The organism is Ectopseudomonas khazarica (assembly GCF_004521985.1).
In the GTDB taxonomy this organism is placed as follows: domain Bacteria; phylum Pseudomonadota; class Gammaproteobacteria; order Pseudomonadales; family Pseudomonadaceae; genus Aquipseudomonas; species Aquipseudomonas khazarica.
The window spans coordinates 1-56,224 of sequence record NZ_SBHZ01000008.1 but is presented as its reverse complement, the minus strand read 5'-3'; the positions used below and the strand labels follow the sequence as shown (position 1 = coordinate 56,224).

Here is a 56,224-nt window from a genome sequence, read left to right as displayed (position 1 = left end):
GGTAGATCGAGAAGGGTATCTGGTTGCCCTGGCCGTCCTGCAGGGCCAGGGTCCCGGCATTCTGCAGCGTGACCCTGACATAGGCGGCGGCCAGTACCTGGAGCACGCCGGGGCAGGAGAGACCCGCACCGGCCGCGGCCTGCTGCTGGGTGGTGCGCAGGCTCAGTGAGTTGCTGCTGCCGAGGCTCACCGACGCCGCATAGATGCCACAGGCGTGGGCCGGGGCGACGAGCAGGAGGCTGCAGAGCGTCAGCGCGAGGGCCAGCCAGCGGGTCATGGCCGGGCACCGTCGTACTGGCAGGGAAGCGGGCCGACCAGGGTAATTTCCACGGCGTCGTCATCCAGGGTGAACCGGCTGCTGCAGGTCCTGCCATCGGCCAGGCGCACGTCGAGGCGGTTGTCCTTGGCCAGACCTTCGAAGTACAGCAGCCCGTCCCAGCCGATGTAGCTGCGTTGGCCGCTGGGTTGATGCGTCACCTGGCTGCCTCGCGGCAGCGGGCGGCCCTGGCCGTCGACCAGCTGGATGCTGGCGGAGAGGGTCATCACCATGGCGAAGTTGAGCAGGGCGCCGCTGCCCTGGTGAACCGCGATGCGCTTCTGGGTTTCGCTCAGGTGCAGGTTGCTGGGCATGTCCAGCAGGTCGACTTCGTACTGTCCGGGGTAGTAGGACGGCACCCAGGGCACCAGCAGATAACCCGCTCTGTCGGTGCGGCCGAGCAACTGGTGCTCGTAGTGCACCGGCACGCCTGACTGGCCTTCGGTGCTGACCAGGACGAAGGCGTCCTCGATGCGGTTGCTGGCGAACAGCTGTCCCTGCATCGCCACCAGGGAGCCGCTGACGCCGCCCCACTGCGTGGTCTGGCCGTCGTTGCTGTAGACCCCCGCCTGCACCTGCGCATGGCGCGAGCGCCAGGTCAGGTCGGCCTGGCGGAAGTCGCTGTCACCCTCGGCCACGCCCAGGTTCCAGCCCAGGCCACCGTCGCTGGGCGCGTTGCGACTGTAGTTGGCGCGCACGCTCTGCTTGCCGTTGCTGTCCCGCTCCACACCCGTGGTCAGGCTGGAGTAGAGGTCGAAGGGCACGACCAGCTGGGCCTGGATGGCGTGCGTCGCATCGTCCAGCTGGCGATTGAAGGAGAGGTAGAGGCTGCTGTTGCCCCACAGGCTGCGCGACCACGACAGGTTGATCAGGCGGGTCCGCTGGCCACTGTGTTCTTCGCTGGCGAAGTAGCCGATACCGAACGAGCCGAACCCTTCCGGGCTGAAGCTGAAGGTCAGCTGATCCTGCAGCTTGCTCAGCGGGCCGCCCGCGAGGTCGCTGTCCAGCGCCTGGGCGACGCTGAGGTCGGCATAGTCGGCGGTGCGCTGAATGCGCTGGGCGGTGACGCCGAAGCGGCGCCCGTAGTAGCTGTAGCCGAGGCTGTACTGCTGGCCGTTGCCGATGCCAGCGCTGTGGCTGATGGAGCTGGTCAGGGTACCGAGCAGGCCGAGCCCGACGGTGGCGCCGATGCCGGCCTGCCTGAGCCCGGCGCCATTCTCGCCGTGCGCCTCCAGGGTGAGGCTGTCGCTCAGACCGTAGCGCAGGCTGCCGCTGCCGACGAGACGGCCGTAGGCGAAATCCTCCACGCCATAGTTGCGGCGCAGCTTGCCCAGCGACAGGGAGAAGTCGGAGAGGCCCTCGCGCAGCAGGCTGTCGGTCACGTAGAAGGGGACGGTCGTCGATACCTGGCGGCCCAGCACGTCGGTGGTGACCAGGGTCGCGGTGCCGGCGCCGCTGATATAGGGCACGGTGTTGAGGGTGAAGGGGCCAGGGCGCAGGTCCTGCTGGCTGACGCGGGCGTCGTCGATGAACAGGTCCACCGTGCTGGGCACCGTGGCATCGCCGTCGAAGCGGGGCAGGGGGTAGGTGATCAGGTCCGGACGCAGGGCAAACTCGCGCGACAGCTGCACGCCGCCGAGGCGGACCGCGCTGTTCCAGGTCAGCGCGCCGGTGATCAGGTCGCCGCCGCTCAGGCTGAGCATGCGTTGCTGGTCGTTGAAGCGCCAGGTGGTGTCGTAGCGGGTGTAGCCGTCGCGGTAGCCTGGGCCGGAGAAGCTGTGGCGATACACGCCGGTGTTGGAAATCATGCCGAAGCCATCGAAGACGCGTTGCTCCAGCCAGGTATTGGCATAGTGGCCGGCGTTCTCGGTGTGGCTGTAGTAGAGGTCGTAGTTGAACAGCGCGCCGAAGGCGCTTTGCGCCGGCATCGGTTCGCTCAGGCTGCTGGGGCCGAAGCGCTGGTGTGGCAGCCATTCGCTGGGCAGGGTCAGCAGCAGGCGCTGGCTTTCCTGCTGATAGTCGCTGCGTAGCGCGTCGATCCGGTCCAGGGCGACCCAGGGCGGTGGCTCGGGGGGCAGGCGAACGCCGGCGGCGAGCAGATCCTCGCGCTGGACGAACAGCCGGCCCTGATGTTCTCTCACTTCCGTTACCTTGCCGCTGGGCAGTTGATTGACGATCAGTTCCAGATACAGCACCTGAGCCTGGGCCAGTTGCTCGGCGTCATCGGCATGGGCCGTGCGTATGCAGAGCACGGCTGCCAGTAACAGCAACAGGGGCAGTGAGCTACTCAGTGGCCAGTACCTGCGCTTGGCGACTCTCGTTGATACGCGCCTGTATGCGCCCGCTGCGAACCCCGCTCGGCATCGGCCAGCGCATCCTGGCGCCGGGCAGGACGTAGCCGAGCAGCCCTTCGGCGACGGGCTGGGGGCCGTTGGCGCGCAGCAGTTCCACCTGCGACAGCCTGGCCGGTGCGGGGCCGACGTTGTGCAGGTGGAGGAAGGTTCCGGCGCGTTCCTCGACGAAGCGGTAGCGCAGGTCCGGCGCCAGTGGCTGACCCTGATCGGGTGCTTCGCGCAAGCCGTCATCCAGATAGGCTCCGGGGCCGACCACGACCAGCGGTACGGAGTAGCGCATCTGGAACTGCACGCCCAGCTGCGACGGATTCGCCCTCGGCGGCAGCACCTCGTCGACCAGTACCCGGTAGGTGCGCAGGGTGCCTGGCGGCGGCGGTTGCAGGTTGACCAGCCTGACCAGCTGGCGCTTGCCCGGTTGCACGGTGGCCATCGGCGGGCTGCCGACCACCTGCTTCTGTTGGCTCAGGCGGTCTGCGAAGGCTTCCTGCTCCCAGGTCATCACCCTGACCTGCAGGTCCACCGGCTCCAGGCCACGGTTCTCCAGCCACAGTGCGGCTGACTTCTGGCGATCCGCCTCGATCATCGGGTTGATGGGCCAGATGAGTATGGAGGTGGCCGCCTGCACGGCGACGCTGAGCATCGCTGTCGCCAGCAGGCAGCCGAGCAGCAGGGCGCGCGTGCACATGGCTCAGTAGCTCACGGTAACGGTGACGGTATCGGTGTAGAGGCCGGCCGAGGGCATCGGGCTGACGCTGAACAGGCGGGCGTACACCGGATAGGTCTGGCTGCCGCCGCCACTGGGGAAGTTGATGCTCATGCGCGTGCCTCCGTTGCTGTCGTCGCCCCAGATGATGCTGCGGGCGGCATCCTGATAGAGCTGGTAGCGCAGGCGCTCGCTGCCCAGGGCGAGGTAGCGGCCCAGGCCGACGCTGCTGGCGTTGAGCCCGGCATTGAGCGAGACGCTGACCGAGGTGCCGGGAGAGCACTGCAGGACGATGGAACCGTTGCCCGGCGTGCTGGCGATGTCCAGGTTGCCTGGCAGGCTGCTGACCTGGCCGAACGACAGGTTGCCGAACGAGGTGGCGTCGCTGGCGCCGCTGCCAAGCAGGCAGCCCGCCACGATTTCCGCGCGCAGCTGGAAGCTCTGGCTGACGATCTGATCGTTGACCCCGGTATCGCCGAGGACCGGCACCACGGGTGCAGCCAGCAGGGTCAGGCAGGCGAGGCCGGCTGTCGTGGGCGCAAGGGTTCGGCACGGCATCACCAGCTCACCGTGATGGTCAGGGTGTCGCTGTAGTTGCCCGGCAGCGGCGCGCCCTGGGCCGGTACCCGGGCATAGACCGGCAGCCACTGGTCCTGGCCGTTGCCCATGGCGCTGACGCCGGTCGTATCGTCCCAGACCGTGGCGTGGTCGGCGCTGGTGTAGAGGTTGTAGCTCACCACGTCGGCGCCAGGCCCCGCCATCTGCCGGTTGCTGGTGGTGCCGCTGTGGCCGGCGTTGATCAGCACGCGATAGGGAATGTTCTGCTGGCAGTTGATGCGCAGGGCACCTGCTCCAGGCTGGCCCACGCGCTCGATGAGGTTGTCGAGCCTGAGGTGGGTACCGAAATCCAGGGTGCCGAAGCTGACCCCGGAACCGCTGTCGCCGCCTGCCTGGCAGGCCGGCAGTACCTCCACGCTGAGGCCGACCGTGGCGGTCTTGTCGACCGCAGGCAGAACGCCCGGGGTCAGCAGGAGTAGCAGGGCGATCAGGCGGTGCATGGCGATTCTTCCTTGGTAGGCGTGACGTCCTCTTGCACGGGCCGTGAGGGATTACCAGGCGATGGTTACCTGCACGGTGTCGGTGTAGGTGCCGGCGACGGGCGTGGTCTGCGCCGGTACGCGACCGTAGACGACCACTTCTTCGTCATTGCCGGTACCGGTGCCGGAAAGCACGTTGCCGGTGGCGCCGCCATCGCCCCAGGACTGCGTGCGACCGGCATCCTGGTAGAGGTTGTAGTCGATGAGGACGCCGCCGCTGTTCATGCGTCGCTGTCCGCCGCTGGCGTTCTGCCCGGCGTTCAGCGCAATGGTGTAGGGCGTGTTCTGCGTGCACTGCAGGCCGAACGAGCTGCCGCCGGAGTTGCCGAGGGAGCGTCCGTCGATCAGGTTGTTGAGGTCGTTGTAGTCACCGAATGACAGCGAGCCGAAGGTGTTGCCGCTGCCACTGGCACTGCCGTTGGTGACCGTACAGCCACTGCCGATGGTGATCTGGATGTTCAGTTGACCTTGCAACTCGCCGGCCGAGAACGCCGGTGCGGAGAAGAAGAAGAGGGTCAGTACGGCGCTTCTCATGACGCGCTTCATCGCTCGAGTCCCTTCCAAACGGAGTTGCTTGGACCATAGTTCAAGCTCGTCGGAGGCTCAAAGACGGCCCGCCCCGTCCGGTTGGCGCAGGCAACGAATATTGCGAATAAATGACTGATTGGTCAGGAGAATTTGTCCGTGTAAGTAATAACCGGAATGACGAATCGGTGATGGCTTACAGGGTTTTCAGAGTGCAGCGTCCGGACCGGATTACCCGGCTTGGCGCTTTACAGCCGGCTCACCCCGGCAATCACCGGGGTACCGCTCAGCGGGTCGCTCAGCAGTGTGCAACGCACGCCGTACAGGCGTTCCACCAGCTGCGGCGTGACGATGTCGTTCGGGCTGCCGCTGGCAACGATCCGCCCCTGGTGCATGGCGATCAGGTGATCGGCGTAGCGGCAGGCGCTGGACAGGTCATGCACCACCATGACGATGGTCTTGCCGGCGGCGGCCAACTCGCGGATCAGCTCGAACACCTCGATCTGATGGCCCAGGTCGAGCGCCGAGGTGGGCTCGTCGAGCAGCAGCAGCGGCGTAGTCTGCGCGATGGCCATGGCCAGCCAGGCACGCTGGCGCTGGCCCCCGGACATGGACTCCAGGGGGCGATCGGCCAGTTCGACCAGGTCCGCCGCCGCCAGCGCGGCGTCGACGATCGCCTGATCCTCCTCGCTCCACTGGCGCAGCAAGCTCTGGTGCGGCTGACGGCCGAAGCGGATCAGCTCGCTGACGGTCAACCCATCCGGCGCGCTGGCATCCTGGGGCAGCAGGGCCAGCCGCCGTGCGACCTCGCGCGAGGGCAGGCTGCCGATGGCCTTGCCGTCGAGCAGCACGCTACCGGCGCTGGGCTTGTGCAGGCGGGCCAGGCCGGCAAGCAGGGTGGACTTGCCGCAGCCGTTGGGGCCGACGATGGCGCTGACCTGGCCGCTGGGGATCGTCAGGTTGAGCGTGTCGATGATCAGGCTCTGGGCATAGCCCATGCTCAGTTCACGGGCTTCCAGGCTCACGTCCGTCGGTCTGGCGTCGGCGAGCAGGGAGGAAAGATGGGTCATGTCGAACTCCGTGAGGGCTGGCGCAGCAGAATCCACAGCAGGTAGGGGCCGCCGACCACGGCGGCGATGATGCCCACCGGAATCTCGATGGGGGCCAGCAGGGTGCGCCCGACCCAGTCGGCGAGGATCATCATCAGTGCGCCGCACAGCGCGGCATTGAGCACCGGCACGCCATGCCGGCGGCCCAGGTGACGTGCCATCTCCGGCGCCGCCAGGGCGATCAGGCCGACCGGGCCGACGACGGCAACGGCCAGGGCCGTGAGCCAGACGCAGAGGATCAGGGTGAGCAGGCGCATCAGCTGCAGGCGCACGCCGAGGCCGATGGCGACGCTGTCGGAAAAGCGCATCAGGCTCAGCGCGTTGATCAGCAGCTTGGCCAGGGGCAGGCCGAGCGCCAGACCGATGCCGAGCAGCAGCACCGAGTCGGCCGGGCGCGCATTGAGGCTGCCGACGGTCCAGGGGTAGGCCGCGTTGGCCGCGTCCATGTCGCTGCGCGCCAGCATGAGGTTGGTCAGTGCGCCGAACAGCGCGCCGATGGCGATACCGACGACGATGAAGCGGTAGCCACGTGCGCCGCCGCCTGCGGCCAGGGCGAAGGTCAGCACGGCGGCGGTGGCGGCCCCGCTCAGGGCCAGCGCCGAGGGGGCAAGGCTGGTCGGCACCGCCACGATGGAGGCGACCGCGAAGGCGGTGGCGCCGTTGTCGATGCCGATCACCCCCGGCGTGGCGAGGCGGTTGCGCGCCAGGGTCTGCAGCAGGCAGCCGGCGGCCCCGAGGGCGGCGCCACTGAGCAGGCCGGCGACGAGGCGCGGCAGGCGCAGCTCCTGGATCAGGAACACCTGCAACGGCTCACCCTGGCCAAAGGCGGCCTGCAGTGCCTTCCAGGGCGTGAGGGCGTCATCGCCACTGGCCAGGAGCCAGGTGCTGACGGCGACCAGCAGGGCCCCCAGAATCAGGCCGACCGCCAGGCTGCGTCGATGCAGCAGCAGGCTGCACTCGCCCAGGCGTAGCAGGGAGTGGCCGCTGGGGGCGAGGCGGGGGCGTGCGGATAGATGCTTCATGTCACAAGGTCGGCAGGCGATGGTTGCGCACCACGGCGATCAGGATCGGTGCACCGACGAAGGCGCTCACCACCCCCACCGGCAGTTCGTAAGGCTGCACCAGCAGGCGCGAGATGACGTCGGCCAGGAGCAGGACGCAAGGCCCCAGCAACATGCTCAGCGCCAGCGTGCGACGGATGTCGGAGCCGACCAGGCGCCGCGCGATGTAGGGCACGATCAGGCCGATGAAGGCGATGGGGCCGGCTGCAGCCGTTGCCGTGCCCACCAGGATCGCCACGGTCAGCAGCGTGCCCAGGCGGGTCAGTTGCGGGTGGTGGCCAAGGCCGCTGGCGACGCGCTCACCGAGGGCCAGTGCCGCCAGTGGACGGACGACGATCAGTGCCAGCAACACGCCGGCGAGCAGCCCGGGCATGCTCCACTCGAGCGTGTCGAGGGGGCGTCCGGCGAGGGCGCCGATGACCCAGAAACGCATCTCGTCGGCGGTGCGCTGGTCCCACAGCAGCAACAGGCTGCTGAGCGCGCCGAGCATGCCGGAGAAGGCGGCGCCGGCCAGCACCAGGCGCACCGGGTCATCGCCCACACCGCGCAGACGGGTGACCAGCAGCACCAGCAGGCAACCCAGCAACGCGCCGAGCATGGCGACGCCCAGGTGCAGGCTGGCGGCGGAGGCGCCAAGGTTGATGGCCAGCACCACGGCGAAGGAGGCGCCGGCACTGACGCCCAGCAGGCCCGGCTCGGCCAGTGGATTGCGGGTCACGGCCTGGAGCAGCACCCCGGCCGCGCCGAGGGCGACGCCCACCAGCAGAGCCAGCTCCGTGCGCACCCAGCGCAGCTCGAAGACGATGAAGCGGGCGTCGTCATCCTGGCCGCCCAGCAGCGCATGGAAACTGGGCAGGATGCCGATGTCACTGGCCCCGAGCAGCAGGCTGGCGCCACATAAAAGCAAAAGGCACAGGGCGGCGAAGCCCAGTGCCTTGGCAACGGTCAGGCGTGAGGCGGGCATCAGTCGAGCAGTGCCTTCTCCACGTCATCGAGCACCTGCTGGGCCGCCAGGTAGCCGGAGCTGCTGCTCCAGATCTGCCCATCCACGGTCATCACCTGATCCTCGGCGACGGCTTTCAGGCGCGTGAAGGCCGGCTGCTTGCGGGCATCGTCCAGGGCCTTGCGGCCGTCGGGGTTGAGCGTGGCGAGGAAGATCCAGTCGGCATTGATGCGCGACAGGTTTTCCAGGCTGAGCACGTCGCTGTGTGGCTTCTTCTCCTGGGCGGCCGCCAGCGCGTTGGGGCGCAGGCCGAGGTCGGCGAGCAGCTGACCGACGAACAGGTGGCTGGACATGATCACCGGCCCCTGCGGGTTCCAGCGCACCACGCTGATCGCCTGGCCCTGCGGCAGGCGCTGGCGCAGGGCAGAGCTGCGCGCGTCGATTTCGGCGATGCGTTGCTGGCCTTGCTGCGCCTTGTCGAGCGCCTGGGCGTAGGTCGCGTAGGTGATGCGCCAGTCCTCGAAGCTGTTGCCCTTGGGCACCACGGTCGGGGCCATCAGGTTCAGCTTGGCGTACAGTTCGGGTGACAGTTCGCTCGAGGCCAGGACCAGGTCGGGCTGCAGGCGCAGGATCGCCTCCAGGTTGGGTTCGCGCACGCTGCCCACCAGGGTGATTGCGCCGGCCTTGGCCTTCAGATAGTCCGGCACGTCGTTGCCACCCCGGCTGGCCAGCGTGCCGACGGGTTGCACGCCCAGCGACAAGGCGGCATCCAGCGCGCTATCGCCCAGTGCGACCACGCGCTGCGGCGTGCCGCTGAGTGTCAGCGGGCCATTGGCGCTGTCCAGCGTGCGTTCGCTGGCTTGCAGGGGAAGGTTGAACAGCAGCGTGGCGGCGAACGCCAGCGCAGTGCGTTGCACGAAAGAGGGGATGGACATGCAGGACTCCAGGCCGAAAGGGCTGCAATGACGCCGCCCCATACAGGATCGAAAGCAAGCTATCTTTTACCCTCAAGCGTAATGAAAATCCATTGCGTTTACGAAGTTTTTACAAGGACATCGCTCAAGCTCCGCCTGTGACAGGTGTCTGCAGGGTGGTCATTTTCATTTCTGCTTTGAAACTCCTAGCGCGTTCATCGGCTTCTTTCATGCATTCGAATGCTGCAGACTAGCGCGCATTTCCTTCCCTCCATTGATCAGGAGAGTGTTCATGAGCCCCGTTTCCTTCGCCCGCCAGCGCTACACCACCAAGGCTTACGATGCCAGTCGCCAGGTGGATCAGGCGATCATCGACGAGCTGCTCGAACTGCTGCGTCTGGCCCCGTCGTCGGTCAATTCGCAGCCGTGGCACTTCGTCGTGGCCAGTACCGCCGAGGGCAAGGCGCGTCTGGCCAAGGGCGCCCAGGATGGCTTCGCCTACAACCAGCCGAAGATCCTCAACGCCTCGCACGTGGTCCTGATCTGCGCGCGTCGCGACATCGACGACGCCTACCTGGCCGACGTGCTGCAACAGGAAGCCGACGATGGCCGCTTCCGTGACGATGCGGCGCGCACCGGCCAACACAACACGCGCAGCAGCTACGTCGAACTGCATCGCGGCCTTGGCGACATGCCGCACTGGACGGAGAAACAGGCCTACCTGGCACTGGGCACCCTGCTGCTGGGCGCGGCTGCCAAGGGCGTGGATGCCACGCCGATGGAGGGCATCGACCGGGTGGCGCTGGACGAGGAGCTGGGCCTGGCTGCCCTGGGGCTGAGCAGTGTCGTCGCCGTGGCACTGGGGTACCACAGCGACGGCGACTTCAATGCGGCGCTGCCGAAGTCGCGCCTGCCGGCCGAGCGCGTCTTCACCCACCTCTGAGCACACGGCCCCTGCACAGGGGCCGCGTCGCCATCATTCCGGCAGCTTGGCGATCACCTTGATCTCGAAGTCGAAGCCGGCCAGCCAGGTCACGCCGATGGCCGTCGCGGTCGAGTAGGGGGCTTCGCCCCAGTACTCGGCCGCGACTTCCCAGATGGTCTCGAAGCGCGAATGCGGGTCGACCATGAAGATGGTGGTGTCCACCACATCGTCGAAGCTGCTGCCCGCCGCGGCAAGAATCGCATTGAGGTTGCTGAAGGCCAGGCGCACCTGCTCTTCGAGAACCGGTTCCGGCGAGCCGTCCTTGCGACTGCCGACCTGACCGGAGACGAACAGGAATCCATTGGAGCGCACCGCCGGCGAGTAGCGGTGAAGTTCATAGAGCGCATGGCGATCGGCCGGGAAGACCACGTCACGTTTGGGGTTCATTGCACACCTCCATCTGGGCTGCGCTGCAGCCGTTGTTAACGATGGAGTCACTGTAAGAAGACGCCTGGCCTGGATAAACGCGCAACTCTGGTCATGACTGTTTGTAGAATCCAAACAATCAACAGTCGAGAGAGACGCGAAATGGACCGTTTCGATGCGATGCAGGCGTTCGCGCGCGTGGTCGAGACCGGCAGCTTCACCAAGGCTGCCAGCACCCTGCACATGAGCAAGACCAGCGTGACCCAGCTCGTCCAGCAACTCGAGGCGCGCCTGCGCGTGCGTCTGCTCAACCGCACCACGCGGAAGGTCAATGTCACCGCCGACGGCGCGGCCTATTACGAACGCGTGGTGCGCCTGCTGGCCGATGTCGACGACGCCGAGACCAGCCTGTCCAGCGCGGCGATGGCGCCCCGTGGACGCCTGCGGGTCGACGTGCCCAGCCCCTTTGCGCGGATGCTGCTGATTCCGGCACTGCCGGCGTTCTACGCGCGCTATCCGGAGATTCAGCTGACCCTGGGGGTGAGCGACCGCATCGTCGACATCATCGGCGAGAACGTCGATTGCGTGGTGCGTGGTGGCGAGATCACCGACCAGTCGCTGATCGCCCGCCACGTGGGCGACCTGCAACTGGGCATCTACGCCACGCCAGGCTATCTGCAGCGCAGCGGAACGCCGGGCCACCCGCGCGAACTGGAAGAGGCGGGGCACAGCACCGTGGGCTTTCTCTGGTCGCGGACCGGCAGGGCCTTGCCCTACGCCATGCAGCGGGGCGATGAGCGCATCGAGGCGCAAGGCCGGCCGCTGCTGACCGTCGATGATGGCAATGCCTATCTCGCGGCCGGCCTGGCAGGCCTGGGCATGCTCTGGCTGCCGCATTACATGGCCGCGCCGCACCTGGCCAGCGGCGAGCTGGTGCGCCTGTTCGAGGACTGGCAGATGGCGCCGATGCCGATGTACCTGGCGTTCGCGCCGAACCGCCACGTCAGCGCCAAGCTGCGGGTGTTCATCGACTGGGTGGTGGCGCTGATGGCCGAGCATACCCCGCTGTCGGCGCATCGCTGAGCCAAGAGGGCCGCCCTCCACGAGGCTGACGAGCGGGCAGCAAAGAATTGTCTTGACCGCAGAGAATGATCGTTCTACCTTGCTGAGAACGATCATTCTCTGTGGTGCATGAACCATGCTCGAAGATGCTTCCATCCAGCAGCGCCTGCTGCAGACCACCGAAAGCCTGATCTACGCCGGGGGCATCAACGCCACCGGCATGGATGCCATCGTCAGGGCCTCGGGGGTGGCGCGCAAAAGCATCTATCGCCTGTATCCGACCAAGGAGGCCCTGGTGGCGGCGGCGCTGCGTGCCCGTGACGAGCGCTGGATGCGCTGGTTCATCGATGGCACGTCCAGCGGCGAGCCGCGTGCGCGGCTGCTGGCGATCTTCCCGCTGCTGCGCAGCTGGTTCGAGTCAGCGGACTTTCGCGGCTGCGCGTTCATCAATGCGGCTGGCGAGACCGGCGATCCGAGCAGCGAGATTCGCGCCGTGGCGCGGCTGCACAAGCAGCGCCTGCTCGGCTACCTGAACGAAATCACCGCCGCCTGTGGCCTGGCCGACGCTGCCGGCGTGGCCAGGCAACTGCTGTTGTTGATCGACGGCGCTACCGCCGTTGCCATGGTCACCGGCCAGGCCGATGCCGCCGACTGTGCCGGCCAGACTGCGTCGATGCTGTTGCAGACCCCGAATGCCCAGTGATGGGCGCCATTCCCTGAAAGCAAGAGGTGCCGTTATGTCGTCCAATGATGAAATCCGTCCGCCGCTACCGCCGTTCACCCGCGAGAGTGCCATCGAGAAGGTCCGTCTCGCCGAGGATGGCTGGAACAGCCGGGATGCGGCCAAGGTCGCCAAGGCCTACAGCCTGGATACGCGCTGGCGCAACCGCGCCGAGTTCGTCGACGGGCGCGGTCAGGCGCAGGCCTTCCTCGAACGCAAATGGGCCAAGGAGCTGGAGTACCGCCTGATCAAGGAACTCTGGGCGTTCACCGACAACCGCATCGCCGTGCGCTATGCCTACGAGTGGCGTGACGACTCGGGCAACTGGTTCCGCTCCTACGGCAACGAGAACTGGGAGTTCGGCGCTGACGGCCTGATGGTCAATCGCTACGCCTGCATCAATGACCTACCGATCACCGAGGCCGAGCGCAAGTTCCGCTGGCCACAGGGGCGCCGTCCGGATGATCATCCGGGTCTGTCCGAACTGGGGCTCTGAGCGGCTCGCAGGCACGGGACTTGCTGCGTGAATGCGTCGATGACCCCGAACCCCAAGGATGCCGAATGAATCGCAACGATCTGCGCCGTGTCGACCTGAACCTGCTGGTGATCTTCGAGACCCTGATGTTCGAGAAGAACCTGACGCGGGCTGCGGAGAAGCTGTTCCTCGGCCAGCCGGCAGTCAGTGCAGCGCTGGCGCGCCTGCGCGACCTGTTCGACGACCCGCTGCTGGTGCGCAACGGCCGGGGTTTCGAGCCGACGGCGCGGGCCCTGGCGATTCTCCGGGAGCTGCAGCCGGCGATGGACACCATCTCGGGCGCGGTGAGCCGTGCCCGGGAGTTCAACCCGGCGACCAATCGCGACACCTTCCGCATCGGTCTGTCGGACGATGCCGAGTTCGGACTGTTTCCGGCGCTGCTCAATCAGCTCCGCGAGGAGGCGCCGGAGGTAGTGATCGTGGTGCGGCGGGTCAACTTCCTGCTGATGTCGTCGATGCTGGCGTCGGGGGAGATCTCCGTCGGCGTCAGCTACACCACCGAGCTGCCGGCCAATGCCAAGCGCCGCAAGCTGCGCGAGATGCGCGTCAAGGTGTTGCGCGGCGATGAGCGGCCAGGGCCGCTGACGCTGGACGAGTACTGCGCCCGACCGCATGCGCTGGTGTCCTTCTCGGGCGACCTGTGCGGCAACATCGACAACGATCTGGCGCGCCTCGACCGTTCGCGGCGCGTGGTGCTGGCAGTGCCGCAGTTCAGTGGCTTGCGCTCGATCATCGCGGGGACGGAAATGCTCGCCACGGTGCCGGATTTCGCCGCGGCAGCCCTGATCGAAGGCACCAGCCTGCGCGCGGATGACCCGCCATTCGAGCTGGTCAACTCGGACCTGTCCATGGTCTGGAGCGGGGTGACCGACAACGATCCGGCCGAGCGCTGGATCAGGAGCAAGATCGTCGAGTTCATGGGCGAGCCGGGCGCCTGAGCGGGGCTCAGTCGCGGTAGAACACCTGGATCAGGTGATAGCCGAACTGGGTCTTCACCGGGCCGTGCACCTCGCGCAGGGCCTTCTTGAAAATCACCTGGTCCACCGCGCGGACCATCTGTCCGGGACGGACTTCGCCCAGGTCGCCACCTTTCTTGCCCGACGGGCAGGTGGAGTGCTTGCGCGCCAGTACATCGAAGGCTTCGCCGGCGGTGATGCGCTTCTTCAGGGCCGCCGCTTCCGCTTCGGTCTTGACCAGGATGTGGCGGGCCATTGCCTTTGCCATTGATGGGCTCCTCAATTCTGTCAGCGCGCTATTGTGCCAGCATTCGCTGCGCCAGCAGAATGACGTCAATTTTATGGGTCGTGCGTTGTCCGCACTGCAGGTAATCATGGCCTATGGTATTTCAATCGCTGTTGACGGAAGCGCCGCCATGGATCTCCCTGCAATGCTGAAAGTCCTGTCCACGCAGGACGGTTCCGACCTCTATCTCTCCACCGGCGCGCCGCCCTGTGCCAAGTTCAATGGCGTGCTCAAGGCGCTCAGCCAGGAGCCGCTGAAGGCGGGGGACGTGGCCGCCATCGCGGATTCGGTCATGGATAGCGCGCAGCGCGAGGAGTTCGAGCGCGAACTGGAAATGAACCTGGCGATCTCGCTGGCCGGGGTCGGTCGTTTCCGCATCAACATCTTCAAGCAGCGCAACGAGGTGTCCATCGTTGCGCGCAACATCAAGATGGAGATTCCACGCTTCGAAGACCTCAAGCTGCCCGAGGTCCTGCTCAGCACGGTGATGGAGAAGCGCGGCCTGGTGCTGTTCGTCGGCGGTACCGGTTCGGGCAAGTCGACCTCGCTGGCGGCGCTGATCGATTACCGCAACCGCAACAGCGGTGGCCATATCATCACCATCGAAGACCCGGTGGAGTACGTGCACCGGCACAAGAAGTCGATCATCAACCAGCGCGAGGTGGGCGTGGATACACGCAGCTTCCATGCAGCGCTGAAGAACACCCTGCGCCAGGCGCCGGACGTGATCCTGATCGGCGAGATCCGCGACCGCGAGACCATGGAGCACGCACTGGCCTTCGCCGACACCGGGCACCTGGCGATTTCCACCCTGCATGCCAACAACGCCAACCAGGCGCTGGACCGCATCATCAACTTCTTCCCCGAGGAGCGTCGCCCGCAGTTGCTCAATGACCTGGGCAACAACCTCAAGGCCTTCGTTTCCCAGCGCCTGGTCAAGACCATCGACGGCAAGCGCCGCGCGGCGGTGGAGGTGATGCTGGGGACGCCGACGGTGCGTGATCTGATCAAGCGCAACGAATTCTCCGAGCTCAAGGAAATCATGGAGAAGTCGAAGAACCTCGGCATGCAGACCTTCGACCAGGCGCTGATCGACCTGGTGCACGACGGCGCCATCGACGAGGAAGAGGCGGTGAAGAACGCCGACTCGGCGAACAACGTGCGCCTGAAGCTCAAGCTCTACCGCGACAACCCGGCCAATGCCAAGCCCGCGCCCGTCGCGGCGGCTCCGGTGGCGGCGCCGGCTGCAGCGCCGAAGGCCGCCGAGGCGGGCGACTGGGGGCTGGAACTGAAGCTCGAGGACATCGAGGAAGAGCAGCCGCCGGAGGATCCGGGGCGCCAGGGTATCTAGGGCGTGGGCCAGAGCATTGGGCGGTAGGCCTGGCGTAGCCGCTGGCTGACGCCGTCGTGGTCGAGCTGGGCGATGGCGTCGCGCAGCTGCGTCACCAGCTGGCGGTCGCAGTCGAGCGAGCAGGCCAGGTAGAGGTCGGTGCTTGCCAGGGGTGGGCTCATGCGCAGCTCGTGCCGGCGCGCCGCCGATTTGTGCCAGATGTACAGCGCCTCGTCGATGCCGGTGAACCAGGCATCGATGCGCCGCAGTTCGAGCAGGCGGGCCGGGTTCTCGCCAAGCCGGATCTGCACGATCTGCTGCTCGGCGAAGCCCTCGCGGCGCAGCGTCTCCACCTGTGCGGTGCCCAGCCCGACACCGATGCGCTGGTAGCGCCGGCGCGCCTCGGCGAAGCTGGCCACCGGCTCGTCGAGGCTGAAGAAGGCGCGCTCGAGCAGCATGATCGGGGCTATCCAGGTGTAGCGCGCCTCGCGCTGCGGGGTTCGTGACAGCGGGATGATCAGCAGGTCCTTGCCCTTGCTCACGGTGGCCTGCGCCCGCAACCAGGGCTCGGCGATGATTTCGGTCAGGCGACCGCTGCGGGCGGCGGCGGCCAGCACCACATCACCGACCATGCCGTTGCCGCCTTCATAGTCGTGAAAGGTCAGCGGCGGGGCGTCGGGCAGGTACAGCTTTACCGGCCCTGCTGCCGCTGCACAGACGGCAGCGCACAACGTCAGGACAAACAGCAGGTGTTTGAAATGAGGCACGGTGAACATCCTGTTGTTCAGTGGAGAAACAATAGACGCAAGCGGCTATTACCCTGGGGTCCGTGAGTCTCCGTGACTGGCAGGTGGTGCGGCCGGGCAGGTGCTCGTCGGTAAAATGGCGTCATTATAATGAACAAATATGCCTGAAGGCTAATTGCCATTATTCGGTGCGCTTGCCTGTGCCGCGCGAAGGCTCTGGCATGGGGATTTGCCGGCATTCGCCCGGTTCGGCTGGCGCGAACGCGCCGTGATGCGCGTTGCAGACTGATGCGGGATTTCAGTTCTGCAGTTGTGGCAGGTCGCGATACAGCTCCAGTGCCTTGGGGTTGGCCAGCGCATCGGTGTTCTTCACCGGTCGCCCGTGAACGACATTGCGCACGGCCAGTTCGACGATCTTGCCGCTGATGGTGCGGGGAATGTCAGCGACCTGAACGATTCGCGCCGGTACATGGCGTGGCGTGGTGTTGGCGCGGATCACCTGGCGAATCTCGTCACACAGGGCGTCGTCCAGGGTCGCGCCATCGCGCAGGCGCACGAACAGCACGACGCGCACATCGCCGTCCCATTCCTGGCCGATGGCGATGGACTCCAGCACGCTCGGTACCTTTTCTACCTGGCGGTAGATTTCCGCGGTGCCGATGCGCACCCCGCCGGGGTTGAGCACTGCATCGGAGCGACCGTGGATGATCAGGCCGCCGTGCGCGGTCTCCTCGGCGTAGTCGCCGTGCGCCCAGACGCCAGGGAAGGTGGTGAAGTAGGCCGAGCGGAATCTTTCGCCATCGGCATCGTTCCAGAAGCCGAGCGGCATCGACGGAAAGTGCCGGGCGCAGACCAGCTCGCCCTTGGCGCCATGCAGCGGCCGGGCGTCCTCGTCCCATACCTGCACGTCCATGCCCAGGCCCTTGCACTGCAGTTCGCCGCGCCATACCGGCAGGGTCGGGTTGCCCAGGGCGAAGCAGGAGACGATGTCGGTGCCACCGGAGATCGAGGACAGGCAGACATCGCGCTTCACATCGCGATAGACGTAGTCGAAGCTCTCGTGCGCCAGCGGCGAGCCGGTGGACAGCAGGGTCCTGAGTGTCGTCAGGCGATGGCTTTCCCGTGGTTTGACGCCGGCCTTCTCCAGCGCGGCGATGAACTTGGCGCTGCTGCCGAACACGGAGATGCCCTCGGCGTCGATCAGGTCGATCAGGCGGGTGGGCTCGGGGTGCAGCGGCGATCCGTCGTAGAGCACCAGGGTGGCGCCCAGTGCCAGGCCGGATACCAGCCAGTTCCACATCATCCAGCCGCAGGTGGTGTAGTAGAACAGGGTGTCGTCGGCGCCCAGGTCGGTATGCAGGCCCAGTTCCTTGAGGTGCTGCAGGAGCGTGCCTCCGACGCCATGGACGATGCACTTGGGCACTCCGGTGGTACCGCTGGAGTAGAGGATGTACAGCGGCTGGGAGAAGGCGACCGGGACGAACTGCGGCGCGCCGCCGGGCTGGTAGAAGTCCTGCCACAGGCTGACCTGCGCGGATGACCTGTAATCCTCGGGGCTGGCCTGCAGGCGCGTGTACGGCACGATCAGCAGCTGCTCCAGGCTGGGCAGTCGCTCGAGTATTTCGCCCAGCTTGGCACTCAGGTCCAGGTCCTTGCCGGCATAACGGTAGCCGGCAGCGGCGATCAGCACCTTGGGCTCGATCTGGCCGAAGCGGTCGATCACGCCCTGGGTGCCGAAGTCGGGCGAGCAGCTTGACCAGGTGGCGCCCAGGCTGGCACTGGCCAGCATGCCCACCACCGTTTGCCAGGTATTGGGCATGAACGCCGCCACCCGGTCGCCGACACCGACGCCGGCATCGCGCAGGCTGCGTTGCAGGCCGGCGACATGCGCGGCCAGTTGCGCGTAGCTGAGCTGCTCGCGGCGACCGTCTTCGCTCACGGCCACCAGCGCCGGGTGGCCGTCGCGGCGGCGCAGCAGGTGTTCGGCGAAGTTCAGGGTGGCGCCGGGAAACCACTGCGCATCCGGCATGGCCGGACCTTCGTGCAACACACACTCGGCGCGAGCGTGCCAGCGCACGTCGAAGACATCGGCGATGGCCTGCCAGAACGCCTCGCGCTGCGCGACGCTCCAGGCGTGCAGGGCGGGGTAGTCGGCCAGCTGCAGGGCATGGCGGTGGTTGACGAAGTGGCGCAGGGCTTCCATGCGGCTGGCCGCGACACGTTCGGCGCAGGGTCTCCACAGAGGTTGCGGCATGATGAGTCCTCGTGGTCGTCGTGCTCAGCCTTCAGCTTAGCTCGACCACCGGGCCTCATCGTCTCCCGGCGCTAGTGACTCAGGCGCGCGCGCGCCACGCGTGAACCGTTGGCCTTGCCCAGTACCTGGCAGATGCGCTGGCCAGCGGCGATCAACCCGTCCATGTCCATGCCGGTGTCGATGCCCAGGCCTTGCAGCAGGTAGAGCACATCCTCGCTGGCGACGTTGCCGGTGGCGCCCTTGGCGTAGGGGCAGCCGCCGAGCCCGGCGACCGAGCTGTCGAACACGCTGATGCCTTCGAGCAGGCTGGCGTAGATGTTGGCCAGGGCCTGACCGTAGGTGTCATGGAAGTGCCCGGCCAGCCGCTCACGCGGAACGTCGCGGCTGACCACGTCGAGCAGCGCGCGGGTCTTGCCGGCGGTGCCGGTGCCGATGGTATCGCCCAGCGAAACCTCGTAGCAGCCCATGGCATGAAGCTCGCGTGCCACTGCGGCAACCTGCTGCGGGGCGACGTCGCCGTCGTAGGGACAGCCCAGCACGCAGGAGACGTAGCCACGCACGCGCACCTTGGCGGCCTTGGCCGCCTCCAGCAGCGGCACGAAGCGCTGCAGGCTGTCGGCGATGGAGCAGTTGATGTTCTTCTGCGAGAAGGCTTCGCTGGCCGCGGCGAACACCGCCACTTCCTCCACCTTCGCCTCCAGCGCGGCCTCGAAGCCCTTGAGGTTGGGGGTGAGCGCCGCATAGGTGATGCCTGGCCGGCGCTGGATGCCGCTGAACACCTCGGCGGAGCCGGCCATCTGTGGCACCCATTTGGGCGAGACGAAGCTGCCGACTTCGATGTAGCGCAGGCCGGCGGCGCTCAGGTCATCGACCAGGCGTACCTTGTCGGCGACGCTGATCGGCTGTTTCTCGTTCTGCAGGCCGTCGCGCGGGCCGACTTCGACCAGGCGCACGGAGTGGGGCAGGTTCATCGGGTTTCCTCGTCGGTATCCGGTTGTAACGCATGGGGTGGACATCGCTTTTCATGTCCACCTCGATATGGGTGGGGGCCTTTATGGTGGATCGATACAGCGTGATCCACCCTACGGTTCGCGTTCAATCCGTGCGTAGGGTGGACATCGCCTTTCATGTCCGCCTCGATGCGGGTGGGTGCCCTGATGGTGGATCGATACAGCGTGATCCACCCTGCGGTTCGCGTTCAATCCGCGCGTAGTGCGTAGGGTGGACATCGCCTTTCATGTCCACCTCGATGCGGGTGGGTGCCCTTGTGGTGGATCGATACAGCGTGATCCACCCTACGACTCGAGTTCCACCAGCACTGTGCCTTCGCTGACCATTTCCCCTTCGCAGCAATACAGCGCCTTGACCGTGCCAGCTTCGGGCGCGCGGATGCTGTGCTCCATCTTCATCGCCTCCAGCACCACCAGGGCGGTGCCGGCCTCGACCGTCTGGCCGGCCTCGACCAGCACACGGACGATGCTGCCGTTCATGGGCGCGCCCAGGCCGCCGTGCTGGGCATGGCTGGCCTCGGCCGCCGCGATGGGGTCGAAGCGGGTGATGGCATGCAACTCGCCATGCCATTGCAGGTAGAGGGTATCGCCACGGCGCATGCAGCGCAGGCGCTGGCGCGTGCCCTCGATATCCGCCTGCAGGGTGTCGTCACCGAAATGCGCCTGGTTGCCGGCGCGCACCTTGCGGTTTGTGCCCTGGCAGCTCAGGTGCAGGTCGACTTCTGCCGCCCCGGCGCTGCGCCAGCCACTGCGGTTGGCCCAGGGCGAGTGGCTGTCGTCGGTACGCTGCAGGGCCGCCTCGGTCTGCACCCAGGCGTCGGCGGCGAGCTGCCAGAAGCGCTCCGGCAGTTCGCCGGGGCTGGGCAGCAGCTGCTGCTGGTGGCGGGGGATGAAACCGGTATCCAGTTCGCAGGCGGCGAACGCCGGATGGGAGAGGATGCGGCGCAGGAATGCGAGGTTGGTCCTGACGCCGCCGACCAGGGTTTCGTCGAGCATGGTCAGCAGGCGCAGGCGTGCCTGTTCGCGGTCCTCGCCCCAGGCGATCAGCTTGCCCAGCATGGGGTCGTAGAAGGGCGAAACGCTGTCGCCCTCGGCCACGCCGCTGTCGAAGCGGCGACCGTCGCCGGCCGCACCTTCGCGGTAGAGCGCCAGGGTGCCGGTGGCCGGCAGGAAGTCATGATCCGGGTCTTCGGCATACAAGCGCACCTCGATGGCGTGGCCGTTCAGCGGCACCTGTTGCTGGCTGATCGGCAGTGGCTCGCCACGGGCGACACGAATCTGCCAGGCCACCAGGTCGAGGCCGGTGATGGCCTCGGTGACCGGGTGCTCGACCTGCAGGCGCGTGTTCATTTCCATGAAGAAGAAGTCGCCGCGCTCGTCGAGCAGGAACTCCACCGTACCTGCACCGACATAGCCGATGGCCTGCGCGGCCTTGACCGCTGCCTCGCCCATGGCACGCCGCAATTCGGTGCTCAGGCCGGGGGCGGGGGCTTCCTCGACCACCTTCTGATGGCGCCGCTGGATCGAGCAGTCGCGTTCGTTGAGGTACAGGCAGTTGCCATGTCGGTCGGCGAAAACCTGGATTTCCACATGGCGGGGTTTGAGCACGTACTTCTCCACCAGCATGCGCGAATCGCCGAAGGCCGACTGCGCCTCGCGCTGGGCGGATGCCAGGGTTTCGCCCAGTTGCGCCTCCGACTCGGCGACCTTCATGCCCTTGCCGCCGCCGCCGGCAGCCGCCTTGAGCAGCACCGGGTAGCCGATGCGTGCGGCGGCCTCGCGGAAGGTCTCGAGGTCCTGCTTGTCGCCATGGTAACCGGGCACCAGCGGCACGCCGGCCGCTTCCATCAGCGACTTGGCGGCCGACTTGCTGCCCATCGCCTCGATGGCCGAGGCGGGCGGGCCGAGAAAGACCAGCCCGGCCTGCTCGATGGCCTGGGCAAAACCGGCGTTCTCCGAGAGGAAGCCATAGCCGGGGTGGATGGCCTGGGCACCGCTGGCCTTGGCGGCGGCGATGATCCGGTCGATCAGCAGGTAGCTGTCGGCGGGCTTGGCGCCGCCGAGATCGACCGCCATATCGGCTTCCCGGACATGCCGTGCCTCGGCGTCGATGGCGCTGTGCACGGCCACGGTGCGGATGCCCATGGCCTTGGCCGTGCGCATCACCCGGCAGGCGATCTCGCCCCGGTTGGCGACCAGCAGGGTATCGATATGGGTGGGCTTCATGCTTGCGGCTCCTGCCAGGCGGGCGTGCGTTTTTCCAGGAAGGCTCGGAGTCCTTCCTGGCCCTCGGGGCTGATGCGGATCCGGGCGATGGCATTCTCGGTGTAGCGACGCAGGGCCGGGGTCAGCTCACCGCTGGCCACTTCGCGCAGCAGGTCCTTGCTGGCGCGCATGGCCTGCGGGCTGTTCAGCAGCAGGTTGGCGACCCAGGCATCGACCTGCGACTCCAGTTCATCAGCGGGGTAGCACTCGGCGAGCAGGCCCAGTTCGCGGGCGCGCTTGCCGTCGAAACGCTCGGCAGTCAGGGCATAGCGCCTGGCCGCGCGCTCGCCGATGGCCTGCACCACGAACGGGCTGATCACCGCCGGGGCCAGGCCGATGCGCACTTCGGAGAGGGAGAACAGTGCGTCCTCGCTACCGATGGCCAGGTCGCAGCAACTGGTCAGGCCCACCGCGCCGCCGAACGCCGCCCCCTGCACCACGGCGAGGGTGGGAATCTTCAGTGCGGCAAGGTTGTACATCAGCTCCGCCAGCTCGCGCGCGTCATTCAGGTTGGCGTTGTAGTCGAGCCCGGCCGCTTGCTGCATCCAGGCCAGGTCGGCGCCGGCCGAGAAGTGCTTGCCGCGGCCACGCAGGAGGAGGAAGCGCAGGCTCTTGTCTTCGCCCACGGCATCGAGGGCGAGGATCAGCTCGCGAATCATCTCGGCGTTGAAGGCGTTGTTCTTTTCCGCCCGGTTCAGCCACAGGGTGGCGAAGCCGCGTGTATCGGTTTCAAGCTGTACGGTGGTGAAGTCGGTCATATCTCGTCGCTCTCAGATCTGCGGTGTAGGAGCCGGCTTGCCGGCGATGCTGCTGATCGCCCGCAAGCGGGCTCCTACCGGCTGCTTTACATGCGGAACACGCCGAAACGGGTCGGCTCGATCGGCGCATTGAGGCTGGCGGACAGCGCCAGGGCCAGCACGTCGCGGGTCTGTGCCGGGTCGATCACGCCGTCGTCCCACAGCCGGGCACTGGAGTAGAAGGCGTGCGCCTGGTGCTCGTACTGCTCGACGATGGGCTGCTTCAGGCGCTGTTCCTCGTCATCGCCGAAAGGCTGCCCGGCGCGTTGCGCCTGTTCGCGCTTGACCTGCACCAGCACGCCAGCGGCCTGTTGCGCGCCCATCACGCCGATGCGTGCGTTGGGCCACATCCACAGGAAGCGTGGGTCGTAGGCGCGGCCGCACATGCCGTAGTTGCCGGCGCCGAAGCTGCCACCGATGATCACGGTGAACTTCGGCACCTGGGCACAGGCCACGGCGGTGACCAGCTTGGCACCATGCTTGGCGATGCCGCCTTCCTCGTACCTCTTGCCGACCATGAAGCCGGTGATGTTCTGCAGGAACAGCAGCGGGATGCCGCGCTGGCAGGCCAGCTCGACGAAGTGCGCGCCTTTCTGCGCCGATTCGGCGAAGAGAATGCCGTTGTTCGCCAGGATCGCCACCGGGTAGCCGTTGATGCGGGCGAAGCCGCACACCAGCGTGGTGCCGAACAACGCCTTGAACTCATCCAGCTGCGAGTCGTCGACGATACGGGCGATGACTTCGCGCACGTCGAACGGCTGCTTGGCATCGGCCGGAATCACCCCGTACAGCTCCTCGGCCGCATGGCGAGGGGCGATGGGCGCACGGCTGTCCAACTGGCCGAGCTTGCGCCAGTTCAGGTTGGCGATGCTGCGCCGGGCCAGGGCCAGGGCGTGTTCGTCGTCCTCGGCATAGTGGTCGGCCACGCCGCTGGTCTTGCAGTGCACGTCGGCGCCGCCCAGTTCTTCGGCGCTGACCACCTCGCCGGTGGCCGCTTTCACCAGTGGCGGGCCGGCGAGGAAGATGGTGGCCTGCTCGCGGACCATGATGGTCTCGTCGCTCATCGCCGGCACATAGGCGCCGCCAGCGGTGCAGGAGCCCATCACCACGGCGATCTGCGGGATGCCCAGGGCGCTCATGTTGGCCTGGTTGAAGAAGATGCGGCCGAAGTGCTCGCGATCCGGGAATACCTCGTCCTGGCGCGGCAGGTTGGCGCCGCCGGAGTCCACCAGGTAGATGCACGGCAGGCGGTTCTCGCGGGCGATGGCCTGGGCGCGCAGGTGCTTCTTCACCGTCAGCGGGTAGTAGGAGCCGCCCTTCACCGTGGCGTCGTTGGCCACGATCATGCATTCCACGCCCTCTACACGGCCGATGCCGGCGATCACCCCGGCTGCCGGCACGTCCTCGCCGTAGACGTCATGGGCGGCGAGCTGGCCGATCTCGAGGAAGGGCGAGCCGGCATCGAGCAGGCGGTTGATGCGTTCGCGCGGCAGCAGCTTGCCGCGCGCGGTATGGCGCTCCTGCGCCTTGGTTCCGCCGCCCTGCTGAACGCGGGCGAGCAGGGCGCGCAGGTCGTCCACCTGGGCGAGCATGGCGGCCTGGTTGGCGGCGAACTCCGGCGAACGGGTGTTGATCTGGGTGTGCAGGATGGCCATTGGCGCACTCCGAATTGCAGGCTTTAGCTCCCCTCTCCCGTTCACGGGAGAGGGGCTGGGGGAGAGGGTGGTGCTAGCACCTCCGGCCCTCTCCCTAACCCTCTCCCACAAGTGGGAGAGGGGACTGTCCGCGCTGTTTGAGGGTTATTTGGTTTCGTTGAACAGCTCGCGGCCGATCAGCATGCGGCGGATTTCGCTGGTGCCGGCGCCGATCTCGTAGAGCTTGGCGTCACGCAGCAGGCGGCCGGCCGGGTACTCGTTGGTGTAGCCGTTGCCGCCGAGCAGCTGGATGGTGTCCAGCGCCATCCTGGTGGCCATTTCGGCGGTGTAGAGGATCACCGCAGCGGCGTCCTTGCGCGATTCCTCGCCACGGTCACAGGCACGGGCGACGTTGTACAGGTAGGACTTGGAGGCGTTCATGCCGGCGTACATGTCGGCCAGCTTGCCCTGCACCAGCTGGAATTCGCCGATCGACTGCTTGAACTGCTGGCGCTCGTGCACGTAGGGCAGCACCACGTCCATGCAGGCGCTCATGATCCCGGTCGGCCCGCCGGACAGCACGGTACGTTCGTAGTCCAGGCCGCTCATCAGCACGCGCACGCCACAGCCCTCGGCGCCGAGCACGTTCTCCTCCGGCACTTCGCAGTCCTCGAACAGCAGCTCGCAGGTGTTGGAACCGCGCATGCCCAGCTTGTCCAGCTTCTGGTGACGGGAGAAGCCCTTGAAGTCGCGCTCGACGATGAACGCGGTCATGCCGCGCGAGCCGGCGTTGACGTCGGTCTTGGCATAGATCACGTAGGTGTGGGCATCCGGACCGTTGGTGATCCACATCTTGTTGCCGTTGAGCACGTAGCGGTCGCCGCGCTTCTCGGCGCGCAGCTTCATCGACACCACGTCGGAGCCGGCGTTGGGCTCGCTCATGGCCAGGGCGCCGACATGTTCGCCGGAGCACAGGCCAGGCAGGTACTTGAGCTTCTGCTCGTGGCTGCCGTTCTTGTGGATCTGGTTGACGCACAGGTTGGAGTGCGCGCCGTAGGACAGGCCGACGGAGGCCGATGCGCGGCTGATCTCTTCCATTGCCACGACGTGGGCCAGGTAACCCATGTTGGTGCCGCCGTACTGCTCGTCGACGGTCATGCCGAGCAGGCCCATGTCGCCGAACTTGCGCCACATGTCCATGGGGAACTCGTTGTCGCGGTCGATCTGTGCGGCGCGCGGGGCCAACTCCACCTGGGCGAAGTGGTGCACGGCATCGCGCAGCATGTCGATGGTCTCGCCGAGGCCGAAATTCAGGGTTGGGTAGCTCATGGTTCCACCTGTGTCTTGTATTTGTTGAAAGGGGATCAGCTGTTCGTCTCGGCGAGTGCCGCCAGACAGCGTTCCTCCGCGGTATCCAGTTCGAGCTGCATCTGCTGGATGTCGAGCAGTTGCTGCTCGAGCTGGGCGCGGCGGGCGGCGATCTTGTTCATGAAGGTTTCCAGCTGCTTGCGGTTGCCGCCGCTGGGGTCGTAGAGGTCGATCAGTTCCTTGCACTCGGCCAGCGAGAAACCGATGCGCTTGCCGCGCAGAATCAGCTTCAGGGCGACCAGGTCCTTGGGCGAGTAGATGCGTTCCTGGCCGCGCCGCTCGGGACTGAGCATGCCTTGCTCTTCATAGAAGCGGATGGCGCGGGTGGTGACGTCCAGCTCGCGGGCCAGATCGGAGATCGAAAAAGTCGTGGGCATGGGGCTGTCTCGTTTACCTTTACGTTAACGTAAGCTTGTGCGAATCTTCCTGTCAACACCCCCGAGGGGCCCGAGAGTGGCATCACTTGTGCTTGCCAGGGCAGGCACTCTTTACGGGCTCGAGTCCTGGGTGTAGACCTTTACCGGTGCACGAGGCTGCCGAGTTGGAGCGAGATATGGCGCAGAGCTTCCAGACAGACCCACTCAAGGATTCACGACAGGCTCGCCTGCGCCTGGTCGCCGACGGCCAGCTTCCGCCAGGCGTACTGCGCGAAGAGATCGACGCGTCGTGGCGGCGCAGCCTGGGCCATGGGCTCGACTGCCTGGAGGGCGAGCGCAGCGATTTCTTCCACGACCTGCGCTTGCTGCTCGACGACAATCGCATGCTCATCGATGCCGCGACTCCGGAGATGGAGTACCTGGTGACGCAGCAGGGGCGCGCTGGCCTGGTGATACTGGGTGATGCCCAGGCCAATGTCCTGGCCATCGAAGGCCCTGACGACTACCTCAAGCAACCGGGGCTGCGTGACCTGCGTCCCGGCAGTTGCTGGAGCGAAACCCTGTGTGGCACCAACGCCATCGGCACGGCCGTCGTCGAGGGCCGGCCGACGCTGATCAACTGCGGCGAGCATTACCTCGATCGCCTGAGCCCTTTCTCCTGCACCTCGGTGCCGTTGCGTGACCCCCAGGGACGGATCGTCGGCGTTCTGGACGTGACCCGCGAAGGCATCATGGCGCAACCCCAGGACAGCCTGACCATGCTGATGCTGGCGGCCGGCAACATCGAAAGCCGGCTGTTCGGCCTGTGCTATCCGGACCACCTGGTACTGGCCTTCCACAGCCGCCCGCAATACCTCGGCAGCGCCTGGCATGGCCTGTTGGCACTGAGCCTGGATGGCGAGGTCCTCGCTGCCAACGAGCGGGCGTGCGAGTTGCTCCAGCTGTCGCGTGAGACGCTCACCGGGCGTCGCGCCAGCGAGCTGATCGGCGAGCGCTCGCCGCAGTTCATCGCGCGCCTGCTCCAGGGTGGCATCAGCAGCGTGCAGACCGCCAAGGGCGAATTCTTCTTTCGCACGTTGCAGGTTCCCCGGCCTGCCAGCCCGGGTACGGGAGTGCCGCCGCGTACCCGCCCGGGTGCCGTTGCCCGACCGCTGGAAGACCTGGCCGGGCAGGACACCCGTTACGCACGTGCCTTGCGCATGGCGCGCCAGGGCCTGGCCAGCGACTTGCCCGTGCTGTTGCTGGGCGAGACCGGCACCGGCAAGGAGGTGGTGGCCCGTGCCCTGCACCAGTCGGGGCGGCGGGCGGACAAACCCTTCGTCGCGGTGAACTGCGCCGCGATCCCCGAGGGGCTGATCGAATCCGAACTGTTCGGTTACCGCGAGGGCGCCTTCACCGGCTCGCGCCGTGGCGGCATGGTCGGGCGCCTGATGCAGGCCCAGGGCGGCACGCTGTTTCTCGATGAGATCGGTGACATGCCGCTGGCCTTGCAGGCGCGTCTGCTGCGCGTCCTGCAGGAACGCAAGGTGGCGCCGCTGGGCGCAGCCGAAGAACAGGACATCGACGTGGCGCTGATCTGCGCGACCCACCATGACCTCAAGCGCCTGGTGCTGGAAAAGCACTTCCGTGAAGACCTCTACTACCGTATCAACGGCGTCAGCCTGCGCCTGCCGGCCCTGCGCGAGCGAAGCGACCTGGAGCAGATGGTGGCGAGCGTGCTGCACAGGCATGGAGCCGCACATGTGACCCTGGACAGGCCGCTGGCCGAGCTGCTCGGCAGCTACGACTGGCCGGGCAACATCCGCCAGCTGGAAATGGTCCTGCGCGCGGCGCTGGCGATGCGCGAGGAGGGCGAAACGGTGATCGGCCTGGATCACCTCACGGACAGCCTGCTCGATGAACTGACCGGCAGCTGCCGGCAGAGTGGCAGCATCCGCGAGAACGAGATGGAGCTGATCCGCACCAGCCTGGAGCGCCACCAGGGCAATGTCTCCGCCGCGGCCGATGCCCTGGGCATCAGCCGGGCGACCCTGTATCGCAAGCTCAAGCAGATGGGCAAATGATGGCTCCCCCCCTTGCTGCGGGCGCTGTAGCGGGGCGGCCATGCCCAGATTGCTGACCCAGCTGGTCGATACCCACGACCCCGAACTGTTGCGCCGATCGCTGGCCTGGCTGTTCGGCTTCGTCAGGCCGCATCGGCGTGCCATCGCGGCCTTGCTCGGGCTGTCGCTGTGCGCCTCGCTGCTGGTGCTGGCGCAGCCGTGGCTGACCAAGAGCCTGATCGACGACGGCTTGCTGGCCAGGGACTTCCCGCGCCTGCTGCAGGTGGCGCTGGCCATGGTAGCGGTCGGCATCCTCGGTACCCTGTTGTCCGGTATCAATCGTTACCTGCATACAGGTTTGTCCGGGCGCATCCTGTTCGCTCTGCGCGATGACCTGTATCGCCACCTGCAGCAGCTGTCGCCGGCCTTCTACGGGCGCAAGCGGCTGGGCGACATCCTTTCGCGGCTCGATGGCGACGTGGCGGAAATCCAGCGTTTTGCCGTGGACTCGCTGTTCTCCGCCGTCTCCAGCGTCATCGGCCTGCTCGGCGCGGTGGCGTTGATGCTGGTCCTGTCCTGGCAGCTGTCGTTGCTGCTGGCGCTGCTGATCCCCCTCGAGGTTCTCTGGTTGCGCTGGATGCGGCGCAAGGTCGAGCGCGAGGTGCGCAGCCTGCGCGAGCGCTCGGCGGATGTCTCGTCGTTCCTGGTCGAGACCCTGCCGGCGATGAAGTTCATCCAGGCCAGCGCTGCCCAGCAGCGTGAGTCAGCACGCCTGGAAGGGCTGGGCCAGGGCTACATGCGCCAGTTGCTCAAGGTGCAGGTGACGGAGTTCTTCACCCACGCGCTGCCCGGCACCCTGACCTCGTTGTCACGCGCCTGCGCCTTTCTGATCGGTGGCTACTGGGTCATCCAGGGCACCTGGCAGGTGGGCGCGCTGATTGCGTTCTCCACCTACCTGGGGATGGCCGTCGGGCCGGTGCAGAGCCTGCTGGGCCTGTATGTGGCCTTGCAGCGCATGACCGTCAGCCTCGGCCGGGTCATGGAGCTGCAGCAGGAGCCGGTCAGCGTGCGCCAGCCCGCTGCGCCGTCACCCCTTGCCGAGGGGGGCGGGGAACTGCGCCTGGAGGACGTGCACTTCAGCCATGAGCAGCGCAGCGGTGCAGTGTTGAGGGGCGTCGACCTGGTGATCCCGGCGGGGCTCAAGGTGGCGATCAGCGGCGCGTCCGGGGTGGGCAAGTCGACCCTGATCGATCTGCTGCAGCGTTTCTATGATCCTGACCAGGGCCGGGTGCTGCTCGATGGCGTCGACCTGCGCGAGCTGGACCTGTTCGCCCTGCGCCGCAGTATCGCGGTGGTCAGCCAGGATATCGTGCTGTTTCGCGGCACTTTGGCAGAAAACCTTTCCTACAGCGCACCGAGCGCCAGCCGCGAGGCGCTGCAACGGGTTGCCCGGCTGGCGCGCCTGGACGAGCTGATCGCCAGCCTGCCACAGGGCCTGGACAGTCCGCTGGGCGAGCGTGGCCAGCAGCTCTCCGGCGGCCAGCGGCAGCGCATCGCCATTGCCCGCGCGCTGCTGCAGGAGCCGCGCATCCTGGTGCTCGACGAGGCCACCTCGGCGGTGGACGAGGCCACCGAGCGCGAGGTGATCGCCGCCATCGACCAGCTCTTCGCCGGGCGCACGCGCATCCTGATCAGCCACCGGCCATCGACACTGCGCGAGGCCGACCTCAGCCTGTGTCTGCAGCAGGGCCGGTTGCAGCGCCTGGAACCGGCATGAGCATGGACAGCACGCTGCGTATCGGCTTCGTCGACAGTGGATTCGCCCCGCATCAGGCCGCCCGCGTCAGCCATGCCCGGCGCTTCTGGCTGCAGCACGAGGTGCTGGAGCAGGGCGAGCCCCTGCCCGATGCCCTGGGGCATGGCACTGCGGTGCTCGATGCGCTGTCCTCACCGGCAGAGCGGGCTTGCATCTATAGCGCCCAGGTGTTCGCCGGGCATTGGCAGACCAGTCCGCTGCAGATTGCGGCGGCCCTGTACTGGCTGCTGGAGCAGGACGTGCGCCTGATCAACCTGAGCCTGGGCCTGCGCAGTGACCGCCCGGTGCTGCGCGAGACCTGTGCCGAACTGCAGGCCGTCGGCGTGATCCTCTGCGCCGCCAGCCCGGCGCAGGGCGAGCCGGTCTACCCGGCCAGCTATCCCGGGGTCATCCGTATCAGTGGCGACGCACGTTGTCAGGCCGGACAGTGGTCCTGGCTGAACAGCGCCCAGGCCGATTTCGGCGCCCAGGTTCGCGGTCCTTCGGGACTGGCCGGGGCCAGCCTGGCCTGCGCGGCGCTCAGCGGGCAGATCGCCGGCTACCTGGCGCAGCATCGCAGCGCCGATCGGCAGGCGGTGTACGACTGGCTGCGCCATGAGGCGGCGCATCTCGGCCCGGAGCGGCGCCGGTGAACGCGCCACGGATCGCGGTGCTCGGCGCAGGGCCGGCCGGCTGCGCGGTGGCGCTGGGCTTGCAGCGCCTGGGCTACCGGGTCTGGGTGATCAGCGAGTGGCGTCGTTTCGCTGCGGTGGAAGGGGTGTCCGCACGGGTGCTGGAGGGGTTGCGTCAGGTCGGCCTGCACCAGGCGCTGGCCAGTGCGGCGCCGCCGACGCCGCGTCGGGTACGCTGGAGCGGTGTGGACCAGCTACTCAACGACGAGCGCCTGCTGGATCGCCCGCTGTTCGACGCGGCCCTGCGCCGCGACCTGGCGGACGCTGGCGTCGAGCTGCTGCAGGGGCGGATACGCCAGCTCGGGCAACAGGGCGAGCAGCAACGGATCGTGCTGGAGGATGGCCGGTCGCTGCTGGCGGACTTCCTGGTGGAAGCCCGGGGACGTCAGGCACCGCTGGGCGAAGGGCGCCTGCGTGGGCCGGAGACTCTCAGTCTGCTCAGCAGCTGGCAGGCTGAGCCGGGCCGTGCAGGTTCGGCCGTCGAGAGCCTGGCAGATGGCTGGGCCTGGATGGCGGCGCTGGCCGATGGCCGCTGCTACTGGCAGATCACCCTGGACGCCGCTGCCGCCGAACTGCCCCCGCGCGACGAACTGCCAGCCTATTGTGCGGCGCGGCGCCAGGCATCGGCGCTGGTCCAGGCCTTGTTCGGCGATTCGGCCAACGCCGCTGCGCCGGTGCATGCGCGCAGCAGCACGGCGATTCTGCCCCGGCAGGTGGTGGGACCGGGCTGGATTCGCGTTGGCGATGCGGCGATGGCGGTCGATCCGTTATCGGGCAACGGCGTGTTCCAGTCGCTGTCCTCGGCGTTGCAGGCCCCGGCGGTGATCAACACCCTGCTGCAGCACCCCGAACGCACGCAACTGGCCTGCCGCTTTCACCAGCAGCGCATCGAGCATCTGTTCATGCGTTTCGCCCGGACCGGGCGTGACTTCTATACGGCGGAGCCGCGCTGGGCCGATGCTGCGTTCTGGCGCGCGCGGCGTGGCTGGCCGGACGCACAGCCACTGCATGTCGACGCCGATATCGCCCGGCTGCAGGTGGCGAGCATGCCGGTGCTCAACGATGGCCTGATCGATGAGGCCGAGGTGGTGCTGACGGCCGATCAGCCGCTGGGGATCTGGCACATCGACGGAGTGGCACTGGCGCCCATCGTACGCAGCCTGCAGGCGGGGCGCCTGGAGGCTGCGCTGGCCGCTCTGGCACCCGCATCGCGGCGGACTGTCCAGGGCTGGCTGCTGCAGCAGGGCTACCGGCCCTGATCGGGCCGGACCATGTCACAGCTTGATCAGCACCGATTTCAGCTCGGTGTAGTGGTCGATGGCGGCTGCGCCCATTTCCCGGCCGACGCCGGAGAGCTTGTAGCCGCCGAACGGCAGGGCCGGATCGAGCGCGCTGTGGCAGTTGACCCAGACCGAGCCGGACTTGATGCGCGGAATCATCCGGTGCACCGAGGCCAGGTCGTTGGACCAGATGCTGGCGCCGAGGCCGTAGGGGTTGTCGTTGGCCAGGCGCACGACCTCGTCGATGTCCTCGAACGGCATGGCGACCAGCACCGGGCCGAAGATCTCCTCCTGCACCAGGCGATGCTGCTGGTCGACGTCGACGATCACCGTCGGCTTGACGAAGTAGCCTGGGCCGAAGCCCTTGCCACCACAGGCGATGGTGGCACCCAGTTCGCGGCCGAGGTCGATGTAGCCGGTGACGCGCTCCTGCTGCCTGGCGGAGATCAGCGGGCCCATCTGCACGCTGGGGTCGAGGCCGTTGCCCAGTTTCATGCCGTTGGCGATGCCGGCGATGTCGGCAACCACATTGTCGAAGTGCTTGCGGTGCACGTACAGGCGCGAGCCGGCGCAGCACACCTGGCCCTGGTTGAAGAAGATCGCGCTGGCAGCGCCGGCCGCGGCCTCGGCGAGGTTGGCGTCGGGCATGACGATGGTCGGTGACTTGCCGCCCAGTTCCAGGGTCACGCGGGTCATGTTGTCCATGGCGGCCTTGCCGATCTGCTTGCCCACTTCGGTCGAACCGGTGAAGGTCAGCTTGTCCACACCCGGATGGCGGGTGAGGGCGACGCCGGCATTGAGGCCGGTGCCGGTGACCACGTTGAACACCCCGGCCGGGTAGCCGGCCTCGAGCACCAACTCGGCCAGCTTGAGAGCGGTCAGCGGCGTTTCATCGGCAGGCTTGAGCACCAGGGTGCAGCCGGTGGCCAGCGCCGGGCCGAGCTTCCAGCAGGCCAGCAGCAAGGGGAAGTTCCAGGCGACGATGGCGCCCACCACGCCGACGGCTTCGCGGCGGATGAAGCCATGGAAGTCCTCGCCCGGCATCAGCGGCAGCGAGGGCTCGACCGTGCTGCCTTCGATCTTGGTGGCCCAGCCGGCCATGTAGCGGAGGAAGTCGATGGCCAGTTGCACGTCCATGACCTGAGCCACGGCGGCGCTCTTGCCGTTGTTCAGACACTCCAGCTCGGCCAGCTGCTGCGCATCGCGCTCCATCAGCTCGGCCAGGCGCCACAGCAGGTTCTGGCGGTCGCGCGGGCGCATGCGGCTCCAGGCCGAGTCATCGAAAGCCCGGCGGGCGGCGCGGACGGCGCGGTCGACGTCGTCGGCACTGGCCGAGGGCACCTGACCGATGACCTCGCCGGTGGCCGGGTTGCGAAAGTCCAGGGTGGCCCCGCTGATGGCGTCGCACCATTCGGCGCCGATCAGCATCTGCAGCTTGCGGTTGAGGAAGGCGTGGGTCTGGGGCAGGACGGGCAGGTCGGCAAACATTGGGGGTACCTCTGCTTATTGGAGTCGCGGTGACCTTTCGCAACCCTCGTGCCAATGCTCGATCTGCGAGGTAAGAGATTGATATGGAAAGAAAAGGTTCGGAGATTCGTGCTCTGTCGCGGCAGCCCGCTGTTGCAGATTGAGACGGCCTGAGACGGGCCTGGGACGGCCTCGGCGTCCCGCATCGGAGAAGCCTGGGTGCGTTCGTCTCAAGCTGGAACAGCCTGTCGCGAATTTAGACGCCGCAGGCTCGATCCCGTCGGCCAGAAAACCCTCGTTTTACCGCTAAGTCCTTGCTGCGAATGCATTTGTCCCTGTGTGGCACGCAATGTGTATTTGCTCTGGCCAGGCGCACCTGCTCGGGGTGCGGATCATAAGAACAACACCGTGGAGGTCTGACCTTGAAGACGACTCGACTCCGGCAGCGTGCGGGCATCCTGGCTCTGGCCATGACCTCGCTGATGCTCGCCCAGGCCCAGGCAGCGCAGGAGGGGCAAGCCCTCCTCGAGTCCAAATGCGTGGGCTGCCATATTCCCGAAGGCGGCGACGCCATCAGTCGTATCAGCCACCAGCGCAAGACCCCCGAGGGCTGGCTGATGAGCATCGCGCGCATGCAGCTGATGCATGGCCTGAACATCGCCGATGACGAGCGCCGCACCCTGGTCAAGTACCTGGCCGACAAGCAGGGCCTGGCCCCGGATGAAACCGAGGGGGTGCGCTACGCCATGGAGCGTCGCCTGAACACGGTCGAGACGTTCGACGAGCAGTTGAGCCAGACCTGTGGCCGTTGCCACTCCGGGGCCCGTGTCGCCCTGCAGCGCCGGCCGGCCAAGGAGTGGGAGCATCTGGTCCACTTCCATCTGGGGCAGTGGCCGTCGCTCGAGTACCAGGCGCAGGCGCGTGACCGTGACTGGCTCGATCTCGCCCTCGCGGAGATGGTGCCGGAGCTGGCCAAGCGCTACCCGCTGGACAGCCAGGCCTGGTCCGAATGGCAGAAGGCCAGACCCGAGGCCAAGGTGTTGCTGGGCCAATGGGCGTTCAGTGGGCACATGCTGGCCAAGGGTGATGTGCGTGGCGTAATGACGGTGAGCGCCGACACGGGTGACACCTTCAAGGTCGAGGTCAACGGCCAGTACGCCGATGGCACGCCCTTCGTCGGTGGCGGTTCGGCCATTCTCTACAACGGCTACGAATGGCGCGGCAACGTGAAGATCGGTGACACCCGCATGCGCCAGGTCTTCGCGGCCCTGAACGGCGAGATGAAAGGGCGCATGTTCGATGCCGAGCATGACGAGCGTGGTCTGGACTTCAGTGCCGCCCAGCAAGGCCAGGCCAGGTTGCTGGCCGTGCAGCCGGCGTATGTCAGGGCCGGTAGCGAAGTCGAGCTGACCCTGGTGGGCAGCGGCTTGCAGGGCAGCGTGCAGCTCGGTGCGGGCCTCGAGGTGGTGAAGGTACTCGAGGCCACCCCGACGCAGGTGCGGTTGCGGGTCAAGGCCGCAGCCACGGCTGCGCCGGGCCGTCGCAGCGTCGTACTGGGCGATCTCGGGGGCGTCGACCTGGCGGTGTACAAGGACATCGCCGAAGTGAAAGTGGTGCCCGCGTTCTCCATCGCCCGCGTGGGCGAGAACGGTGGTTCGACGCCCAAGGTGCAGGGACGCTTCGAGGCCGAGGCCTGGGGCAGGGATGACGAAGGTCAGCCCTACCGGATCGGCTACCTGCCGGCCAAGTGGTCGGTACAGCCCTTCGATGAGCGCGCCAGGGAAGACGAGGACGTGAAGTTCGCCGGGCAGATGCAGAAGGACGGCGTGTTCGTCCCTGGCGCTGCTGGTCCCAACCCGCAGCGCAAGATGATGACCAACAACGCCGGCAACCTGAAGGTGATCGCCGAGCTGGAGGAGGGTGGCCAGAAGGGTGAAGGCCAGCTGATCGTCACCGTACAGCGTTGGAACAACCCGCCGCTGCCCTGAGGGGCAACGGCCCGGGCGGGGCCACGCCCTGCCCGGATTCGCAACGACGATTGGGAAAACTTCCGGGAGGTCGCCATGGGCGCAATCTTGAATCTGGTCGAGCGCAACCTGCACGAAGTGCGAGTGGATGCCGACCGCATGCTGTTCCACATTCCGAGCAGTTCGCTGTTCGCCGCCGATGACGTGACGGGCGGCATCATCGACGCGCTGCGTCAGCAGAGCTGCTCGTCCGAAGACCTGGTGCGGCGTCTGGCCGACCGTTTCGCCGGGCAGGCCATCGATGAAACGCTGCGCGAGCTGATCGCGCTGGAAGTGGTCAGCGACGGCTCGCCACTGACGCCGGAAATCGGCATCGCCAGGGTCGAACGCACGGCGCTGAACACGGTGGTGCTGAACGTCAACACCGGCTGCAACCTGAGCTGCACCTACTGCTACAAGGAAGACCTGGACAAGCCCTCGGCCGGCAAGAAGATGCAGGCGCAGACCGCCGAGGCCTCGGTGGAGATGCTGCTCAAGGAGTCGCCGGACGAGCCGCGCTACAGCGTGGTGTTCTTCGGCGGCGAGCCGCTCTCCAACCGGGCACTGATCGAGCACATGGTGGACTACTGCGAGCGGCGTTTCGCCGAGGCGGGCAAGCAGGTGGAGTTCATCATGACCACCAATGCCACATTGCTCACCGAAGAGATCATCGACTACCTCAATGCCCATCGCTTCGGGTTGTCGATCAGTATCGACGGGCCGAAGACGGTGCACGATCGCAACCGCATCACCGTGGGCGGGCAGGGCACCTATGACGTGGTGCGGCGCAAGGTCGACCTGCTGCTGTCGCGCTATCGCAGCCGTCCGGTGGGGGCGCGGGTGACCCTGACGCGCGGCATCACCGATGTCGAGACCATCTGGAACCACCTGTTCAACGAACTGGGTTTCGCCGAAGTCGGCTTCGCGCCGGTCACCTCGGGAGACATGGCCGACTACAACCTGACCGCTGAGGAACTGGTCGAGGTCTTCGCCAACATGAAGGCCCTCGGCCGGCGCTACCTGGACGCGGCGCTGGAACACCGCAACATCGGCTTCTCCAACCTGCACCAGCTGATCACCGACATCCATGAAGGGCACAAGAAGGCGCTGCCCTGCGGCGCCGGCCTGAAGATGCTGGCGGTGGACCACAAGGGCGAGCTGAACCTCTGCCACCGTTTCACCGGTTCCAGCATGCCGACCTTCGGCAATGTGCACAGTGGCGTGAAGCAGGTCGAGCTAAACGATTTCCTGTCCCAGCGCCTGGATCGCTCGGGCACCGGCTGCGACAGCTGCCGCATTCGCAACCTGTGCTCCGGGGGCTGTTATCACGAGAGCTACGCCCGTTACGGCGACCCGACTCACCCGACCTATCACTACTGCGAGCTGATGCGCGACTGGGTGGACTTCGGCATCGAGGTCTACAGCCGTATCATGGCCGTCAACCCGGCCTTCATCAGCAGTTACATCTCTCCGCGGAAGGCGCACTGACATGAAACATCTGAAGCCGCTCAACAACAAAGCACAACTGCTCGAACAAGCTGCAGCCGAAGATCGTATCGAAGAGGTCGTGGCCATGAGCGCCGTGGCCGGCTGCACCGCCACCACCGATCCGGGCTGGGAGGTGGACGCCTTCGGCGGTGTGAGCTCCCTCTGTCAGCCGATGGAGGCCGACCTCTACGGATGCTCCGACCCTTGCTGGTGGCCGGCTCAGGTGCCCGACATGATGAGCACCTATCAGGACTGGAACGCCACTGCCCAGGATTCGTCGCAGGACTGGCGCAACCTCAACACCGTATTCCCGAAAGACAAATGACCGGCGCGCAGAACAAGAGGGGACAGCGTATGAAACTCCAAACCATCGCCAGCCTGGCGACCGTCGTCGCCGGGCTCGCCCTGGGCAGTCATGCCAATGCTGCGGCGCAGGCCGGCCCGGCACTGAAAGTCGGTCAGGAATACCTGATCGCCACCAACTATCCGAACAACCTGCATGTGGTCGATCTGGCCAGCGACAGCCTGTACAAGACCTGCCAGCTACCCGATGCGTTCGGCCCCGGTACCGCGATGATGGCGCCGGACAACAGGACGGCGTACTTGCTCAACAACCACTACGGCGACCTCTACGGCATCGATCTGGACGATTGTCGCACGGTGTTCCACGCCCGGCTGTCGCGCAGTCCGGGGGAAAAGGTGCGCTCGATGTTCTCCTTCGCCCTCAGCCCGGATGGCAAGGAGCTTTACACCTCGGTCAACCCGACGCAGATGATGAGCGATCACTATGTGGTCAAGCCGCCGCGTCTGGAGGTGTTCGATACCGCCGCCGGGCTCGATGCCCAGCCGCTGCGCAGCTTCCCGATGCCGCGCCAGGTGTACCTGATGCGCGCCGCCGATGACGGTTCGCTGTTCGTCGCCGGGCCGGACATCTACAAGATGGACGTGCATACCGGCCAGTACGAGGTGGCGGTGCCCCTGCGCAACTGGCAGCGGCCGCTCTACAGTGCACCGGACGTGCTGTACTTCTGGCCGCACCAGACCGCGATGCACGATTTCTCGATGCTCTACACGGCAGCCCGCTTCCAGGATGACACGCAAGACCTGGCGAGCGCCGACTACCGCTACGGCTACCTGAGCATCGACCTGAAGACCGGCAAGGCGGTCGTGGAGGATTTCGCCTCGCTGACCGAGCTGTACTTCACCGGCCTGCGCTCGCCCAAGGATGCCAACCAGATGTTCGGCGTACTCAACCGCCTGGCCAAGTACGACATCAAGGAACAGAAGCTGATCAAGGCTGCCAACCTGGAGCACACCTACTACTGCATCGCCTTCAACACCGAGGGTAGCAAGCTGTACCTGGCCGGCACCTTCAACGACATCGCGGTGTTCGACCCGGATACGCTGGAGAAGATCAAGAACATCAAGCTGCCAGGTGGCGATATGGCGATCACCACCACTCAGGTATTTACTCGATAAGGTTGCTCGCAGTGGCGAAGGTCGCATACCCATGCGACCTTCCGCTGTGATAATCGACAGGTTCCGCGGCCCGTGCCCCAATGGCTGGCCGCCTGTTCAGCGACGATCCCATTACAAAGACAAGAAGGGAAAGCCATGAATCACCCGAGTTACACCCGCGGGCGGCAGGACAAGGACTTGCTCGCCATGACCATCGGCGCGGCGTTCGACGCCACGGTCGCCCGGTTCCCCGAGCGTGAGGCGCTGGTCGTGCGCCATCAGGGCCTGCGTTACAGCTGGCGAGAGCTGGCCGAGGTGGTAGAACGTCATGCCCGCGCCCTGCTCGCCCTCGGCATCGAGAGCGGCGACCGCCTGGGAATCTGGGCACCGAACTGCGCCGAGTGGTGCATCACCCAGTTCGCCAGCGCCAAGATCGGTGCCATCCTGGTCAACATCAATCCCGCCTATCGCAGCAGCGAGCTGGAGTACGCGCTGAAGCAGTCCGGCTGCCGCTGGGTGATCTGCGCCGATGCCTTCAAGACCTCCGACTACCATGCGATGTTGCTCGGCCTGGTGCCGGAGCTGGCGGACGCCGAGCCGGGCCGGCTGCAGTGCGAGCGCCTGCCGGAACTGCGTGGCGTGGTCAGCCTCGCGGCCAATCCACCCGCGGCATTCCTGTCCTGGGCCAGCCTGCAGGCAAGCGCCGCTTCGGTCCCTGTCGAGGCGCTGGCCGAGCGCCAGGCCAGCCTGCAGTTCGATGACCCGATCAACATCCAGTACACCTCCGGCACCACCGGCTTCCCCAAGGGGGCCACGCTGAGTCACTACAACATCCTCAACAACGGTTACATGGTGGGCGAGAGTCTCGGCCTCACCGAGCACGACCGCCTGGTGATCCCGGTGCCGCTGTACCACTGCTTCGGCATGGTGATGGGCAACCTGGGCTGCGTGACCCATGGCTCGACCATGATCTACCCGAGCGATGCCTTCGATCCGCTGACCACCCTGCAGACCGTGGCCGAGGAAAAGGCCACTGCCCTGTATGGCGTGCCGACCATGTTCATCGCCGAGCTGGACCATCCGCGGCGCGGCGAATTCGACCTGTCCAGCCTGCGCACCGGCATCATGGCCGGCGCGACCTGTCCGATCGAGGTGATGCGCCGGGTCATCAGGGAAATGCACATGAGCGAGGTGCAGATCGCCTACGGCATGACCGAGACCAGCCCGGTATCGCTGCAGACGGGCCCCGAGGACGAGCTGGAGCTGCGCGTGACCACCGTCGGCCGCACCCAGCCCCAGCTGGAGAGCAAGATCGTCGACAGCGACGGCAGGATAGTGCCGCGCGGCACCATCGGCGAGCTGTGCACGCGCGGCTACAGCGTGATGCTCGGTTACTGGAACAACCCGCAGGCCACGGCCGATGCCATCGACCCCGGGCGCTGGATGCACACCGGTGACCTGGCGTCGATGGACGACAATGGCTACGTCTGCATCGTCGGGCGCAGCAAGGACATGATCATCCGCGGTGGCGAGAACATCTATCCGCGCGAGCTCGAGGAGTTCTTCTTCACCCACCCGGCGGTGGCCGACGTGCAGGTGATCGGCATTCCCTGCGAGCGCTACGGCGAGGAGATCGTCGCCTGGGTCATGCTGCACCCCGGCCATGAACTCGGCGAGGAACAGCTGCGTGCCTGGGCCCGGGAGCGCATCGCGCACTTCAAGGTCCCGCGTCACTTCCACTTCGTGGACGGCTTCCCGATGACGGTCACCGGCAAGATCCAGAAATTCCGCATGCGCGAGATCAGCATCGAGCGCCTGGCCCAGGTACAGAGCGGCTGAGTGACGGTGGCGATTGCCAGCGCGGTGTTGCCCTGCGACAGTGGCGGCTCGTCAGGCGTTGCAGGGAAAGACATGACGGCCATCGTCGCCGAGAAAGGCACCATCTCCGTCCAGCTGGTGGCCGAGGCACTGCTCGAGTGGCGCCACCGCGGCCTGCCGGAGGCGCCGTTGCTGGCGCAAGCCGGCATCACACCGGGGCAGCTGCTGCGACCTTATGCGCGGGTCTCGGCATCGGCCTACGCCCAGCTGTGGCGGGCCATCGCCCTGGCCATGGACGACGAGTTCTTCGGCATGAATGCGCGGCGCATGAAGTCTGGCAGCTTTGCCTTCATGGCCCGCACGGCGCTGCGCGAGGCCGACCTGGGCAGTGCACTGGAGAGCATGCTGGGCTTTCTCGGCCTGATCTTCGATGACCTGCGGCCGCGCCTGGAGCGTCAGGGCAGCCTGGCGCAGATCGTCCTCGACGAGTCTGGCGAAGTGCCGGGGCGGGCATTCTCCAGCTTCACCCTGTGGCTGATGTTGCACGGCCTGGCCTGCTGGCTGGTGGGGCGGCGCATCGCCATTCTCAGCGTCGAGCTGCGCTGCGCCATGCCGGATTACTGCGGCGATTACCGGGTGATGTTCAGCGACAACCTGCGCTTCGGGCGCGCCAGCAATCGCCTGCTGTTCAACGCCGACTGCCTGGACTTGCCGCTGCGTCGCACTGAGCGTGAGCTGCGCCGCTTTCTCGCCGGTGCGCCGGGCAACATCCTGGTGCGCTATCGCGACCCGCAGAGCCTCGGCGCGCGCATCAAGGCCTACCTGCGCAGCCTCAACGCCGGGCGCTGGCCCGATCTCGACGCCCTGTCCGGGCACTTCTACATGGCGCCTTCGACCCTGCGCCGCAAGCTGGCCCAGGAAGGCCAGTCCTACCAGGGGCTCAAGGACCAGGTGCGCCGCGACCTGGCCATCGCGCGCCTGGACGAGGGCGCCAGCCACTTCGCCGAGCTGGCCTACGAGCTGGGGTTCGCCGACACCAGCGCCTTCTACAAGGCCTTCAAGAAGTGGACCGGCACCACCCCGGGACAGTATCGCGCCCTGGAGGGCGTGGACTGAGCGGCGCTGTCAAAAACGCTCGGTTCGATCGACCTGTTTCGACATTGCCGCCTCGCGGCCCCTGGCGCGACCATCGTGGCACTCCAACAACAAGAACACCGGAGGCTACCCGATGCGCGACTACTTCACCGCTGCCCGCGAGTTCGATTACGCCAGTGCCGCTTCCAGCACCCTGGCCGGCGACCTCGACGCCCTGAATGCCTGTGTCGAATGCTGCGACCGCCATGCCCAGCCAGGGCGCGTCGCGCTGCTCTGGGAGGGGCGCAACGGCGAGCGTGCCGAGTGGACCTTCGCCGCCCTCAAGGACGCCGCGTCGCGTTTTGCCAACCTGCTCCAGGCCCGTGGCGTGGGCCCCGGCGATTGCGTCTCGGGCATGCTGCCGCGCACGCCGGAACTGCTGATCACCATCCTCGGAACCTGGCGCGCGGGCGCGGTGTACCAGCCGCTGTTCACCGCCTTCGGGCCCAAGGCCATCGAACACCGCGTGCGCAGCGCCGGCAGCAAGCTGGTCGTCACCGATCTGTCCAATCGCGCCAAGTTCGACGAGGTAGCGGACGCGCCGCCGGTGCTGACGGTGGGTGACGATTTCCAGGCCGAGCTGCAGCGCCAGCCGGAACACTTCGAAGCGGTCATGCGCAAGGCGTCCGATCCCTTCCTGCTGATGTTCACCTCCGGCACCACCGGCCTGGCGAAGCCGCTGGCGGTGCCGCTGAAGGCCATCGTCGCCTTCGTCAGCTACATGCGCGAGGCGGTCGACCTGCGCGCCGAGGATCGCTTCTGGAACCTGGCCGATCCAGGCTGGGCCTACGGTCTCTACTACGCGGTGACCGGGCCGTTGGCGATGGGTCATGCCACGCTCTTCTACGAAGGCGGTTTCAGCGTCGAAAGCACCTGCCGGATCATCCGCGACTACGGCATCAGCAACCTGGCCGGCTCGCCCACCGCCTACCGCCTGCTGCTGGCGGGCAAGGGCGAGGTGGAAGCCGCGATCAAGGGGCAGTTGCGCGCCGTCAGCAGTGCTGGCGAGCCGCTGACCCCGGAGGTGATCCGCTGGTTCGCCGAAGGGCTCGGCTGCGTCATCCACGACCACTACGGGCAGACCGAGCTGGGCATGGTGCTGTGCAACCACCACGCGCTGCAGCACCCGGTGCGCCCGGGCGCCGCCGGGTTCGCCATGCCCGGCCACCGTGTCGTGGTGCTGGACGAGCAGCAGCGCGAACTGGCGGTCGGCCAGCCCGGCATCCTCGCCCTGGACATGCCGCGTTCGCCGCTGTTCTGGTTCCCCGGTTATCAGGGCCTGGAAACCCGCGCCTTCGTCGGCGACTACTATCTGAGTGGTGACACCGTCGAGCTCAATGCGGATGGCAGCATCAGTTTCGTCGGCCGCGCCGATGACGTGATCACCACCTCCGGCTACCGCGTTGGCCCCTTCGATGTGGAGAGCGCGCTGATCGAACACCCGGCGGTGATAGAGGCCGCCGTGGTCGGCAAGCCCGACCCGGAGCGCACCGAGCTGGTCAAGGCCTTCGTCGTGCTGCATGCCGGCCATGCCGCCGACGCCGCACTGGCCGAGGGGTTGCAGCAGTACGTGCGCCAGCGCCTGTCCGCCCATGCCTATCCGCGCGAGATCGAGTTCGTCGCGGAGCTGCCCAAGACCCCGAGCGGCAAGATCCAGCGCTTCCTGTTGCGCAACCAGGAAATCGCCAAGGCCCAGGAGGCCGCCGCTCACTGATTCGAAGGAGTAAAGAACGTGCGTATCGAGAATTCCGTTTTCCTGGTGACCGGTGGCAGCTCCGGTCTGGGCCTGGCCACCGCCCGCGAACTGCTGGAGCAGGGCGGCAAGGTGGTGCTGGTGGACATCAACGCCGAGGCCGGCGCCGCGCGTGCCGAGGAACTGGGCAGCAACGCCCGCTTCGTGAAAGCGGACATCACCCGCGAGGAGGATGCCCGCGCTGCGGTGAATGCCGCTGCCGAAGCCTTCGGCGGTCTGCAGGGCCTGGTCAACTGCGCCGGGGTCGCGCCGGCGGAGAAGGTCATCGGCCGCAATGGCGTGCATGGCCTGGAGAGCTTCGCCCGCACGGTCAGCGTCAACCTGGTCGGCAGCTTCAACATGCTGCGCCTGGCCGCCGAGTGCATGGCCCAGGGTCAGGCCAATGCCGATGGCGAGCGTGGCGTGATCATCAACACGGCCTCGGTCGCGGCCTTCGATGGGCAGATCGGCCAGGCCGCGTATGCGGCCTCGAAGGGCGGCGTGGTCGGCATGACCCTGCCGATTGCCCGCGAACTGGCTCGCCACGGCATCCGCGTGATGTGCATCGCGCCCGGCATCTTCGAGACCCCGATGATGGCCGGCATGCCCCAGGAGGTCCGCGATGCCCTCGGCGCCGCCGTGCCGTTCCCGCCGCGCCTTGGCCGGCCGGCAGAGTACGCGGCACTGGTGCGCCATATCGTCGAGAACGCCATGCTCAACGGCGAGGTGATTCGCCTCGACGGCGCCATACGCATGGCCGCGAAGTGAGGAGACCGTCATGAACAAGGATTCCATCGTCATCGTCAGTGCCGCCCGTACCGCCATGGGTGGCTTCCTGGGGGACTTCAGGGAGATGAGCGCGGCCCAGCTCGGCGCCGCTGCCAACCTCGCGGCTCTGGAGCGGGCCGGTATCGCCGGCGACGCCGTCGACGAGGTGATCATGGGCTGCGTGCTGCAGGCCGGCCAGGGCCAGGCGCCGGCGCGTCAGGCCGCACTGGGGGCCGGGCTGCCACAGTCGGTGGTCTGCTCGACGGTGAACAAGATGTGCGGCTCGGGGATGAAGGCCGTGATGCTGGGCCACGACCTGCTGCGGGCCGGCAGCGCCGACGTGGTACTCGCCGGTGGCATGGAGAGCATGTCCAACGCGCCCTACCTGCTGGAGCGCGCGCGTGGCGGCTATCGCATGGGCCACGGCAAGGTGCTCGACCACATGTTCCTCGATGGCCTGGAGGATGCCTACGACAAGGGGCGTCTGATGGGCACCTTCGCCGAAGACTGCGCCCAGGCCTATGGCTTCACCCGTGAGCAGCAGGATGCCTTCGCCATCGCCTCGCTGACCCGAGCGCAGAAGGCCATGCGCGAGGGCCGTTTCGCCGCCGAGATCGTCCCGGTACAGGCCCGCTGCGGTCGCGAGTGGATGACTGTCAGCCAGGACGAGCAGCCCCCCAAGGCGCGCATGGACAAGATTCCCGGCCTCAAGCCGGCCTTCCGCGAGGGCGGCACGGTGACGGCGGCCAACGCCAGCTCCATCTCCGATGGCGCCGCGGCGCTGCTGCTGATGCGCCTGGAGGAGGCGGAGAAGCGGGGCCTGCAACCGCTGGCGCGGATCGCCGGGCATGCCTCCTTCGCCCATGCGCCGAACCTGTTCACCACCGCGCCTGTCGGCTCGATCCAGCGCCTGCTGGCGCGCACGGGCTGGAGCCTGGGCGAGGTGGACCTGTTCGAGGTCAACGAAGCCTTTGCCGTGGTGCCCATGGTGGCGATGCGCGACCTCGACATCCCCCACGACAAACTCAACGTCCACGGTGGCGCCTGCGCCCTGGGTCACCCCATCGGCGCTTCCGGCGCGCGCGTGCTGGTGACGCTGCTCAATGCGCTGGGGCAATACGACCTCAAGCGCGGCGTGGCCTCCCTGTGCATCGGCGGCGGCGAGGCCACGGCGGTGGCGGTCGAGCGCCTGTAAGGAGAACGAGATGATTCCGAACGAAGATGAAATCCTCATCCGCGACATGGCCCGCCAGTTCTCCCAGGAACGCCTGAAGCCCTTTGCCGCCGACTGGGACCGCGAGCATCGCTTCCCTGCGGAGGCCATCGCCGAGATGGGGCAGCTCGGCTTCATGGGCATGCTGGTGCCGCAGCAATGGGGTGGCGCCGAGACCGGCCACCTGGCCTACGCCATGGCGCTGGAGGAGGTGGCCGCCGGTGACGGCGCCTGCTCGACCATCATGAGCGTGCACAACTCGGTGGGCTGCATGCCGATTCTCAAGTACGGCAGCGAGGAGCAGAAGCAGCGCTTTCTCCGCCCGCTGGCCGAAGGCAGCATGCTCGGCGCCTTCGCCCTGACCGAGCCTCAGGCCGGGTCCGATGCCAGCGACCTGCGCACCCGCGCGCGGCGCGATGGCGATCATTACCTGCTCAGCGGCGCCAAGCAGTTCATCACCTCCGGCAACCAGGCCGGCATGGTCATCGTCTTCGCCGTCACCGATGCTCAGGCGGGCAAGCGGGGCATCAGCGCCTTCATCGTGCCGACCGATACCCCGGGGTTCTCGGTGGTGCGGGTGGAGGACAAGCTTGGCCAGCATGCCTCCGACACCTGCCAGATCCAGCTCGACGAAGTGCGCATTCCGGCGAGCCTGCGCCTGGGCGAGGAGGGCGAGGGCTACCGTATCGCCCTGGCCAACCTGGAAGGTGGGCGCATCGGTATCGCCGCGCAGTCGGTGGGCATGGCCCGTGCCGCATTCGAGGCGGCGCGGGACTACGCTCACGAGCGGGTGACCTTCGGCAAGCCGATCATCGAGCACCAGGCGGTGGCCTTCCGCCTCGCCGACATGGCCACGCAGATCGCCGTGGCGCGGCAGATGGTGCATCACGCCGCCAGCCTGCGCGAGGCGGGTCAGCCGTGTCTGACCGAGGCGTCGATGGCCAAGCTGTTCGCCTCGGAAATGGCCGAGAAGGTCTGCTCGGCGGCGATCCAGACGCTGGGCGGCTATGGCTACCTGAAGGACTTCCCGGTCGAACGCATCTACCGCGACGTGCGCGTCTGCCAGATCTACGAAGGCACCAGCGACGTGCAGCGAATGGTGATCGCGCGCAGTCTCTGACTGGTGGTTTGTTCATTGTAGGAGCCGGCTTGCCGGCGATGCTTTTGAAGTAATGATCGCCGGCAAGCCGGCTCCTACGAAGGCAGCGTTCAATCGAACCGGTACTGCACCCCCGCGCCGACATACCAGGCGCGCTCCGGGCCGGGCTCGTAGTAGCGACCGTTGCCGTCACCGACGATCACCGAGCCGATGTAGTCGCGGTCCAGCAGGTTGTCGATGCGCAGGACCTGGTTGAAGGTCAGTGCGCCGACCCTCTGCTCGAAACGTGCCTGCCAGTTGAACAGCGCGTAGCTCGGCGCGCTCCTGGCGCTGTTGCTGTCTTCGACGTACAGCTCGCTGCGGTACATCGCCTCGATGGCCGTGCTGACGCCTGATGCCGGTTGCCAGTTCAGCTCGCCATACAGGCTGTGCGCGGGAATGCCCGGCAGGTGATTGCCCGCGTCGATCATCCGGCCGTTGCTGCTGAACGCTTGGCTGTAGGTGGCGTCGATCCGGGTATAGGCGAGGTGGGCGCGCAGGGTCTCGCTCAGACGGCTCTCCAGCGCCAGTTCGATGCCGTGCCGGCGGGTCTGCGCCGCGTTCTGAAAGCGCGAACGACCACCGCTGGCCGACGCCACCACCAGTTCGTCGTCGGTATCGATCTGGAACAGCGCCAGCTGCAGGCGGGTGCCGGCGGCCAGGCGCGCCTTCAGGCCGACTTCGATCTGCTCGCTGGTGGCCGGTTTCAGGTCGAAGCCGAAACCGCCGTTGGCGCCGGAATAGGACAGCTCGTTGAGCGTCGGTGTCTCCAGTCCCTGGCCCCAGCTGGCATAGACACTCAGTGCCGGCAGCAGGGCGTAGCTGGCGCCCAGGGTCGGCGTCAGCTCGCGGTAGGTGACCGAGCCGCTGTCGTCGCCGTTGCCGAGGAAGCGGTCGTCCACCTCGAATTCGACCTGGTTGTGGCGCAGGCCCGCCTGCAGATCCAGCTTGCCCAGCTGCCAGGCGGCCTGGACGTAGGGCGACAGGCTGGTCACCCGGTTGCGCTCGTCGCGGCGCAAGGCGCCTTTGACGCCGAGCGTGCTGTCGCTGAAGTTCTCGTAGCCCTGGCGCTCGTCGCGGGATTGGTCGTAGTCCACCCCGGCCGTGAGGGTGAGCAGACTGCCACCCAGGTCGAAGGGCTGAATCCAGCGGTTGCCGATGCCGTGAAAGCGCCGCTCGAAGTCGATCACGCCGCCGGAGTGGGTGGGGTTGCCCTGTACCGCAGGCGGAATCGACTGGTACTGAATCACCCGGCGCGTACCGCTGTACAGCGTGCTCTGCCAGGTACCGGCGGCGAAGCTGCGCTCATAGTTGAGGGCCAGCTGGCGGTGGTCGACGCTCTTGCGCGTATCGAACAGCAGGGCACTGGGCGCTGCCGCGCGGCGGTCGCTCTGCACCTGCGCCCAGGTCAGGCCTTGCGGGTCCTGGGTGTCGTTCTGGTCCAGCTCGCTGACACTCAGGCTGAGCGTGCTGAGGTCATCGGGGTGGAGGGTCAGCTTGGCGAAGGTCTTGTCGAGGATGGCGCCGCTGTGGTCGCGGTAGCCGTCGGTCTCGAAGTGCGAGCGGTTGATGATGAAACCGGCCTGTGCGTTGCCGCCTTCGGCAGCCAGGCGCGTGCGGCGGGTGCCGTAGGCGGCCTGGGAGGTGTCGGCGGAGACCCTGGGCGCGCCCTGGCCGTCACGCGAGAACAGCTGGATCACCCCGCCGGAGTTGCTGCCGTAGACACTGGCGAAGGGCCCGCGCAGGACCTCGATGCGCTCCAGGGTGTCGAGGTCGAAGGTGGCCGCCTGGCCCTGGCCGTCGGGGTTGGACAGCGGCACGCCGTCGGCCAGCAGCTTGATGCCACGGATGCCGAACGCGGCGCGGGCGCCGAAGCCGCGCGAGGAAATCTGCAGGTCCTGCGCATGGTTCTGGCGGTTCTGCACCACCAGGCCGGGCACGCTGCCCAGTGCCTCCGAGAGATTGACGCCGGGCTTGCCCTGCGTGGCCTGCTCGGCGTCGATGCGGTTGACGGAGAAGGGCAGCCGCCAGCCGCTGGCCTGGTAGCGGCTACCGGTGACGACCAGGGGCTCGGCCTGATAGCGGGTGTCTTCGGCCTGCGCGGCCAGTGGCAGGAACAGCGTGGGCAGCCACAGGCGAGGGCTTGGCCGGTGCATGAGCGAAAGGTCTCCCAGGAAGCAGGTGGATGATCTTGGCTTGGTCGATCAGTGGCGACCAGTGACAAGCCGCAGGCGGCGACAGAAATGCTCTACGAAATGTTGCCGGGGAGGGTTGTCGGATGTTTTGGATAGCGCTAACATCCGGCGCAAACAATGAGCGGCCCACATCGATGGTGCCCTGGAGTTTCCATGCAACAGCAGCCTTCCGTACCGCCTGCCCGCACCGCCCTGGTGGTCATGGGCGTCAGTGGCTCCGGCAAGAGCGATATCAGCCAGGCGGTCGCCACCGCGCTGGGCTGGCGCCATATCGAGGCCGATCATTTCCATCCTGCCGAGAACGTCGCGCGCATGCGCGCCGGTATCCCGCTGAGCGATGCTGACCGCCGCCAGTGGCTGGATGCCCTGTGCGAGCAGATGCAGGCGGCGCAGGCCGCAGGCGAGGGCTTCGTGCTGGCCTGCTCGGCGCTCAAGGGCGCCTATCGCGAGCGTCTGCGCGGCGCGGTGGCGGGGTTGCAGTTCGCGCACCTGCATATCGATCACGCCACTGCCTTGCAGCGCGTGGGCGCACGGCCCGGGCATTTCATGCCGACATCGCTGGTCGACAGCCAGTTCGCTACCCTCGAATCGCCCGCTGACGAGCCGCTGGTACGGGTGCTGGATGCCCGGCAGTCGCGGCAGGCGCTGGTCGAACAGATCACCGCCTGGGTGCGGAACAACCTGCCGGAGACTGACGCAGGTGACGCCGCCGGCATTCTCGAGACTGAGATTGATAGCGCTAACCAAGAGGCGCAGCTGGGTGCTGAGCCCATCTATGAAGGACGTGTGGCACGCCTCTTCGATCGCCTGACCGACGGCCTGATGGCCGCACTGATGGCGTTCATGGTGGTGGCGGTGTTCGCCAACGTGGTGTTGCGCTACGTGTTCGGCACCGGTTGGCCGGGCGCGGAAGAACTGTCACGCCTGGCGTTCGTCTGGCTGGTGTTCGTCGGCGTGGCCTCGAGCATGCGCCGCGGCGAGCTGATGACCTTTCGCATGATTCGCGACCGCTTCCCCGTACTGGCGCAGCGCCTGCTGGATTCGCTCAGCTGGATCCTGGTGGCCGGCGCCAGCCTGCTCTCGGCCTGGGGCGCCTGGAACCAGGTGCAGTTCGGCTGGGGCAATGTCAGCACGGTGGTCGGCTACCCGGTGGTGCTGGCCATGTTCCCGGTGCTGGCGAGCATGCTGGTGCTGGCGATCCTGGCGTTCGTGCAGCTGATCAACCTCTGGCGCCGCATCCCCGAGCGCTCGCTGAACCGGGCGCTGGCCGAATGATGCCGGGCCCACTCCAACAAGACGGGCAGTGCCCAACGAGGATGCGCCGATGACTGTCGCAGTGTTTCTTTCCTCCCTGCTCGGGTTCATGGCGTTCGGCATGCCCATTGCCTTCGCCCTGATCCTCACGGCGGCAGTGCTGATGTGGTACCTGGATTTCTGGGACGTGCAGCTGCTGGCGCAGAACCTGCTGGCGGGCGCCGACAGTTTTCCGCTGCTGGCCGTGCCGTTCTTCATCCTGGCCGGCGAGCTGATGAACGCGGGCGGCATCTCGCGGCGCATCATCGCCATGGCCCAGGCCTATTTCGGGCACCTGCTCGGTGGCCTCGGCTATGTCGCCATCGCCGCGGCGGTACTGTTGGCCAGCATGTCCGGTTCGGCGCTGGCCGACACCGCCGCGCTGGCGACGCTGCTGCTGCCGATGATGCGCCAGCGTGGCTATCCGCTGCATTCGTCGGCGGGCCTGGTTGCGGCGGGCGGTATCATCGCGCCGATCATTCCGCCGTCGATGCCGTTCGTGATCTATGGCGTGGTCACCAACACCTCCATCAGCCAGCTGTTCATGGCCGGCCTGGTGCCGGGGCTGATCATGGGCGGCGGCCTGATCATCGCCTGGACCCTGATCGCCCGCGGTTTCACCGAGCCGACACCGGAGAAGGCCAGTGCGGCCGAGCGCCGTCGCGTGCTGGTCGACGGCGCGGCTGCGCTGATGCTGCCGGTGATCATCGTCGGCGGCCTGCGCTTCGGCATCTTCACGCCCACCGAGGCGGCGGTGGTCGCGGCGGTCTATGCGTTGGCGGTTTCCACCTTGCTGTACCGCGAGCTGGACTGGGCAGGGCTGATGGAAACCCTGACGCGCGCCAGTCGCACCACAGCGTCGGTGATGTTCCTCTGCGCTGCGGCAACGGTATCGGCCTACATGATCACCCTGGCGCAGCTGCCCGACGAGATCGGCGCCATGCTCGGGCCGCTGGCCGAACACCCGCGTCTGCTGATGCTGGCGATCATGCTGCTGATGATCGCGGTGGGCATGGTCCTCGACCTGACGCCGACCATCCTGATCCTGGCACCGGTGCTGGCGCCGATCGCGATCAAGGCCGGGGTCGACCCGGTGTACTTCGGCGTGATGTTCGTGCTGATCGGCTCGATTGGCCTGATCACCCCGCCGGTCGGCACCGTGCTCAACGTGGTCGGCGGCATCGGCAAGTTGCGCATGGAGATCCTGGTGCGCGGCGTGCTGCCGTTCTTCCTGATCTACCTGGGCATCGTCGCCTTGCTGGTGGCGTTCCCGGCTGTCGTCACCGTGCCGCTGGCCTGGTTGCGCTGAGTTGACCCACCGGCACTGGCACGCCGGTTTCATTCACAACAATAAGAGGTAGTCCCGATGAAACGTCCACTGCTCGCCGTCCTCACCGCTGCCATGCTGTGCAGCCCGCTGGCCAGCCTGAGCGCGCATGCCGATGACGTGCGCTCGCGCATGATCCGCTTCGGCTATGGCCTCAACGAGAACAGCAACCAGGGCCGCGCGGCCAAGCTGTTCGCCGAGGAGGTGGCCAAGGCCTCCGAGGGCAAGCTCAAGGTGCGCACCTTCGGTGCCGCCAGCCTGGGCTCCGACGACCAGATGCAGAGCGCGCTGATTGGTGGCGCGCAGGAGATGATGGTCGGCTCCACCGCGACCCTGGTGGGCATCACCCGGGAAATGGCGGTCTGGGATACGCCGTTCCTGTTCAGCAGCGCCGAGCAGGCCGATGCCGTGCTCGACGGGCCGGTCGGCCGCCAGGTGATGGACAAGCTGGAGGAAAAGGGGCTGGTCGGCCTGGTCTACTGGGAGAACGGTTTCCGCAACCTGACCAACAACACCCGGGCGATCAACCGGCTGGAAGACTTCTCCGGCGTCAAGCTGCGGGTCATGCCCAATCCGGTGTTCCTCGAAACCTTCAAGCTGATGGGCGCCAATGCCGTGCCGCTGCCGTTCTCCGAGCTGTTCACCGCCCTGGAGACCAAGGCCGTCGACGGTCAGGAAAACCCGTTCAATACCATTCTCTCCTCGAAGTTCTATGAGGTGCAGAAGTACCTCACCGTGACCAACCACGTGTACAGCCCGTGGATCGTCACCGTGTCCAAGCGCTGGTGGGACGGCCTGTCGCAGACCGAGCAGCAGATCCTCCTGGAGGCGGCGCAGAAGGCCCGCGATTTCGAGCGCCAGGACACCCGCGAGGAGGCCGCCCGTGCACTGGCGCAGTTGAAGGACAAGGGCATGCAGATCAACGAAGTGGCCCCCGCCGAGGTGCAGCGCATGCGTGAGCAGGCTGCCCCGGCGATCGCCAAGGTGGTCGATACGGTGGGGCAGCAACTGTTCGATCAGGTCCAGGCCGAGGTCGACAAGGCTGCACGGTAAGAGCCGGCCCGTGCACGACTGACGGGCCGACTCGAGGTTTCGCGGGGCACGCAGGTGGCAACGCTCCTTGCATGGTGGCGTTGCCCCGGGCGGCGTGTCCCGCGCTTTATTCATCGGCAGGGCTGGTAGAATTGCCCGCTGATCATCAATGGAGGCGCTATGAGCCAACGCCGTCGCCGCTCTGCAGAGCGTGTCACCCTGTCCGATGTCGCCAAGGCCGCGGGGTGTTCGCTGATGTCCGCGTCGCGCGCGCTCTCGCAGCCGGGGCGGGTGTCCGACGCATTGCGCGAGCAGGTGATGCGTGCGGCCCAGGCGCTCGGGTACGTGCCCAACCCGGCGGCGCGGGCATTGGCCAGTTCGCGCTCGAACCTGGTGGCGGTGGTGATTCCCTCGCTGTCGAACTCGGTGTTCGTCGATACCGTCGAGGCGATCCAGCGGGTGCTGATGCCCGCCGGCTTCGAGATGATGATCGGCGTCAGCCATTACCGGGTCGAGGAGGACGAACGCCTGCTGCGCTCCTACCTGGCGCACCAGCCGGCCGGCCTGCTGGTGACCGGATTCGAGCGCAGTGACGCGGCCCGCGAGATTCTCGGTGCCAGTACCTGTCCGCTGGTGACGCTGATGGAACTGAGCGAGGAGCCGGAGGACTACTGCGTCGGCTTCTCCCAGATCGAGGCCGGTGCGGCGATGACCCGTGCCCTGGTGCAGCGCGGCTATCGGCATATCGCCTTCGCCGCCGCGCAGCTCGACCCGCGCACCTTGCAGCGGGCCGAAGGGTACCGCCAGGTAATGCGCTATCTGCAGCGTCACGACCCGGCACTGGAGCTGCTGACGCCGGAGCTGTCGTCCATCGGTCTGGGCGCCGAGCTGCTCGACCGCCTGCTGGCGCAACAGCCGCAGATCGATGCGGTGTTCTTCAACAACGACGACCTGGCCATGGGGGCCTTGTTCCGTGCGCGTCAGCTGGGCCTGGATGTGCCGGGGCGGTTGGCCATCGCCGGTTTCAACGACCTGCCGGCAGCGGCCTGGATGCACCCGGCGCTGAGCACCGTGCGCACCACCCGTGGGCAGATCGGCGAGCTGGCGGCGAACATGCTGCTGGCGCTGATGCGTGGCGAGACGCCCGAGCAGCACTGCGTCGACGTCGGCTTCGAGCTGGTGATGCGCGACAGCGCCTGACGCGATTACTGGCCCTTGTTCGCGGCGGCCAGTTGCTCGGCTGCTTCCAGGCGCAGGCGCTCACGTTCGTCGAAGCGCTCCGTTGCCAGCGCGTCGATGGCGGCGCGCTTGTCAGCGCTGCTGAGCCCCGGGTTGGCTTCGATCTGCGCCTTGGCGGCAAGATAGGCCTCCAGGCGCCGTTGCCAGTTCTGTCTCTGACCGTCCAGCGTCTCCAGGCGGGCAGTGGCCTCGGCGCCGACCAGTTGCTGGCGCATCTGGCGAATCTGCGCCGCGCTGGCACCCTGCGCCTGCAGGCGCGCGGTGTTCTGGCGCAGTTCCTGTTGCAGTTGCGGCAGCACGGCGTCCTGCAGCGCTTCCGGCAACGATGCCCGCAGCCTGTCGATGGCGGCGCCTTTCTCCTCGGCGCTCATGCCGGCGTCGTGCTGGATGGCCAGGCGTTCCAGGGTGAAACGGTTGTAGCCTTCCTCGCGGCCGAAGAAGGCCTGGTGGGTTTCGTCATCGAAAAGCCGCGCCCGCAGGGCCTGCACCGCGCTTTCACGTTGGCGCAGCGCGTCGAGGTTGGCCATCTGCGGCAGGTCCCGCTCCAGCAGCACCAGCTCGCGCTTGTAGTTCAGGTACTGCTCCAGCAATGCCTGGGCACGGGCGCGCGCAGGCTCCTGCAGCTGTGCGTCGATGTAGCCGCGCAGGCGTGACACGCTGGCGTCCAGGCTCTCTTCGCCGATGCTGGCGAGAAAGTAGTCGAAGATGCGGCGGATATCCTCGCTGACGATCAGGTTGCCGGCGGCGTCGACACGAAAGCTGCCGTCGACCTCGGTGCCGACGAAGGAGCCGGGCAGGGCCAGGCTCGCGGTTTTTTCGGGTGCGGGTGGGGACACGGCGAGGGTGTCCGCCGACGTCGCAGGCGCAGCGATCTGCGGCGCGGTTGGCGCCGTGCTGGCTGCGCTGGGCGAGGGGCCCTGGTGTGCGGGTTGCAGGTAGAACATCAGCGCCAGGCTGGCGCCAATCAGCAGCGGCAGGGCATAGAGGATTTTCTTCACATGTGACTCGATGCGTCAGGGAGGGGGTGTGCCATGGGCATCGATGTCGCGATGCCCATGGCTCGGGTGGTGCACTCGGTCAGCCTAGAGCCCGGCGTTCTTCAGGCGGTTGGCGTGCTGGCGGTAGACGGTGACCGGGTCGGTCTCGAACAGGCTGGTCAGTCCCAGGGTCTGGTTGACCTCGTCGAGGTGGTTCATCCGGTAGTTGTCGCGAATCACCTGGCCCATGCGGGAGCTGCAACGGCCCACCAGGCCATCGTTGGCTTCGCTGCCGAAGGTCAACGAGGAGGCGCCCATCAGCAGGTCGCTGGGGTCGAGCAGGTTGGTCAGCGGGCTGGTGCCGCTCCAGGAGTAGTAGCGCACGCCATTGACGCTGTACGCGCCTTCGCCACAGGCGCTGGTGGGCAGGCCCTGCGGGAACTTGGCGTTGAAGCGCGCGGCGCCTTCGCTGTTGAGCGACTCCAGCGAGCCGAGTGCATTCTGCGGCGTGGTGCTGGAGCTGCCGGAGAGGAAGTTGATCAGCGTGCCCAGGCCGTTGACGATACCGGCCAGCAGAGGGGTGGCCACCGGCCCGGCAGGCCCGTCGCTGATGCCCTTGAGGAAGTCGGCGGCGGCAGAGCCCTTGTGTGGCGCGCCGACGCTGGTGACCGAGGCGACCAGGTCCGGACGCACTGCGGCGACGTAGCGAGTGGTCGGCCCGCCGTGGCTGTGGCCGATCAGGTTGACCTTGCCTTTGCCGCTGATGGCGACGATCTCCTCGACCTGCTGCAGCAGCTGTTCGCCGCGCGCTTCGGAGGTGTCCAGCTGGCTGACCTCGGTGACGTACACGCTGGCACCGTCACGTCGCAGGGCAGCCGGGATGCCGTACCAGTAGTCGATACCGAGGATGCTGTCGAAGCCGAGCATGCCGTGGCCGAGGACGATGGGGTACTTGGTCTGGGTATAGCCGGAGGAACCGAACCAGAATGCCTGGGTCTGGCCGCTGGCGAGCAGGCCGGCGCCGAGGCAGAGGGCGAGCAGGGTTTTATTGTTCTTCATGGGCGCTCTCGTGGTTTGTTGGGCAGTCAAGTGCTTCCTGCAAGCGGATCGCGCCCATCCCGTGGCGCGTACGGCGCAAGAACGATGGCAGGAACCATGCCAGCGCCATCGATTGGCGCGGGACGCCTCTATTCCGGTCGTTCGCTGCAGATCGCCGCATACCTCGGGTGCATTTCGCTGTTACGGGTCGACACGTCCAGGCGAGGAAATGCTGTGGGCTGGCAGCATGCGGAGGGCTGCAACGGCGCCGCGAAGGCGGGTGGAGGCGCCGTCGAACGCCGGGATGCCCTCTCGGCCAATCGAAGGTTGGGGTCGGGCTCAGAAGCGCCTTGACAGTTTGTCGTGGGCTTCTCTAGGATTCGCCCTGCGCCGATTTAAACAGCTACTTGCGGGGCGCCTCAGGGTGTTGTCATCGACACCTGAAATTCCGCTAAAGCGCTGGTTCGGTGTCGCCTCTCACCGCTGCCCAGCGGGATTCTCGAGGCGGAGACTCGACCATGATCTGTCCCCAACCCCTTATTCGCCTGGCGCCCATCACTTCGGGCCTGCTGCTGCGCAATCCGCGCGTGCTGCTTGGCGGCAGCCATCAACCCACCTTGCTGCGTTATCTCGAAGGCTGGCCCAAGCGCTGGTCGGGGTCGCGTGCGTTTCGCATCCAGTTCGTGCAGAACGGCGAGTCGCTGAGCCGTTTCGCCCGCGACAGCTTCGATCTGGCCGTGATCCAGGCACCCAGCGCCGAGCAGCTCGAGCAGACCGTTGGCGAGCTGGTGCGGGTGGCGCGTCAGGGCCTGATCACCCGGCGCTAGCAACGACTCTTCGTTATCCGAGGCCGCCGACCGCCCCTGCGGCAGGGGCGCCGGTCGCGCACCGTCGATTCACGGATAGTCGATCTCGACGATGTAGCAGGTCTTCTCGCCGCCCGGGCTGTGTACCCGAACCTCGGCATCCAGCGGTTTGCCCACCAGAGCGCGCGCCAGTGGCGAGTCGATGCTGATCTGGCCCTGCTTGAGGTCGAACTCGTCCGGGCCGACGATGCGGTAGCGCGACTGTTCGCCGTCCTCGTCCTCGATGGTGACCCAGGCGCCGAAGTACACCTTGTTCGGGTCCGAGGGCCTGTCGCTGACGACCTTGAGCTTCTCCAGACGCTTGGTGAGAAAGCGCACGCGGCTGTCGATCTCGCGCAGCATCTTCTTGCCGTAGGTGTACTCGGCGTTCTCCGAGCGGTCGCCCTGCGCCGCCGCCTCGCTGACCGACTGGGTCACCTGTGGCCGGCGCACATGCCACAGCTCGTGCAGTTCGGCGCGCATGCGCGCTTCGCCCTCCGGGGTAATCAGGGGCGTACCGGCGGGGCGAGGGG

General features: G+C 66.9%; 50 protein-coding genes (1 of these 50 cut by a window edge). 25 read left to right on the top strand and 25 right to left on the bottom strand.

Annotated elements, in window-relative coordinates; translation table 11 throughout:
* The 10 genes from EPK82_RS12080 to EPK82_RS12035 all read right to left on the bottom strand — a co-directional run.
* Window positions 1-277, bottom strand: partial view of a Csu type fimbrial protein gene (locus EPK82_RS12080; protein ID WP_047592567.1) — the start only. The gene continues 686 nt to the left of window position 1, outside the view; only the first 277 of its 963 coding nucleotides appear in the window; the start codon lies at window positions 275-277; its stop codon lies beyond the left edge, outside the window.
* Entirely contained in the window at window positions 274-2,586 is a 2,313-nt protein-coding gene (locus EPK82_RS12075) for a fimbria/pilus outer membrane usher protein (RefSeq protein WP_244229934.1), read from the bottom strand. Before EPK82_RS12075 ends, EPK82_RS12080 begins: the two co-directional genes overlap by 4 nt.
* A gap of 13 nt (window positions 2,587-2,599) precedes the next feature.
* Window positions 2,600-3,355, bottom strand: a complete 756-nt coding sequence (locus EPK82_RS12070) for a fimbrial biogenesis chaperone (protein ID WP_037047904.1) — start codon at window positions 3,353-3,355, stop codon at window positions 2,600-2,602.
* A gap of 3 nt (window positions 3,356-3,358) precedes the next feature.
* Window positions 3,359-3,931, bottom strand: a complete 573-nt coding sequence (locus EPK82_RS12065) for a Csu type fimbrial protein (RefSeq protein WP_134676722.1) — start codon at window positions 3,929-3,931, stop codon at window positions 3,359-3,361.
* The gene (locus tag EPK82_RS12060; RefSeq protein WP_134676721.1) at window positions 3,931-4,431 is read right to left on the bottom strand and encodes a Csu type fimbrial protein; all 501 of its coding nucleotides are present in this window, start codon (window positions 4,429-4,431) and stop codon (window positions 3,931-3,933) included. Before EPK82_RS12060 ends, EPK82_RS12065 begins: the two co-directional genes overlap by 1 nt.
* A gap of 51 nt (window positions 4,432-4,482) precedes the next feature.
* Window positions 4,483-5,004: a Csu type fimbrial protein gene (locus tag EPK82_RS12055; RefSeq protein ID WP_134676720.1), complete on the bottom strand. Its 522-nt coding sequence runs from the start codon at window positions 5,002-5,004 to the stop codon at window positions 4,483-4,485.
* Window positions 5,005-5,243: 239 nt separating this feature from the next.
* Window positions 5,244-6,065 carry an ABC transporter ATP-binding protein gene (locus tag EPK82_RS12050; RefSeq protein WP_047592577.1) on the bottom strand — a complete coding sequence of 274 codons (822 nt, stop codon included), beginning with the start codon at window positions 6,063-6,065 and terminating at the stop codon, window positions 5,244-5,246.
* A complete protein-coding gene (locus EPK82_RS12045) occupies window positions 6,062-7,126 on the bottom strand; it encodes a FecCD family ABC transporter permease (protein WP_134676719.1) in 1,065 nt (354 codons plus the stop codon). The genes EPK82_RS12050 and EPK82_RS12045 overlap by 4 nt, the downstream gene beginning before the upstream one ends.
* Window position 7,127: 1 nt before the next feature.
* A complete protein-coding gene (locus EPK82_RS12040; protein WP_134676718.1) occupies window positions 7,128-8,129 on the bottom strand; it encodes a FecCD family ABC transporter permease in 1,002 nt (333 codons plus the stop codon).
* The gene (locus EPK82_RS12035; protein WP_134676717.1) at window positions 8,129-9,043 is read right to left on the bottom strand and encodes an ABC transporter substrate-binding protein; all 915 of its coding nucleotides are present in this window, start codon (window positions 9,041-9,043) and stop codon (window positions 8,129-8,131) included. The genes EPK82_RS12040 and EPK82_RS12035 overlap by 1 nt, the downstream gene beginning before the upstream one ends.
* A 271-nt stretch (window positions 9,044-9,314) precedes the next feature.
* On the opposite strand from EPK82_RS12035, the gene nfsB reads away from it, so the two are divergent.
* The gene (gene nfsB, locus EPK82_RS12030) at window positions 9,315-9,965 is read left to right on the top strand and encodes an oxygen-insensitive NAD(P)H nitroreductase (protein ID WP_134676716.1); all 651 of its coding nucleotides are present in this window, start codon (window positions 9,315-9,317) and stop codon (window positions 9,963-9,965) included.
* Between the two features lie 33 nt (window positions 9,966-9,998).
* Here the strand turns inward: nfsB and EPK82_RS12025 are convergent, their stop codons facing one another.
* Window positions 9,999-10,394: a RidA family protein gene (locus tag EPK82_RS12025; protein WP_037047879.1), complete on the bottom strand. Its 396-nt coding sequence runs from the start codon at window positions 10,392-10,394 to the stop codon at window positions 9,999-10,001.
* 141 nt (window positions 10,395-10,535) lie between these two features.
* Here EPK82_RS12025 and EPK82_RS12020 point away from each other — a divergent pair, with 141 nt between their 5' ends.
* The 4 genes from EPK82_RS12020 (at window position 10,536) to EPK82_RS12005 (ending at window position 13,629) form a co-directional block, all read left to right on the top strand.
* Window positions 10,536-11,456, top strand: coding sequence for a LysR family transcriptional regulator (locus EPK82_RS12020; RefSeq protein ID WP_134676715.1), 921 nt, complete (start codon window positions 10,536-10,538; stop codon window positions 11,454-11,456).
* Window positions 11,457-11,571: 115 nt separating this feature from the next.
* Window positions 11,572-12,138 (top strand): TetR/AcrR family transcriptional regulator, encoded by a 567-nt coding sequence (locus tag EPK82_RS12015; RefSeq protein WP_134676714.1) that lies wholly within the window; start codon window positions 11,572-11,574, stop codon window positions 12,136-12,138.
* 34 nt (window positions 12,139-12,172) lie between these two features.
* Window positions 12,173-12,652 carry a nuclear transport factor 2 family protein gene (locus EPK82_RS12010; protein WP_047591574.1) on the top strand — a complete coding sequence of 160 codons (480 nt, stop codon included), beginning with the start codon at window positions 12,173-12,175 and terminating at the stop codon, window positions 12,650-12,652.
* Between the two features lie 65 nt (window positions 12,653-12,717).
* Window positions 12,718-13,629: a LysR family transcriptional regulator gene (locus EPK82_RS12005; RefSeq protein ID WP_037047853.1), complete on the top strand. Its 912-nt coding sequence runs from the start codon at window positions 12,718-12,720 to the stop codon at window positions 13,627-13,629.
* Between the two features lie 7 nt (window positions 13,630-13,636).
* Here the strand turns inward: EPK82_RS12005 and EPK82_RS12000 are convergent, their stop codons facing one another.
* Complete coding sequence (locus EPK82_RS12000; RefSeq protein ID WP_134676713.1) at window positions 13,637-13,915, bottom strand: peptidylprolyl isomerase; 279 nt, start codon at window positions 13,913-13,915, stop codon at window positions 13,637-13,639.
* A 148-nt stretch (window positions 13,916-14,063) separates the two neighbouring features.
* On the opposite strand from EPK82_RS12000, the gene EPK82_RS11995 reads away from it, so the two are divergent.
* Complete coding sequence (locus tag EPK82_RS11995; RefSeq protein WP_175253973.1) at window positions 14,064-15,284, top strand: PilT/PilU family type 4a pilus ATPase; 1,221 nt, start codon at window positions 14,064-14,066, stop codon at window positions 15,282-15,284.
* Here EPK82_RS11995 and EPK82_RS11990 read toward each other — a convergent pair.
* The 8 genes from EPK82_RS11990 to EPK82_RS11955 all read right to left on the bottom strand — a co-directional run bounded on the left by EPK82_RS11990 (window position 15,281) and on the right by EPK82_RS11955 (window position 25,714).
* Entirely contained in the window at window positions 15,281-16,039 is a 759-nt protein-coding gene (locus EPK82_RS11990) for a substrate-binding periplasmic protein (protein ID WP_134676712.1), read from the bottom strand. The two genes, EPK82_RS11995 and EPK82_RS11990, sit on opposite strands and share 4 nt — an antisense overlap.
* Before the next feature lie 268 nt (window positions 16,040-16,307).
* Window positions 16,308-18,263 (bottom strand): acetoacetate--CoA ligase, encoded by a 1,956-nt coding sequence (locus EPK82_RS11985; protein ID WP_134676711.1) that lies wholly within the window; start codon window positions 18,261-18,263, stop codon window positions 16,308-16,310.
* A gap of 71 nt (window positions 18,264-18,334) precedes the next feature.
* Complete coding sequence (locus EPK82_RS11980; protein ID WP_134676710.1) at window positions 18,335-19,234, bottom strand: hydroxymethylglutaryl-CoA lyase; 900 nt, start codon at window positions 19,232-19,234, stop codon at window positions 18,335-18,337.
* A gap of 324 nt (window positions 19,235-19,558) precedes the next feature.
* Window positions 19,559-21,499: an acetyl/propionyl/methylcrotonyl-CoA carboxylase subunit alpha gene (locus EPK82_RS11975; protein ID WP_134676709.1), complete on the bottom strand. Its 1,941-nt coding sequence runs from the start codon at window positions 21,497-21,499 to the stop codon at window positions 19,559-19,561.
* Complete coding sequence (locus EPK82_RS11970; protein ID WP_047591714.1) at window positions 21,496-22,296, bottom strand: gamma-carboxygeranoyl-CoA hydratase; 801 nt, start codon at window positions 22,294-22,296, stop codon at window positions 21,496-21,498. Before EPK82_RS11970 ends, EPK82_RS11975 begins: the two co-directional genes overlap by 4 nt.
* 86 nt (window positions 22,297-22,382) lie before the next feature.
* The gene (locus EPK82_RS11965) at window positions 22,383-23,990 is read right to left on the bottom strand and encodes a carboxyl transferase domain-containing protein (RefSeq protein WP_134676708.1); all 1,608 of its coding nucleotides are present in this window, start codon (window positions 23,988-23,990) and stop codon (window positions 22,383-22,385) included.
* A gap of 144 nt (window positions 23,991-24,134) precedes the next feature.
* On the bottom strand, window positions 24,135-25,298 hold the full coding sequence (locus tag EPK82_RS11960; protein WP_134676707.1) for an isovaleryl-CoA dehydrogenase: 1,164 nt from the start codon (window positions 25,296-25,298) through the stop codon (window positions 24,135-24,137).
* A 35-nt stretch (window positions 25,299-25,333) separates the two neighbouring features.
* The gene (locus EPK82_RS11955) at window positions 25,334-25,714 is read right to left on the bottom strand and encodes a MerR family transcriptional regulator (protein ID WP_037047828.1); all 381 of its coding nucleotides are present in this window, start codon (window positions 25,712-25,714) and stop codon (window positions 25,334-25,336) included.
* Window positions 25,715-25,890: 176 nt separating this feature from the next.
* On the opposite strand from EPK82_RS11955, the gene EPK82_RS11950 reads away from it, so the two are divergent.
* Genes EPK82_RS11950 through qhpG form a run of 4 tightly spaced genes read left to right on the top strand, consistent with a single transcriptional unit; the run spans window position 25,891 to window position 31,502 of the window.
* Window positions 25,891-27,777, top strand: coding sequence for a sigma-54-dependent Fis family transcriptional regulator (locus tag EPK82_RS11950; RefSeq protein WP_134676706.1), 1,887 nt, complete (start codon window positions 25,891-25,893; stop codon window positions 27,775-27,777).
* Window positions 27,778-27,817: 40 nt separating this feature from the next.
* Window positions 27,818-29,533, top strand: a complete 1,716-nt coding sequence (locus EPK82_RS11945) for an ABC transporter ATP-binding protein (protein ID WP_134676705.1) — start codon at window positions 27,818-27,820, stop codon at window positions 29,531-29,533.
* Between the two features lie 2 nt (window positions 29,534-29,535).
* On the top strand, window positions 29,536-30,204 hold the full coding sequence (gene qhpE / locus EPK82_RS11940) for a subtilisin-like serine protease QhpE (RefSeq protein WP_134676844.1): 669 nt from the start codon (window positions 29,536-29,538) through the stop codon (window positions 30,202-30,204).
* Window positions 30,201-31,502, top strand: coding sequence for a flavin-dependent monooxygenase QhpG (qhpG, locus tag EPK82_RS11935; protein WP_134676704.1), 1,302 nt, complete (start codon window positions 30,201-30,203; stop codon window positions 31,500-31,502). The genes qhpE and qhpG overlap by 4 nt, the downstream gene beginning before the upstream one ends.
* Before the next feature lie 15 nt (window positions 31,503-31,517).
* Here the strand turns inward: qhpG and EPK82_RS11930 are convergent, their stop codons facing one another.
* Window positions 31,518-33,011 (bottom strand): aldehyde dehydrogenase family protein, encoded by a 1,494-nt coding sequence (locus EPK82_RS11930; RefSeq protein WP_134676703.1) that lies wholly within the window; start codon window positions 33,009-33,011, stop codon window positions 31,518-31,520.
* Between the two features lie 401 nt (window positions 33,012-33,412).
* On the opposite strand from EPK82_RS11930, the gene peaA reads away from it, so the two are divergent.
* The 10 genes from peaA to EPK82_RS11880 all read left to right on the top strand — a co-directional run bounded on the left by peaA (window position 33,413) and on the right by EPK82_RS11880 (window position 45,727).
* Complete coding sequence (gene peaA / locus EPK82_RS11925) at window positions 33,413-34,978, top strand: quinohemoprotein amine dehydrogenase subunit alpha (RefSeq protein ID WP_134676702.1); 1,566 nt, start codon at window positions 33,413-33,415, stop codon at window positions 34,976-34,978.
* A gap of 75 nt (window positions 34,979-35,053) precedes the next feature.
* Complete coding sequence (gene peaB, locus EPK82_RS11920; RefSeq protein ID WP_134676701.1) at window positions 35,054-36,484, top strand: quinohemoprotein amine dehydrogenase maturation protein; 1,431 nt, start codon at window positions 35,054-35,056, stop codon at window positions 36,482-36,484.
* Window position 36,485: 1 nt separating this feature from the next.
* A complete protein-coding gene (qhpC, locus tag EPK82_RS11915) occupies window positions 36,486-36,809 on the top strand; it encodes a quinohemoprotein amine dehydrogenase subunit gamma (protein ID WP_037047810.1) in 324 nt (107 codons plus the stop codon).
* Window positions 36,810-36,838: 29 nt separating this feature from the next.
* Window positions 36,839-37,963, top strand: a complete 1,125-nt coding sequence (peaD, locus tag EPK82_RS11910; RefSeq protein WP_134676700.1) for a quinohemoprotein amine dehydrogenase subunit beta — start codon at window positions 36,839-36,841, stop codon at window positions 37,961-37,963.
* Between the two features lie 135 nt (window positions 37,964-38,098).
* Window positions 38,099-39,781 carry an AMP-binding protein gene (locus tag EPK82_RS11905; protein WP_134676699.1) on the top strand — a complete coding sequence of 561 codons (1,683 nt, stop codon included), beginning with the start codon at window positions 38,099-38,101 and terminating at the stop codon, window positions 39,779-39,781.
* A gap of 72 nt (window positions 39,782-39,853) precedes the next feature.
* The gene (locus EPK82_RS11900) at window positions 39,854-40,876 is read left to right on the top strand and encodes an AraC family transcriptional regulator (protein WP_134676698.1); all 1,023 of its coding nucleotides are present in this window, start codon (window positions 39,854-39,856) and stop codon (window positions 40,874-40,876) included.
* Window positions 40,877-40,988: 112 nt separating this feature from the next.
* The gene (locus EPK82_RS11895) at window positions 40,989-42,608 is read left to right on the top strand and encodes an AMP-binding protein (RefSeq protein WP_134676697.1); all 1,620 of its coding nucleotides are present in this window, start codon (window positions 40,989-40,991) and stop codon (window positions 42,606-42,608) included.
* A gap of 18 nt (window positions 42,609-42,626) precedes the next feature.
* Complete coding sequence (locus EPK82_RS11890) at window positions 42,627-43,394, top strand: 3-hydroxyacyl-CoA dehydrogenase (RefSeq protein ID WP_047586478.1); 768 nt, start codon at window positions 42,627-42,629, stop codon at window positions 43,392-43,394.
* Window positions 43,395-43,404: 10 nt separating this feature from the next.
* A complete protein-coding gene (locus tag EPK82_RS11885; RefSeq protein ID WP_134676696.1) occupies window positions 43,405-44,589 on the top strand; it encodes an acetyl-CoA C-acyltransferase in 1,185 nt (394 codons plus the stop codon).
* A gap of 10 nt (window positions 44,590-44,599) precedes the next feature.
* The gene (locus tag EPK82_RS11880) at window positions 44,600-45,727 is read left to right on the top strand and encodes an acyl-CoA dehydrogenase family protein (RefSeq protein WP_037047784.1); all 1,128 of its coding nucleotides are present in this window, start codon (window positions 44,600-44,602) and stop codon (window positions 45,725-45,727) included.
* Window positions 45,728-45,816: 89 nt separating this feature from the next.
* On the opposite strand, the gene EPK82_RS11875 is transcribed toward EPK82_RS11880, so the two are convergent.
* Window positions 45,817-47,901: a TonB-dependent receptor family protein gene (locus EPK82_RS11875; RefSeq protein ID WP_134676695.1), complete on the bottom strand. Its 2,085-nt coding sequence runs from the start codon at window positions 47,899-47,901 to the stop codon at window positions 45,817-45,819.
* A 192-nt stretch (window positions 47,902-48,093) separates the two neighbouring features.
* Between EPK82_RS11875 and EPK82_RS11870 the strand changes: the two genes are divergently transcribed.
* From EPK82_RS11870 to gntR, 4 genes are all read left to right on the top strand, one after another.
* The gene (locus tag EPK82_RS11870; protein ID WP_134676694.1) at window positions 48,094-49,215 is read left to right on the top strand and encodes a gluconokinase, GntK/IdnK-type; all 1,122 of its coding nucleotides are present in this window, start codon (window positions 48,094-48,096) and stop codon (window positions 49,213-49,215) included.
* 49 nt (window positions 49,216-49,264) lie between these two features.
* On the top strand, window positions 49,265-50,542 hold the full coding sequence (locus EPK82_RS11865) for a TRAP transporter large permease subunit (RefSeq protein WP_134676693.1): 1,278 nt from the start codon (window positions 49,265-49,267) through the stop codon (window positions 50,540-50,542).
* Between the two features lie 57 nt (window positions 50,543-50,599).
* Window positions 50,600-51,613 carry a TRAP transporter substrate-binding protein gene (locus tag EPK82_RS11860; RefSeq protein ID WP_037047775.1) on the top strand — a complete coding sequence of 338 codons (1,014 nt, stop codon included), beginning with the start codon at window positions 50,600-50,602 and terminating at the stop codon, window positions 51,611-51,613.
* 159 nt (window positions 51,614-51,772) lie between these two features.
* Complete coding sequence (gntR, locus tag EPK82_RS11855; RefSeq protein ID WP_037047772.1) at window positions 51,773-52,792, top strand: HTH-type transcriptional regulator GntR; 1,020 nt, start codon at window positions 51,773-51,775, stop codon at window positions 52,790-52,792.
* A 5-nt stretch (window positions 52,793-52,797) separates the two neighbouring features.
* On the opposite strand, the gene EPK82_RS11850 is transcribed toward gntR, so the two are convergent.
* A complete protein-coding gene (locus EPK82_RS11850; RefSeq protein ID WP_134676692.1) occupies window positions 52,798-53,829 on the bottom strand; it encodes a lipase secretion chaperone in 1,032 nt (343 codons plus the stop codon).
* 84 nt (window positions 53,830-53,913) lie between these two features.
* A complete protein-coding gene (locus EPK82_RS11845; protein WP_134676691.1) occupies window positions 53,914-54,867 on the bottom strand; it encodes a triacylglycerol lipase in 954 nt (317 codons plus the stop codon).
* A gap of 497 nt (window positions 54,868-55,364) precedes the next feature.
* On the opposite strand from EPK82_RS11845, the gene EPK82_RS11840 reads away from it, so the two are divergent.
* Complete coding sequence (locus tag EPK82_RS11840; RefSeq protein WP_037047763.1) at window positions 55,365-55,673, top strand: hypothetical protein; 309 nt, start codon at window positions 55,365-55,367, stop codon at window positions 55,671-55,673.
* Window positions 55,674-55,742: 69 nt separating this feature from the next.
* Here EPK82_RS11840 and greB read toward each other — a convergent pair.
* Window positions 55,743-56,224 (bottom strand): transcription elongation factor GreB (gene greB / locus EPK82_RS11835; protein ID WP_134676690.1); only part of this gene is annotated, 482 nt, incomplete at its 5' end.

What these genes read in the sequence shown, in the direction of transcription:
- EPK82_RS11970 (WP_047591714.1), bottom strand. Translation starts at nt 22,296, where the DNA reads ATGACCGACTTCACCACCGTACAGCTTGAAACCGATACACGCGGCTTC.
- EPK82_RS11975 (WP_134676709.1), bottom strand. Translation starts at nt 21,499, where the DNA reads ATGAAGCCCACCCATATCGATACCCTGCTGGTCGCCAACCGGGGCGAG.
- EPK82_RS11945 (WP_134676705.1), top strand. Translation starts at nt 27,818, where the DNA reads ATGCCCAGATTGCTGACCCAGCTGGTCGATACCCACGACCCCGAACTG.
- EPK82_RS11980 (WP_134676710.1), bottom strand. Translation starts at nt 19,234, where the DNA reads ATGAACCTGCCCCACTCCGTGCGCCTGGTCGAAGTCGGCCCGCGCGAC.
- peaB (WP_134676701.1), top strand. Translation starts at nt 35,054, where the DNA reads ATGGGCGCAATCTTGAATCTGGTCGAGCGCAACCTGCACGAAGTGCGA.
- EPK82_RS11860 (WP_037047775.1), top strand. Translation starts at nt 50,600, where the DNA reads ATGAAACGTCCACTGCTCGCCGTCCTCACCGCTGCCATGCTGTGCAGC.
- EPK82_RS11885 (WP_134676696.1), top strand. Translation starts at nt 43,405, where the DNA reads ATGAACAAGGATTCCATCGTCATCGTCAGTGCCGCCCGTACCGCCATG.
- EPK82_RS11965 (WP_134676708.1), bottom strand. Translation starts at nt 23,990, where the DNA reads ATGGCCATCCTGCACACCCAGATCAACACCCGTTCGCCGGAGTTCGCC.
- EPK82_RS12035 (WP_134676717.1), bottom strand. Translation starts at nt 9,043, where the DNA reads ATGTCCATCCCCTCTTTCGTGCAACGCACTGCGCTGGCGTTCGCCGCC.
- EPK82_RS11875 (WP_134676695.1), bottom strand. Translation starts at nt 47,901, where the DNA reads ATGCACCGGCCAAGCCCTCGCCTGTGGCTGCCCACGCTGTTCCTGCCA.
- EPK82_RS12060 (WP_134676721.1), bottom strand. Translation starts at nt 4,431, where the DNA reads ATGCACCGCCTGATCGCCCTGCTACTCCTGCTGACCCCGGGCGTTCTG.
- EPK82_RS11955 (WP_037047828.1), bottom strand. Translation starts at nt 25,714, where the DNA reads ATGCCCACGACTTTTTCGATCTCCGATCTGGCCCGCGAGCTGGACGTC.
- EPK82_RS12005 (WP_037047853.1), top strand. Translation starts at nt 12,718, where the DNA reads ATGAATCGCAACGATCTGCGCCGTGTCGACCTGAACCTGCTGGTGATC.
- EPK82_RS12010 (WP_047591574.1), top strand. Translation starts at nt 12,173, where the DNA reads ATGTCGTCCAATGATGAAATCCGTCCGCCGCTACCGCCGTTCACCCGC.
- EPK82_RS12050 (WP_047592577.1), bottom strand. Translation starts at nt 6,065, where the DNA reads ATGACCCATCTTTCCTCCCTGCTCGCCGACGCCAGACCGACGGACGTG.
- EPK82_RS11930 (WP_134676703.1), bottom strand. Translation starts at nt 33,011, where the DNA reads ATGTTTGCCGACCTGCCCGTCCTGCCCCAGACCCACGCCTTCCTCAAC.
- EPK82_RS11865 (WP_134676693.1), top strand. Translation starts at nt 49,265, where the DNA reads ATGACTGTCGCAGTGTTTCTTTCCTCCCTGCTCGGGTTCATGGCGTTC.
- EPK82_RS11895 (WP_134676697.1), top strand. Translation starts at nt 40,989, where the DNA reads ATGCGCGACTACTTCACCGCTGCCCGCGAGTTCGATTACGCCAGTGCC.
- qhpC (WP_037047810.1), top strand. Translation starts at nt 36,486, where the DNA reads ATGAAACATCTGAAGCCGCTCAACAACAAAGCACAACTGCTCGAACAA.
- EPK82_RS12025 (WP_037047879.1), bottom strand. Translation starts at nt 10,394, where the DNA reads ATGAACCCCAAACGTGACGTGGTCTTCCCGGCCGATCGCCATGCGCTC.
- gntR (WP_037047772.1), top strand. Translation starts at nt 51,773, where the DNA reads ATGAGCCAACGCCGTCGCCGCTCTGCAGAGCGTGTCACCCTGTCCGAT.
- EPK82_RS12045 (WP_134676719.1), bottom strand. Translation starts at nt 7,126, where the DNA reads ATGAAGCATCTATCCGCACGCCCCCGCCTCGCCCCCAGCGGCCACTCC.
- EPK82_RS11990 (WP_134676712.1), bottom strand. Translation starts at nt 16,039, where the DNA reads ATGTTCACCGTGCCTCATTTCAAACACCTGCTGTTTGTCCTGACGTTG.
- EPK82_RS12015 (WP_134676714.1), top strand. Translation starts at nt 11,572, where the DNA reads ATGCTCGAAGATGCTTCCATCCAGCAGCGCCTGCTGCAGACCACCGAA.
- EPK82_RS12020 (WP_134676715.1), top strand. Translation starts at nt 10,536, where the DNA reads ATGGACCGTTTCGATGCGATGCAGGCGTTCGCGCGCGTGGTCGAGACC.
- EPK82_RS12040 (WP_134676718.1), bottom strand. Translation starts at nt 8,129, where the DNA reads ATGCCCGCCTCACGCCTGACCGTTGCCAAGGCACTGGGCTTCGCCGCC.
- EPK82_RS12000 (WP_134676713.1), bottom strand. Translation starts at nt 13,915, where the DNA reads ATGGCAAAGGCAATGGCCCGCCACATCCTGGTCAAGACCGAAGCGGAA.
- EPK82_RS11840 (WP_037047763.1), top strand. Translation starts at nt 55,365, where the DNA reads ATGATCTGTCCCCAACCCCTTATTCGCCTGGCGCCCATCACTTCGGGC.
- EPK82_RS12055 (WP_134676720.1), bottom strand. Translation starts at nt 5,004, where the DNA reads ATGAGAAGCGCCGTACTGACCCTCTTCTTCTTCTCCGCACCGGCGTTC.
- EPK82_RS11905 (WP_134676699.1), top strand. Translation starts at nt 38,099, where the DNA reads ATGAATCACCCGAGTTACACCCGCGGGCGGCAGGACAAGGACTTGCTC.
- EPK82_RS11870 (WP_134676694.1), top strand. Translation starts at nt 48,094, where the DNA reads ATGCAACAGCAGCCTTCCGTACCGCCTGCCCGCACCGCCCTGGTGGTC.
- EPK82_RS12070 (WP_037047904.1), bottom strand. Translation starts at nt 3,355, where the DNA reads ATGTGCACGCGCGCCCTGCTGCTCGGCTGCCTGCTGGCGACAGCGATG.
- peaD (WP_134676700.1), top strand. Translation starts at nt 36,839, where the DNA reads ATGAAACTCCAAACCATCGCCAGCCTGGCGACCGTCGTCGCCGGGCTC.
- EPK82_RS11845 (WP_134676691.1), bottom strand. Translation starts at nt 54,867, where the DNA reads ATGAAGAACAATAAAACCCTGCTCGCCCTCTGCCTCGGCGCCGGCCTG.
- EPK82_RS11880 (WP_037047784.1), top strand. Translation starts at nt 44,600, where the DNA reads ATGATTCCGAACGAAGATGAAATCCTCATCCGCGACATGGCCCGCCAG.
- EPK82_RS11995 (WP_175253973.1), top strand. Translation starts at nt 14,064, where the DNA reads ATGGATCTCCCTGCAATGCTGAAAGTCCTGTCCACGCAGGACGGTTCC.
- qhpE (WP_134676844.1), top strand. Translation starts at nt 29,536, where the DNA reads ATGGACAGCACGCTGCGTATCGGCTTCGTCGACAGTGGATTCGCCCCG.
- EPK82_RS11985 (WP_134676711.1), bottom strand. Translation starts at nt 18,263, where the DNA reads ATGCCGCAACCTCTGTGGAGACCCTGCGCCGAACGTGTCGCGGCCAGC.
- EPK82_RS11900 (WP_134676698.1), top strand. Translation starts at nt 39,854, where the DNA reads ATGACGGCCATCGTCGCCGAGAAAGGCACCATCTCCGTCCAGCTGGTG.
- EPK82_RS12065 (WP_134676722.1), bottom strand. Translation starts at nt 3,931, where the DNA reads ATGCCGTGCCGAACCCTTGCGCCCACGACAGCCGGCCTCGCCTGCCTG.
- nfsB (WP_134676716.1), top strand. Translation starts at nt 9,315, where the DNA reads ATGAGCCCCGTTTCCTTCGCCCGCCAGCGCTACACCACCAAGGCTTAC.
- EPK82_RS11960 (WP_134676707.1), bottom strand. Translation starts at nt 25,298, where the DNA reads ATGAGCTACCCAACCCTGAATTTCGGCCTCGGCGAGACCATCGACATG.
- EPK82_RS11950 (WP_134676706.1), top strand. Translation starts at nt 25,891, where the DNA reads ATGGCGCAGAGCTTCCAGACAGACCCACTCAAGGATTCACGACAGGCT.